Origin of the sequence: Streptomyces sp. NBC_01003 (genome assembly GCF_045162695.1) — a bacterium.
Taxonomy (GTDB): domain Bacteria; phylum Actinomycetota; class Actinomycetes; order Streptomycetales; family Streptomycetaceae; genus Streptomyces.
Window position 1 is genome coordinate 7,006,331 of the sequence record NZ_CP108707.1, and the last position, 57,671, is coordinate 7,064,001.

The 57,671-nt window shown below is 70.4% G+C and carries 47 protein-coding genes and 1 pseudogene (2 of these 48 running past the window's edge); 25 read left to right on the plus strand and 23 right to left on the minus strand.

The window, feature by feature from the left end:
• A protein-coding gene (locus OG698_RS31935) for a PhzF family phenazine biosynthesis protein (RefSeq protein WP_406107125.1) crosses the window boundary here: on the plus strand, window positions 1-12 show its 3' end. It extends 630 nt beyond the left edge of the window; 12 of the gene's 642 nt are visible here — the last part of the coding sequence; the start codon falls outside the window, past its left edge; the stop codon is at window positions 10-12.
• 3 nt (window positions 13-15) lie between these two features.
• On the opposite strand, the pseudogene OG698_RS31940 reads toward OG698_RS31935, so the two are convergent.
• Together OG698_RS31940 and map are read right to left on the minus strand one after the other, a co-directional pair.
• A pseudogene (locus OG698_RS31940) lies at window positions 16-663 on the minus strand (heme oxygenase (biliverdin-producing)); the annotation flags it as partial.
• Between the two features lie 147 nt (window positions 664-810).
• Window positions 811-1,668, minus strand: a complete 858-nt coding sequence (gene map, locus OG698_RS31945) for a type I methionyl aminopeptidase (RefSeq protein ID WP_406107127.1) — start codon at window positions 1,666-1,668, stop codon at window positions 811-813.
• 58 nt (window positions 1,669-1,726) lie between these two features.
• Between map and OG698_RS31950 the strand changes: the two genes are divergently transcribed.
• Window positions 1,727-1,960, plus strand: coding sequence for a hypothetical protein (locus tag OG698_RS31950; RefSeq protein ID WP_100592054.1), 234 nt, complete (start codon window positions 1,727-1,729; stop codon window positions 1,958-1,960).
• A 396-nt stretch (window positions 1,961-2,356) separates the two neighbouring features.
• Here OG698_RS31950 and OG698_RS31955 read toward each other — a convergent pair whose 3' ends face one another.
• Window positions 2,357-2,959, minus strand: coding sequence for a hypothetical protein (locus tag OG698_RS31955; RefSeq protein ID WP_406107128.1), 603 nt, complete (start codon window positions 2,957-2,959; stop codon window positions 2,357-2,359).
• Between the two features lie 82 nt (window positions 2,960-3,041).
• Here OG698_RS31955 and OG698_RS31960 point away from each other — a divergent pair, with 82 nt between their 5' ends.
• From OG698_RS31960 to OG698_RS31970, 3 genes are all read left to right on the plus strand, one after another.
• Window positions 3,042-4,124: an exo-alpha-sialidase gene (locus tag OG698_RS31960; protein WP_406111415.1), complete on the plus strand. Its 1,083-nt coding sequence runs from the start codon at window positions 3,042-3,044 to the stop codon at window positions 4,122-4,124.
• 9 nt (window positions 4,125-4,133) lie between these two features.
• The gene (gene npdG, locus OG698_RS31965; RefSeq protein ID WP_326776059.1) at window positions 4,134-4,838 is read left to right on the plus strand and encodes an NADPH-dependent F420 reductase; all 705 of its coding nucleotides are present in this window, start codon (window positions 4,134-4,136) and stop codon (window positions 4,836-4,838) included.
• Window positions 4,839-4,926: 88 nt separating this feature from the next.
• Window positions 4,927-5,124 (plus strand): hypothetical protein, encoded by a 198-nt coding sequence (locus OG698_RS31970; protein WP_383091241.1) that lies wholly within the window; start codon window positions 4,927-4,929, stop codon window positions 5,122-5,124.
• Here OG698_RS31970 and OG698_RS31975 read toward each other — a convergent pair.
• Entirely contained in the window at window positions 5,114-5,914 is an 801-nt protein-coding gene (locus tag OG698_RS31975; RefSeq protein ID WP_406107131.1) for a site-2 protease family protein, read from the minus strand. The two genes, OG698_RS31970 and OG698_RS31975, sit on opposite strands and share 11 nt — an antisense overlap.
• A 249-nt stretch (window positions 5,915-6,163) precedes the next feature.
• Here OG698_RS31975 and OG698_RS31980 point away from each other — a divergent pair, with 249 nt between their 5' ends.
• Complete coding sequence (locus OG698_RS31980) at window positions 6,164-9,547, plus strand: BTAD domain-containing putative transcriptional regulator (protein ID WP_406107132.1); 3,384 nt, start codon at window positions 6,164-6,166, stop codon at window positions 9,545-9,547.
• A gap of 20 nt (window positions 9,548-9,567) precedes the next feature.
• On the opposite strand, the gene OG698_RS31985 is transcribed toward OG698_RS31980, so the two are convergent.
• The 3 genes from OG698_RS31985 to panB form a co-directional block, all read right to left on the minus strand.
• On the minus strand, window positions 9,568-10,392 hold the full coding sequence (locus tag OG698_RS31985) for an ABC transporter permease (RefSeq protein ID WP_100592061.1): 825 nt from the start codon (window positions 10,390-10,392) through the stop codon (window positions 9,568-9,570).
• Window positions 10,389-11,429 (minus strand): ATP-binding cassette domain-containing protein, encoded by a 1,041-nt coding sequence (locus OG698_RS31990; RefSeq protein ID WP_406107133.1) that lies wholly within the window; start codon window positions 11,427-11,429, stop codon window positions 10,389-10,391. The genes OG698_RS31985 and OG698_RS31990 overlap by 4 nt, the downstream gene beginning before the upstream one ends.
• Before the next feature lie 183 nt (window positions 11,430-11,612).
• A complete protein-coding gene (panB, locus tag OG698_RS31995) occupies window positions 11,613-12,488 on the minus strand; it encodes a 3-methyl-2-oxobutanoate hydroxymethyltransferase (RefSeq protein ID WP_100592063.1) in 876 nt (291 codons plus the stop codon).
• Between the two features lie 206 nt (window positions 12,489-12,694).
• On the opposite strand from panB, the gene OG698_RS32000 reads away from it, so the two are divergent.
• From OG698_RS32000 to OG698_RS32015, 4 genes are all read left to right on the plus strand, one after another.
• The gene (locus OG698_RS32000; protein WP_406107135.1) at window positions 12,695-14,287 is read left to right on the plus strand and encodes an MFS transporter; all 1,593 of its coding nucleotides are present in this window, start codon (window positions 12,695-12,697) and stop codon (window positions 14,285-14,287) included.
• An 85-nt stretch (window positions 14,288-14,372) separates the two neighbouring features.
• A complete protein-coding gene (locus tag OG698_RS32005) occupies window positions 14,373-14,975 on the plus strand; it encodes a TetR/AcrR family transcriptional regulator (RefSeq protein WP_399968608.1) in 603 nt (200 codons plus the stop codon).
• 198 nt (window positions 14,976-15,173) lie between these two features.
• Entirely contained in the window at window positions 15,174-16,205 is a 1,032-nt protein-coding gene (locus OG698_RS32010; protein WP_329573815.1) for an endonuclease/exonuclease/phosphatase family protein, read from the plus strand.
• 170 nt (window positions 16,206-16,375) lie between these two features.
• Entirely contained in the window at window positions 16,376-17,635 is a 1,260-nt protein-coding gene (locus tag OG698_RS32015) for an MFS transporter (protein WP_406107136.1), read from the plus strand.
• 77 nt (window positions 17,636-17,712) lie between these two features.
• On the opposite strand, the gene OG698_RS32020 is transcribed toward OG698_RS32015, so the two are convergent.
• The 5 genes from OG698_RS32020 to OG698_RS32040 all read right to left on the minus strand — a co-directional run bounded on the left by OG698_RS32020 (window position 17,713) and on the right by OG698_RS32040 (window position 24,501).
• A complete protein-coding gene (locus tag OG698_RS32020; RefSeq protein WP_406107138.1) occupies window positions 17,713-19,467 on the minus strand; it encodes an NAD+ synthase in 1,755 nt (584 codons plus the stop codon).
• 467 nt (window positions 19,468-19,934) lie between these two features.
• On the minus strand, window positions 19,935-20,981 hold the full coding sequence (locus OG698_RS32025) for a LacI family DNA-binding transcriptional regulator (RefSeq protein WP_399968602.1): 1,047 nt from the start codon (window positions 20,979-20,981) through the stop codon (window positions 19,935-19,937).
• A gap of 73 nt (window positions 20,982-21,054) precedes the next feature.
• Window positions 21,055-22,692 (minus strand): sugar ABC transporter substrate-binding protein, encoded by a 1,638-nt coding sequence (locus OG698_RS32030; protein ID WP_406107140.1) that lies wholly within the window; start codon window positions 22,690-22,692, stop codon window positions 21,055-21,057.
• Between the two features lie 49 nt (window positions 22,693-22,741).
• Window positions 22,742-23,650 (minus strand): carbohydrate ABC transporter permease, encoded by a 909-nt coding sequence (locus OG698_RS32035; protein ID WP_406107141.1) that lies wholly within the window; start codon window positions 23,648-23,650, stop codon window positions 22,742-22,744.
• Window positions 23,647-24,501: an ABC transporter permease gene (locus OG698_RS32040; protein ID WP_406111417.1), complete on the minus strand. Its 855-nt coding sequence runs from the start codon at window positions 24,499-24,501 to the stop codon at window positions 23,647-23,649. The genes OG698_RS32035 and OG698_RS32040 overlap by 4 nt, the downstream gene beginning before the upstream one ends.
• 345 nt (window positions 24,502-24,846) lie before the next feature.
• Here OG698_RS32040 and OG698_RS32045 point away from each other — a divergent pair, with 345 nt between their 5' ends.
• Together OG698_RS32045 and OG698_RS32050 are read left to right on the plus strand one after the other, a co-directional pair.
• Window positions 24,847-25,821, plus strand: coding sequence for a hydroxyacid dehydrogenase (locus OG698_RS32045; RefSeq protein WP_406111419.1), 975 nt, complete (start codon window positions 24,847-24,849; stop codon window positions 25,819-25,821).
• A gap of 154 nt (window positions 25,822-25,975) precedes the next feature.
• Complete coding sequence (locus tag OG698_RS32050; protein ID WP_406107143.1) at window positions 25,976-27,973, plus strand: carbohydrate binding domain-containing protein; 1,998 nt, start codon at window positions 25,976-25,978, stop codon at window positions 27,971-27,973.
• Between the two features lie 69 nt (window positions 27,974-28,042).
• Here OG698_RS32050 and OG698_RS32055 read toward each other — a convergent pair whose 3' ends face one another.
• The 3 genes from OG698_RS32055 to OG698_RS32065 all read right to left on the minus strand — a co-directional run bounded on the left by OG698_RS32055 (window position 28,043) and on the right by OG698_RS32065 (window position 31,529).
• Window positions 28,043-29,989 (minus strand): protease pro-enzyme activation domain-containing protein, encoded by a 1,947-nt coding sequence (locus OG698_RS32055; protein WP_406107145.1) that lies wholly within the window; start codon window positions 29,987-29,989, stop codon window positions 28,043-28,045.
• A gap of 263 nt (window positions 29,990-30,252) precedes the next feature.
• A complete protein-coding gene (locus OG698_RS32060) occupies window positions 30,253-30,870 on the minus strand; it encodes a DUF305 domain-containing protein (RefSeq protein ID WP_406107146.1) in 618 nt (205 codons plus the stop codon).
• Entirely contained in the window at window positions 30,867-31,529 is a 663-nt protein-coding gene (locus tag OG698_RS32065) for a DUF3105 domain-containing protein (protein WP_100592075.1), read from the minus strand. The genes OG698_RS32060 and OG698_RS32065 overlap by 4 nt, the downstream gene beginning before the upstream one ends.
• Before the next feature lie 320 nt (window positions 31,530-31,849).
• Between OG698_RS32065 and glnA the strand changes: the two genes are divergently transcribed.
• The 4 genes from glnA to OG698_RS32085 all read left to right on the plus strand — a co-directional run bounded on the left by glnA (window position 31,850) and on the right by OG698_RS32085 (window position 35,494).
• Window positions 31,850-33,211, plus strand: a complete 1,362-nt coding sequence (gene glnA / locus OG698_RS32070) for a type I glutamate--ammonia ligase (protein ID WP_100592577.1) — start codon at window positions 31,850-31,852, stop codon at window positions 33,209-33,211.
• Window positions 33,212-33,661: 450 nt separating this feature from the next.
• Entirely contained in the window at window positions 33,662-34,672 is a 1,011-nt protein-coding gene (locus tag OG698_RS32075) for a YncE family protein (RefSeq protein ID WP_406107149.1), read from the plus strand.
• A gap of 316 nt (window positions 34,673-34,988) precedes the next feature.
• Window positions 34,989-35,237: a hypothetical protein gene (locus OG698_RS32080; protein WP_100592077.1), complete on the plus strand. Its 249-nt coding sequence runs from the start codon at window positions 34,989-34,991 to the stop codon at window positions 35,235-35,237.
• Window positions 35,238-35,302: 65 nt separating this feature from the next.
• Window positions 35,303-35,494, plus strand: coding sequence for a hypothetical protein (locus OG698_RS32085; protein ID WP_406111421.1), 192 nt, complete (start codon window positions 35,303-35,305; stop codon window positions 35,492-35,494).
• 6 nt (window positions 35,495-35,500) lie between these two features.
• On the opposite strand, the gene OG698_RS32090 is transcribed toward OG698_RS32085, so the two are convergent.
• The 5 genes from OG698_RS32090 to OG698_RS32110 all read right to left on the minus strand — a co-directional run bounded on the left by OG698_RS32090 (window position 35,501) and on the right by OG698_RS32110 (window position 39,778).
• On the minus strand, window positions 35,501-35,935 hold the full coding sequence (locus tag OG698_RS32090) for a VOC family protein (RefSeq protein WP_399968584.1): 435 nt from the start codon (window positions 35,933-35,935) through the stop codon (window positions 35,501-35,503).
• A gap of 65 nt (window positions 35,936-36,000) precedes the next feature.
• Complete coding sequence (locus OG698_RS32095) at window positions 36,001-37,032, minus strand: TolB family protein (RefSeq protein WP_406107151.1); 1,032 nt, start codon at window positions 37,030-37,032, stop codon at window positions 36,001-36,003.
• Complete coding sequence (locus tag OG698_RS32100; protein ID WP_406107152.1) at window positions 37,029-38,357, minus strand: MFS transporter; 1,329 nt, start codon at window positions 38,355-38,357, stop codon at window positions 37,029-37,031. Before OG698_RS32100 ends, OG698_RS32095 begins: the two co-directional genes overlap by 4 nt.
• Window position 38,358: 1 nt before the next feature.
• Window positions 38,359-39,246, minus strand: coding sequence for an alkaline phosphatase family protein (locus tag OG698_RS32105; protein WP_406107154.1), 888 nt, complete (start codon window positions 39,244-39,246; stop codon window positions 38,359-38,361).
• A gap of 100 nt (window positions 39,247-39,346) precedes the next feature.
• On the minus strand, window positions 39,347-39,778 hold the full coding sequence (locus tag OG698_RS32110) for a VOC family protein (RefSeq protein ID WP_406111423.1): 432 nt from the start codon (window positions 39,776-39,778) through the stop codon (window positions 39,347-39,349).
• Window positions 39,779-40,087: 309 nt separating this feature from the next.
• On the opposite strand from OG698_RS32110, the gene OG698_RS32115 reads away from it, so the two are divergent.
• Window positions 40,088-43,081 carry a bifunctional [glutamine synthetase] adenylyltransferase/[glutamine synthetase]-adenylyl-L-tyrosine phosphorylase gene (locus OG698_RS32115; RefSeq protein WP_406107155.1) on the plus strand — a complete coding sequence of 998 codons (2,994 nt, stop codon included), beginning with the start codon at window positions 40,088-40,090 and terminating at the stop codon, window positions 43,079-43,081.
• A 10-nt stretch (window positions 43,082-43,091) separates the two neighbouring features.
• On the opposite strand, the gene OG698_RS32120 is transcribed toward OG698_RS32115, so the two are convergent.
• Complete coding sequence (locus OG698_RS32120) at window positions 43,092-43,700, minus strand: TetR/AcrR family transcriptional regulator C-terminal domain-containing protein (RefSeq protein ID WP_399968574.1); 609 nt, start codon at window positions 43,698-43,700, stop codon at window positions 43,092-43,094.
• A gap of 148 nt (window positions 43,701-43,848) precedes the next feature.
• Here OG698_RS32120 and OG698_RS32125 point away from each other — a divergent pair, with 148 nt between their 5' ends.
• Both OG698_RS32125 and OG698_RS32130 read left to right on the plus strand, forming a co-directional pair.
• On the plus strand, window positions 43,849-45,318 hold the full coding sequence (locus OG698_RS32125; protein WP_406107157.1) for an APC family permease: 1,470 nt from the start codon (window positions 43,849-43,851) through the stop codon (window positions 45,316-45,318).
• Window positions 45,319-45,364: 46 nt separating this feature from the next.
• Window positions 45,365-46,942, plus strand: a complete 1,578-nt coding sequence (locus OG698_RS32130; RefSeq protein WP_406107159.1) for an amidohydrolase — start codon at window positions 45,365-45,367, stop codon at window positions 46,940-46,942.
• Here the strand turns inward: OG698_RS32130 and OG698_RS32135 are convergent.
• Together OG698_RS32135 and OG698_RS32140 are read right to left on the minus strand one after the other, a co-directional pair.
• Window positions 46,923-47,789, minus strand: coding sequence for a phosphatase PAP2 family protein (locus OG698_RS32135; protein WP_406107160.1), 867 nt, complete (start codon window positions 47,787-47,789; stop codon window positions 46,923-46,925). The two genes, OG698_RS32130 and OG698_RS32135, sit on opposite strands and share 20 nt — an antisense overlap.
• Before the next feature lie 93 nt (window positions 47,790-47,882).
• On the minus strand, window positions 47,883-48,920 hold the full coding sequence (locus tag OG698_RS32140; RefSeq protein ID WP_406107162.1) for a LacI family DNA-binding transcriptional regulator: 1,038 nt from the start codon (window positions 48,918-48,920) through the stop codon (window positions 47,883-47,885).
• Window positions 48,921-49,356: 436 nt separating this feature from the next.
• Between OG698_RS32140 and OG698_RS32145 the strand changes: the two genes are divergently transcribed.
• The 6 genes from OG698_RS32145 to pulA form a co-directional block, all read left to right on the plus strand.
• A complete protein-coding gene (locus tag OG698_RS32145; protein WP_406107163.1) occupies window positions 49,357-50,631 on the plus strand; it encodes an extracellular solute-binding protein in 1,275 nt (424 codons plus the stop codon).
• A gap of 99 nt (window positions 50,632-50,730) precedes the next feature.
• Entirely contained in the window at window positions 50,731-51,729 is a 999-nt protein-coding gene (locus OG698_RS32150; protein WP_406107165.1) for a carbohydrate ABC transporter permease, read from the plus strand.
• Between the two features lie 19 nt (window positions 51,730-51,748).
• Window positions 51,749-52,663 carry a sugar ABC transporter permease gene (locus tag OG698_RS32155; RefSeq protein WP_406107167.1) on the plus strand — a complete coding sequence of 305 codons (915 nt, stop codon included), beginning with the start codon at window positions 51,749-51,751 and terminating at the stop codon, window positions 52,661-52,663.
• 52 nt (window positions 52,664-52,715) lie between these two features.
• Entirely contained in the window at window positions 52,716-54,437 is a 1,722-nt protein-coding gene (locus OG698_RS32160; RefSeq protein ID WP_406107169.1) for a glycoside hydrolase family 13 protein, read from the plus strand.
• A gap of 109 nt (window positions 54,438-54,546) precedes the next feature.
• Window positions 54,547-55,929, plus strand: a complete 1,383-nt coding sequence (locus OG698_RS32165) for an alpha-amylase family protein (protein ID WP_406107171.1) — start codon at window positions 54,547-54,549, stop codon at window positions 55,927-55,929.
• Between the two features lie 130 nt (window positions 55,930-56,059).
• Window positions 56,060-57,671, plus strand: the start of a protein-coding gene (pulA, locus tag OG698_RS32170; RefSeq protein ID WP_406107172.1) for a pullulanase-type alpha-1,6-glucosidase. The gene runs 3,713 nt beyond the window's last position; only the first 1,612 of its 5,325 coding nucleotides appear in the window; its start codon is at window positions 56,060-56,062; its stop codon lies beyond the right edge, outside the window.

A 57,671-nucleotide genomic window follows, 5' to 3' on the forward strand; every position in this document is an offset into this window, starting at 1 on the left:
CGCCTCACCTGACCAAGCGGCGTTGCTGAATTCCTCGCCAAGCGCCTTGAAGACGGCGGTGTTGAGAGCGAACGCCCGCTTGCACTCGGCCACGATGCGCTGCTTCTCCAGCTCATCGACACGAACAACGTCCAGCAGGGCGCGATAACTACGCTTGAAAGCAGCAGGGTTCGGAACCTGCTCAAACACATAGAACCGCACGCCATCACCCTTGCGGGCGAAGCCCCAGTTCTTCTCGGCCTTGTCGCGGATGATCTGCCCACCGGACAGATCCCCCAGGTACCGGGTGTAGTGATGGGCGACGTAGCCCCCCGGCCACTCCCGGGCGCACTCGGCAACGCGCGAGGCGTAGGCCTGAGTGGCCGGCAGCGCGGAAACACCGTCGCGCCAGCCGTCCCCCCGCAGATGGGCCAGATCCCGCTCGATGGCAGAAACCCGAAACAACTCCGGCTGTATGAAAGGCCCGGCAACGGCGGACCCCTCCAGTCGCCCCGTGGCCCCCTCCAACGCCCGATAGACAAACCACAGTTGCTCGGTGTACCGGGCATAGGCGTCGACGCCGAGGGCTCCGCCGAGAAGGTCGCTCATGAACGTGGTGGTCTCGGCCTCTGTGTGCTGCTCGTGAGAGGCGGTGCGGATCAGGGTGGAGAACGGCGTATCCACGAGACCTCCAGATTGCTAAGCTTAGCCTTACCTAACTTATCGGGTTCCCGACGCTCTGTCGGTAAAAACGCTACCCCGATCAGCCGCCAAGGCAACGCAGAAGGCCCGCCCCACCAACGGGACGGGCCTACGGACGAATCCACGACGTCAGGGCAGAGTGAGAATCTCCGCACCGGCTTCGGTCACGACAAGGGTGTGCTCGAACTGAGCGGTCCGCTTGCGGTCCTTGGTCACAACGGTCCACCCGTCGTCCCACATGTCGTACTCATGGGTGCCGAGCGTGAGCATGGGCTCGATGGTGAAGGTCATCCCGGGCTGGATGACGGTGGTGGCGTGCGGGCTGTCGTAGTGCGGAATGATCAGGCCGGAGTGGAACGACGAGTTGATCCCGTGCCCGGTGAAGTCCCGCACGACGCCATAACCGAAGCGCTTGGCGTACGACTCGATGACGCGGCCGATGATGTTGATCTGACGCCCGGGCCGGACGGCCTTGATGGCGCGGTTGAGGGACTCGCGGGTCCGCTCGACAAGAAGCCGGGACTCCTCGTCGACGTCACCGACCAGATAGGTGGCGTTGTTGTCGCCGTGAACACCGCCGATGTAGGCGGTCACATCCAGGTTGACGATGTCGCCGTCCTTCAGGACGGTGGAATCGGGGATCCCGTGGCAGATGACCTCGTTGACGGAGGTGCACAGCGACTTCGGGAAGTTGCGGTAGCCGAGGGTCGACGGGTACGCGCCGTGGTCGACCATGTACTCGTGCGCGATGCGGTCGAGTTCGTCCGTGGTCACGCCGGGCACGATGGCCTTGGCGGCCTCCTCCATCGCCTGCGCGGCGATCCGGCCGGCGCGGCGCATGGCCTCGACCGTCTCCGGGGTCTGGATCTCCGGCCCCTTGTACGGCGTCGGCGCGGGCTTGCCCACGTACTCGGGACGCCGGATGTTTCCGGGTACGGAACGAGTGGGAGAGAGCTCCCCTGGTACGAGCAGCGACTGGCCAGACATGCCAGCGAGTGTATCGAGCGGCTGTGGGGGACCATGGTCATGGCGAGAGGAGCCGAAGATGGCCCTGTTCAAGAGGCGGACCGTCGGGAAGCCCGGCGAGTGGTACTACTGCCTGGAGCACCAGAAGGTCGAGGAGGGGCCAGACTGCCCCAACAAGGACCGTTTCGGCCCGTACGCGTCGCGCACCGAGGCGGAACACGCGATGGAGACGGCGCGTGAACGAAACCTCGAATGGGAGACGGACCCCAAGTGGCACGACGCCACGGCCAAGGACGAGGACGACAAGACCTGACGCCACCCGCCGCGTAGGAGACGGGGAGCGGGAGTCCCACCGGGCGGTCGCCGCGTATGAGACAGGCCGGAGACAGCGAAGTCCCACCGGCGGTCAGTCGCTTACGAGACAGGCCGGAGACAGCGAAGTCCCACCGGCGGTCAGTCGCTTACGAGACGGGAGGGGACGTGGGGGCATGTGCGCGCGGAGCCACCAGCACCACGTACAGGTAATTAGCTGGCTGACGTGCACCCATAGAACAGCGAGCACGTACATGCCCCCGCGGCCCCGCACCCGACAACGCACCTGACGAGCCCGCACCGAGCCCGCACCCGAAATCGCACCGGCCGAAGACAGCCGGCACCCGCCGACGCACCAGCACCCGCCACCCACCCTTTCAAGCGCAAACCCCCACCCCTACCACCCCGCAGGCGGCGGCGAGGTCAGATGGTCCGCAAGACGGGACAGCCGATCACGGAAGCGCCGACGAGGCCCCCGGGCCGGGCCGCCGACGGGATTCTCGCCCGCGGCCGCGCTGACCAGGTGCTGCGCGGTATCGAGGTCGAGATCCGGCCCGGGCGTGAGCGCCTCGTGGGCCATGGCGTGCAGATCACGGTCACCCGAGTCGATGGCCAGAACCGTGGCCCCCGCCCGCCGAGCGTCATGCACCCGCTCCAGCAACTCCTCACCTGGCGCCCCAGGCGCCACAACGAGCAGAGTCTCGCCCCGCCGGGCCGCCTCGATGCGCCCGAGCCCCACCGCAAGATGGGCCGGATCCCCGGCCCCCGCCCGGTGCCGCACGAGCGTGGGCGACAGCTCGGGCATCCCGGACCAGGCGGCCTCGTCCACGAGATGCGCCGCGAGATGCCACGGCTCGTACTCGGGCGTGCCGACGAGAAGCAGTCCGCCCCCATGCGGCACGACGGAGGTCCGCAGCGCACCCGCGAAGCGGCGCGCGGCGCCCAGCCACTCGGTTCCGGCGAGTACTTCCCGCAGCAGTGCGACCCGTACGGCGTCCATGCCTGCGCATACTGCCTCAACAGTTCACTCGTCAGGCCGAGTTCACCGGGAATTCCCTCTGGGTGGGGAGGGATGGGGGGTGCTGACTGAGACGTCTGTTCCCTTCCGCGCGGGACGCGAGGGATACGCGAGCTTCCGGATCCCCGCAGCCGTCGCGACACGCTCCGGCGTGCTGCTCGCGTTCTGCGAGGGACGAGTGGGATCGAGGGAGGACTACGGGAACATCGACGTGGTCCTGAAGAGATCCACGGACGGCGGCCGCACCTGGGACCCGCTCCAGGTGGTGGCGGCGAACGGCGACGACCTGGCGGGAAACCCGGCGCCGGTGGTCCTGGACACGGGACGGGTCCTGATCGTCCACGTCAGGAACGCGGCAGGGGCAACAGAAACGGCGATCAGACGGGGCGAGGTCGAGCCCGAGGACGGACGCCGAGTCTGGGTGCAGCACAGCGACGACGAGGGCCTGACCTGGTCGGCACCCAGGGAGATCACAGCACAGGCGAAGAACAAGAACTGGCGCTGGTACGCCACAGGCCCGGGCCACGCGCTCCAGACACAAAGCGGACGAGTGGTGGTACCGGCCAACCACTCCCTCCCGCCCGCCGGAGGCGACACCGGCACGGAGGGAAAGTACGACGGCGGCCACTGCCTGCTGAGCGACGACAGGGGCAGGACCTGGCGGCTCGGTTACGTGGACGACCACCCGGACGGCTACGTGAATGTGAACGAGACGACCGCGGTCGAACTGCCGGACGGGCGGCTGTACTTCAACGCCCGCAACGACTCGCCCGCGCCGGGCACAAGGGCGGACGCGACGTCGGAGGACGGCGGCGAGAGCCTGGTCAAGGCATTCCGCCCGCAGGCGGGCCTGGTGGGCCCGGTGGTGGAGGGGAGCCTGTTGAGGCTGGGGGAGGTGCTGCTGTTCGCGGGCCCGGCGGACCCCGGGTTCAGGGCGCTGATGAGCGTGCGGGCGAGCGAGGACGAGGGTGTGACATGGCGGGTGGCCCACACGGTGGACGGCCTGCCGGCGGCCTACTCCGACCTGGTGCGGGCCGACACCGAGACGGTCGGACTGCTGTACGAGACGGGAGACTTCAGCGCGTACGAGACGATCACGTTCAGGCGGATCCCGGTCGCCGCGCTGCTGGGCCGTACGCCTGAGTAAGGTCACCGTATGACCTCTACGGACAGTGTGCAGAAGGCCCCCGCGAAGGACCCCTGGGACCTCCCCGACGTATCGGGGCTGGTGGTAGGCGTGCTGGGAGGCACGGGCGACCAGGGCCGCGGGCTCGCCTACCGGCTGGCGAGGGCCGGCCAGAAGGTGATCATCGGATCCCGCGCGGCGGAGCGCGCGCAGGCGGCAGCGGATGAGCTGGGCCTGGGCGTCGAGGGCGCGGACAACGCGGAGTGTGCGCGCCGCAGCGACATCGTGATCGTGGCGGTGCCGTGGGAGGGCCACGGCAAGACGCTGGAATCGCTGCGCGAGGACCTCGCGGGCAAGCTCGTGGTCGACTGCGTCAACCCGCTGGGCTTCGACAAGAAGGGCGCGTACGCGCTGAAGCCGGAGGAGGGCAGCGCGGCGGAGCAGGCCGCGGCGCTGCTGCCGGACTCGCGGGTGACGGCGGCGTTCCACCACCTGTCGGCCGTGCTCCTCCAGGACGAGGCGATCGACGAGATCGACACGGACGTGATGGTGCTGGGCGAGGAGCGGGCGGACACGGAGATCGTCCAGGCGCTGGCGGGCCGCATTCCGGGCATGCGGGGAGTCTTCGCGGGCCGGCTGCGCAACGCGCACCAGGTGGAGTCGCTGGTCGCGAACCTGATCTCGGTGAACCGCCGCTACAAGGCACACGCGGGCCTGCGGGTCACCGACGTCTGACCGGCGCGCGTCACCGCGGTGCGGCCGCGGAAGGGCATGGGGGACACTGGTCGGCGAACAACTCTCCGTCCGACAGGAGCCGACCCCCATGCCCCGCCTCGCTCTGTACGCCCTAGTCGTCTGCGTCCTCTCGACGGCCGCAGCCGTGGTCGCCTTCGTGCAGGGCAGCCTGCTCGGCATCGTCTGGGTCCTGCTCGCGGGCCTCACCTCGAACATGGCCTGGTACTACGCGCGCCGGGCCAAGGCCGAGAAGCAGGCGAAGGCGGCGGTCGCGCCTACTGCGTGACGGTGGGGATCTCAGGGGTTCCCTGCCAGAAGCGGTAGAACTCCTGACCCCAGTAGGTGTCCCACTCGGTGACACCGAGGGAGCGCAGAATCGCGTCGATGGCGTCGAAGAACACGTGGTTCACCTCCGGGATCCACAGGATGCCGAACACGGCGAGCAGCCCGAACGGAGCGAACGGCTCCACCTGCCGCCGGAAGCTCTGGGACAGCCACGGCTCGATGACGCCGTAGCCGTCCAGGCCGGGGACCGGCAGGAAGTTCAGGATCGCCGCGGTCACCTGGAGCAGGGCCAGGAAGCCGAGCGCGTAGCGGAACGTGTCCGGCACCCCGTTCAGCGCGTCCAGCCAGAACGGCGCCGTGCAGACGACGGCGAACAGGACGTTGGTCAGCGGCCCCGCCGCCGAGATGAGGCTGTGCCGCCAGCGGCCCTGGATCCGGCCCCGCTCGATGAAGACGGCGCCGCCGGGCAGACCGATCCCGCCCATGATCACGAAGATGACGGGCAGCACGATGCTGAGCAGGGCGTGCGTGTACTTCAGCGGGTTCAGGGTCAGATAGCCCTTCGAGCCGATGGAGATGTCGCCGCTGTGCAGGGCCGTGCGCGCGTGGGCGTACTCGTGCAGACAGAGCGAGACGATCCAGGCGCCCGTCACGAACAGGAAGACGGCGATGCCGGGCTGCGCGGCGAAGTCCGTCCACACCGCCCAGCCGGTGACGGCGGTGACGGCGGCGATACCGAGGAAGACGGGGCTGATCCTGCGATCGCTGCGACGGGTGGCGGCGGTGGTCATGGAGGAGGGCTCCCGGGGTGCGTGCGGCCTGGTGCGGTGCTGGGGCGACGGGCTGACCGTACCGGTGGTGTGGTGTGGAGGGAACGTGCCGGGGCCGACCGCAGGTTCCCCTGACACCGCGAAAACGCGCCCGTTGTGCCCGCCCTGACGGATATCTGCCCGCCGCCGAAAGACCTGCTCCACACCCCTGACAGCCCTCCCGCCGAAACTCGGGCGCGGGCCGGCGGCCGGTTTGGGGACAATGGGCCGGTGCGCTACCGCATTCTCGGCTCCACGCAGGCACTCCGCGACGACGGCACGGCCGTCCCCGTAGGCGGGGCGCGCCTGCGTGCCCTGCTGACCGTGCTCGCGCTGCGCCCCGGCCGTACCGTCCCTCCGCAGGTGCTCACCGACGAGGTCTGGGGCGCCGATCCGCCCGCGGACGCGTCCGGCGCGCTCCAGGCGCTCGTGGGTCGGCTGCGCAGGGCGATCGGCGCCGACGCGGTGCACTCGCTCGACGGCGGCTACCGGCTGTCCGCCACTTCCGAGGACATCGACCTGTTCCGCTTCGAGCGGCTCGTGAGGGACGGCGTACAGGCGCTGGCCGATGGCGACCCCGGCAAGTCGGCGGCCGTCCTCGACGACGCGCTCTCCCTGTGGCGCGGCCCCGCGCTGGCCGATCTGCCGGACCGCTCGGCGGACGCCGCCCGCTGGGAGGCGCTCCACCTCGAATCCAGGCGCACGCGGTTCTCCGCTTCGCTCGCGCTGGGCAGGGCCGAGTCCGTACTGCCCGAGCTGACCGCGCTGTGCGACGCGCATCCGCTCGACGAGCCGCTCCAGGCGCTGCGGCTGCGCGCCCTGCGCGACGCGGGCCGGACCGCCGAGGCGCTGGCGGCCTACGAGCGGGTACGGGTCGAGCTCGCGGAGCGGCTGGGAACGGACCCGGGCCCGGAACTGCGCGCACTGCACGCCGACCTGCTGACGCCGCGCGCCCCCGCCCACGCTCCCACCGCCTCCGCCGAAAGGCCCACCACCCCGGTCAGGGCACCCGCCCACACAGGCAACCTCCGCGCCCGGCTCACCTCCTTCGTGGGGCGCGCCGGCGACATCGGGGCGATTCGTGAGGACCTCGGGCGGGTGCGGCTCGTGACGCTGCTCGGGCCTGGCGGCGCCGGAAAGACCCGGCTGTCACAGGAGACCGCCGAGAGCATGGATCTGCCGGACGGAGTATGGCTGGCCGAGCTCGCGCCCGTCGAGGACCCGGACGCCGTCCCGGAGGCCGTCGTCACGGCGCTCGGGGCCCGCGAGACCGTGCTGCGCGGCGCCGGCGCCGAGGAGCTGCGGGTCGCGTCCGACCGGCACGGCGAGGACCCGCTCGTACGCCTCACCGAGCACTGCGCGCACCGCCGCATGCTGCTGATCCTCGACAACTGCGAGCATGTGATCGAGGCCGCAGCCCGCCTCGCCGAGCAGCTGCTCAGCCAGTGCCCCGGCGTGACGGTTCTCGCCACGAGCCGCGAACCCCTGGGCGTACCGGGCGAGTTGCTGCACCTGGTGGAGCCGCTGCCGGAGCCTTTCGCCCTGCGCCTGTTCGGCGAGCGGGGCGCCGCCGTGCGGCCCGGGTTCCGGGTCGAGGACGACGAGCGGGCCGCGGCCGAGATCTGCCGGCGCCTCGACGGACTGCCCCTCGCCATCGAGCTCGCCGCCGCCCGGCTGCGGATGCTCACGCCTCGCCAGATCGCCGACCGCCTCGACGACCGCTTCCGCCTGCTCACCTCGGGCGCCCGCACCGTCCTGCCCCGCCAGCAGACGCTGCGGGCCGTCGTCGACTGGTCCTGGGACCTCCTCGACGAGGAGGAGCGGACCGTCCTGCGCCGGCTGTCGGTCTTCAGCGGCGGCTGCGACCTCGCCGCCGCCGAGGCGGTGTGCGGCCCCGGCGCCCTCGACGCGATCGGCTCGCTCGTGGACAAGTCCCTGGTCGTGGCGGCCCCTTGGGACGGTGACGAGGCTGAGCACGAAGACCACGGAGATTCCGGGGACCACGGGGACCACGGGGACGGCGCCGACGGCGAGGGCCGCGACCAGGCCGGCGTCATGCGCTACCGCCTCCTGGAGACCGTCGCCGAGTACGCGGGTGACCGGCTCGACGAGGCCGGTGACCGGGCGGACGCCGAGCGCGCGCACCTCACGTACTACCGCGAACTGGCCCGCACCACCGACCCGCAGCTGCGCGGCCACGGTCAGCGCGCCGCCGTCGCCCGCCTGGAACGCGAATACGAGAACCTGCGCACCGCCCTGCGGCACGCCGTCGCCGCGCGGGACGAGCAGGAGACGCTCTCCCTGGTGCTCTCGCTGGCCTGGTTCTGGCAGATGCGCGACCTGCGCGTCGACGCCCGCAACTGGTCGCGCGAGGCCACCGCGCTCGGCCCCGACCCGTTCACCCCGCCCGCCGACCCCGCGCCCCCGCTCTACGAGCGCTGCACCGACGCCCCGCCGCCGTTCGGCCCCGAACTCCTCGTGGAGGCACGGCGCGGGGTGCATCTGCTCCGCCTCGCCTACATGGACATGGAGATGGAGACCTGGCAGACCGAGGAGGGCGGCGCGAAGCTGCGCGCGATCGCGCAGGCGTACCGCCCGGGCCTCCCGCAGACCTGCCGCCCGCCGGGCAACCTCTGGTTCTATGCGGTGATGATGAGCGGCGACATGGAGGCGCTGTGGAACCTCGCCGACGTCACGGTGCGGACCTGCCGCGAACTCGGGTACACCTGGGAGCTCGCCCTCACCCTCCAGCTGCGGGCCAACATCCTCGCCAACCGCAGCGACTGGGCGGGCGACGCGGTCCGGGACGCGGACGAGTCCCTCGAACTGTTCACCCGGCTCGGCGACCGGTGGGGCGTCGCCGAGGCGCTGTCCGCGCGCGGCGAGGCTCATGAGCGCAGCGGCGCGTACGCCGCGGCGGCCGCGGACTACTCCGCCGCCATCGAGGGCGCCGAACGCCTCGGCGCGCAGGCGCAGGTGGCCATCCTGAACGCGCGGCTCGGGCAGGCCCTCATCGAGGGCGGTGACGGCGAGCGCGGCGAGGAACTGCTGCGCGGCATCCTCGACCCCGGCAGGCGCCATACGAACGAGGCCTGGCCCGCCGCCCGCATGTTCCTGGCCGGGCGGTACGGCGCCACCGGCCGCGTCGCCGAGGCGCGCGAGCAACTGCGGCTCCTCCAGGACGAGTTCAAGGCGATGAGCTTCGTCGTCTTCCGGGGCTTCGTCGTCGGGATGTACGCCTGGCTCGACTCGGAGGACGGCCTGGCGGAGGAAGCCCTCGCCGGCGTCGTCGAGGCCCTGGAGCTGGCGACCGACCCGCTGGCCCTGGTGATCGCCCCGCACATGCCCGCCATGCATCTGGTGACCGGCGCCCGCGCCCTGAACCTGAGCGGAGACCCGGCCGACGCCCGCGACGCCGCCCGCCTCATGGGCGCCGCCGACGGACACCTTCCGTCCCGGCACGTGCGGTCCTATCTGGAGCGCGACGCCCACACGTCCGCCGAGGCCGCGATCCGTGAGGCCATCGGCGACCGCGCGTACGAGGCCGCGTACGCCGAAGGCGGCGACCTGTCTCTCGACGAGGCCGCCGCCCTACTGGGACGCGAACGCGGTTGAACCACCTGTCCGGGTGAACGTCAGTTCTTGGTACGGAACTTGTGGATCGCGATCGGAGCCATCACGAGCGTGAGGACCGCGGACCAGATCACCGTCACCCACACGTCGTGTGCCACCGGGCCGCCCACCATCAGGCCGCGCGCGGAGTCCGCGAGCGAGGAGAGCGGGTTGTAGTCGGTGAAGGCCTGGAGCCAGCCCGGCATCGACTGCGTCGGCGCGAAGATCGACGAACCGAACTGCAGCGGCATCAGGACCAGGAAGCCCATGCCCTGCACGGCCTGGGCGCTCTTCATCACGACGCCGAGCACCAGGAAGATCCACATGATGGACGTGCCGAAGAGGGCGGTGAGGCCCACGGCGGCGAACAGGCCGGGCCAGTTCGTGATGTCGAAGCCCACCAGGAGGCCGACGATCATCATGATCGTCGTCGCGATGAGGAGCCGCATCAGCTCCACCACGATCTTGGCGAAGAGGACCGAGCCCTGACCGATCGGCAGGGTCCGGAAACGGTCCATGATGCCGTTCTGGAAGTCCTGGTTGAACCCCGTGCCCACCGCCATGGCGATGTTCATGCTCATCATCGCCATCATGCCCGGGACCACGTACTGCACGTACTGGTCCTGGCCGCCGCCGAGCGCCTGGCCGATGGAGCCGCCGAAGACGTACACGAACAGGAGCGTGAAGACGATCGGCATCAGGACCGCGTCGAACATCGACTCCGGGTCCTGGCGGATCCACAGGAGATTGCGGCGGACGAGCGCGCCGGTGTGACGGATGTGGGAGCGCAGGGAGATGCGCGAGTCGGCCTCGAGATTCAGGGGAGGCGTCAGCGTGGTGGCGCTCATACGGCGGCCCCTTCGAGCTCGGAGGTACGGGTGTCGTCCTGCGGGGCACTGGCCTTCTGGCCGGTGATGGACAGGAACACCTCGTCCAGACTGGGCAGTTCGGTGGCGATCGAGCCGATCGTGATGCCGCGCGCGGTGACCGCGCCGACCACGGCGGTGAGCTGCTCGTCGCTGAGGATCGGGACCAGGACGGTGCCGGCCTCGGTGTCCACCGTCGACGTGGCGAGGCCCGTGAGGCCCATGTCGTCGAGGGCGGCGGCCAGCGGGCGCAGCTCCAGCGGGTCGACCGGGCGGATGCGCAGGGTGCGGCCGCCGACCTTCGCCTTCAGCTCGTCGATGGCGCCGCCCGCGATGACCTTCCCGCGGTCGATGACCGTCAGCTCGTTGGCGAGCTGCTCGGCCTCCTCCATGTACTGGGTGGTGAGGAGAACCGTGACGCCGTCGTTGACCATGCGCTTGACCTCGGCCCACACCTCGTTGCGCGTGCGGGGGTCGAGGCCGGTCGTCGGCTCGTCCAGGTAGAGGACGGCCGGGCTGCCGATCATCGACGCGGCGAGGTCGAGCCTGCGGCGCATGCCGCCGGAGTACGTCTTCGCCGGGCGCGTGGCGGCCTCGGTGAGGGAGAACCGCTCCAGGAGCGCGTCGGCGCGGGAGCGGGACTCCTTGCGGGACAGGTCGAGGAGGCGGCCGATCATGTACAGGTTCTCGCGGCCGGAGAGCTTCTCGTCGACCGCGGCGTACTGGCCGGTGAGGCCTATCACGCGGCGCAGCTGCCGGGGCTGCTTCGCCACGTCGTACCCGGCGACGAAGGCCGAGCCCGAGTCGGGGGTGACGAGGGTGGACAGGCAGCGGACGAGCGTGGTCTTGCCGGCGCCGTTCGGACCGAGCACGCCCATGACCGTGCCCTCGTGCACGTCCAGGTCCACGCCGTCCAGCGCCTTGGTCTCGCCGTAGTGCTTGACCAGCCCCCGCACGGTGACCGAGGCCGTCCGGCCGCCGTCATCACTGTGTGGGGGGTTCTTGTCGATTCGCGTCATGACGTACAAGGTGCCAGGTGCCACCGACAATTCACCGACAGGCGGCCGACAGCCCCGTGTACGGCACCTACAGAACGGCGACAGACGGGCAGTACGGAAGGGCGGCGGAACGGCAGCAGCCCGCCGACGGGGGAAGATCGGCGGGCCGCTGTGGTGCCACTTTGGTTCAGGTGGTGGTCCGGGTCAGTGGACCGAGTGCTCCTCCTGGGGGAACGTTCCGCCGACCACGTCCTGTGCGAACGCCTTCGCCGCCTCGCCCATGACGCCGCGCAGATCCGCGTACTGCTTCACGAAGCGCGGCATCTTGCCGCCGGTGAGGCCGAGCATGTCGGTCCACACGAGGACCTGGGCGTCGCACTCGGCGCCCGCGCCGATGCCGACCGTCGGGATGTTCAGGGACCGGGTGACCTCGGCGGCCAGTTCGGCCGGGACCAGTTCGAGGACGACGGCGAAGGCGCCGGCGTCCTGGGCGGCCTTGGCGTCACGCAGCAGTCGGTGCGCGTCCTCGTCGCCGCGGCCCTGGACGCGGTACCCCATGGTGTTCACGGACTGCGGGGTGAGGCCCAGGTGGGACATGACCGGGATGCCGGACTGCACGAGCAGCTCGGTCTGGGCGAGCGAGCGCTCGCCGCCCTCCAGCTTCACGGCGCCGACCCCGGCCTCCTTGACCAGACGCGTCGCGGACCGCAGGGCCTGTACGGGGCCCTCCTGGTACGAGCCGAAGGGGAGGTCACCGACGATGAGGGCGCGCTTGGTGCCCCGTACGACGGCGGCCGAGAGCATCGTCATCTCGTCGAGGGTGACGGGCACGGTGGTCTCGTACCCGAGGTGACAGTTGCCCGCGGAGTCGCCGACGAGCATGACCGGGATGCCGGCCTCGTCGAAGACGGACGCGGTCATCGCGTCGTAGGCCGTGAGCATGGGCCACTTCTCGCCGCGTTCCTTGGCGAGCGTGATGTCGCGCACCGTGATGCGCCGGTTGCTCTTGCCCCCGTACAGCGCCTTGCTGCCGCTGTTGCTGCTGTCGGGGTTGTTCTGGGCAGCCGAAAGCTGCGTCATCGCAACGGCTCCTTCTGTTGTCTCGAGGCGCCCTCACGGCGTCCCCGGATCCCCTCCATGGTGGCACCGCGTGCCGAGGAATGGCTAGGGGGGTGTCCGCCGGTCGGGTCACCCCGCGAGCGGGTAGCCCGTCGGGTTCGTAAAGTCTTCTTAAGGACTTCCGATACGAGACGGTCTCGTATCGGAACTGCCCTAGGGTGAGTCCCATGACCGCTCCTGACGTTCCCGAACCGCCGCGCATACCGGAGGCTGTGCACCGCCGCCGATGGGCGATCCTCGGCGTGCTGATGCTCAGCCTGTTGATAGTCGTGCTCGACAACTCCATCCTGAACGTCGCGATCAAGACGATCTCGACCCCGCCCCCCGTGGGCCTCGGAGCCACGCAGGGCGAGCTGGAGTGGGCGATCAACGCCTACACGCTGGTCTTCGCCGGTCTGCTCTTCACCGCGGGTCTGCTCGGTGACCGGCTCGGGCGCAAGAAGGTGCTCGTCGGCGGCCTCGTGGTCTTCGGCCTCGGCTCCGCCCTGGCCGCCGAGTCCGGCTCGCCGGTCCAGCTCATCATCTTCCGGGCGATCATGGGCATCGGCGCCGCCTTCGTGATGCCGGCGACGCTGGCCATCCTCATGAACGTCTTCGAGCGGGACGAGCAGCCCAAGGCCATCGGCATCTGGGCGGGCGGCGTCGGCATCGCCATCGCCATCGGCCCCATCACCGGCGGCCTGCTCCTCGACCACTTCTGGTGGGGCTCGGTCTTCCTGGTCAACGTGCCGATCGTGATCATCGCGGTCGTCCTGATGCTGGCTCTCGTGCCGGACTCCCGCGACCCCAACCCCGGCCGTATCGACCTGGTGGGCGTCGCCCTCTCCGTCGTCGGACTCGTCCTGCTCGTCTACGGCATCATCAAGGGCGGCCAGCTCGCCGACTTCACGGACCCCGCGGTCCTGCTGACCATCGCGGCCGGACTCGTCGTCCTCATCGGCTTCGTCCTGTACGAGAAGCGCAGCGACCACCCGTCCATCGACATCACGTACTTCAAGAACAAGGTGTTCTCCGCGGCGATCGCCGCCATCGCGCTCGTCTTCTTCGCGCTGATGGGCGTCACCTTCTTCTCGGTCTTCTACACCCAGAGCGTGCGCGGCTACTCGCCGCTGCAGACCGGCCTCCTGATGCTGCCGCTCGCCGCCGCCCAGCTGATCTTCGCGCCGCGCGCCCGGCTCGTCGTCGACCGCTTCGGCGTGCGCGCCACGACGACCGGCGGCCTGGTGATCCTCGCCGCGATGCTCGCCGCGTTCACGATCCTCGACGCGGACACGCCCATCTGGATCCTGGAAGTCATCTTCTTCCTCATGGGTATGGGCATGGCGCACGTCATGACCCCCACCAGCGTCGTCATCATGCAGGCCCTGCCGCGCGAGAAGGCGGGCTCCGCGTCCGCGCTGAGCAACACGTTCCGGCAGGTCGGCGGCGCCCTGGGTATCGCCGTACTCGGTTCCGTGCTGTCCACCGCGTACCGCAGCGGCATCGAGGACAAGCTCGGCCTGCTGCCCGCCGGACTGCGGCACACGGCGGGCGAGTCCATCGAGGCCACCCTCGGCGTCGCGGCGAAGCTCGGCCCGCGCGGCGACGCGCTGGTCGGCGCGGCCAACGACTCCTTCCTGCACGCCATGCACGTGACGGCCGTGTGCGGGGCCGGTATCGCGCTGGTCAGCGCCGTCGTCACCGTCCTGTTCCTGCCGGGGCGCCCGCCGCGGACCACGGCCGAGGAGAGCACGGAGGAGACCGTCGGGGCGGGTCGCTGACGTGCACCCGTCGTGGCGGGCCAGTGACCGGCTGAGACAATCGCCGGTACGCAGGGCTGCGGGAAGGCGGAGAGGCGGAGTGGTCGTGGACGTGGATGCGGGGCGCGCGGTGCGGGGGCGCCCGCGCAGCGAGGCCGTCGAGCGAGCCATCGTCGAGGGCGTCCTCAAGCTGATCGAGGACGGCGTCCCGCTCACCGACCTGTCCATCGAGCGGATCGCCCGCACCGCCGGCGTCGGCAAGGCGACCATCTACCGGCGCTGGTCCGGCAAGGAGGAGCTCTTCGTCGAGGTCCTGCGCATCATGGAGGAGCCCGATCCCGAGCTGCCGGGCACCTCGATGCGCGACGACCTGATCAGCCTCCTGGAGCACCTGCGCAGGCGCGGCGTCTCCCTGCGCTCCTCGGCCCTGCTGCACAACGTCTACGCGCAGATGAAGAGCCTGCCGAAGCTCTGGGACGCGTACCACGACACCGTGATCGAGCCGCGCCGCCGCGTCATGTTCGACGTGCTGCGGCGCGGCGTCGAGAACGGTGAGCTGCGCGCCGACATCGACATAGAGCTCATCAACGACTTCATAGTCGGGCCGATGCTGCTGCGCACGATCATCCGGCCCGACGCTCCGCTCGCCGACGACCTCTCCGAGCAGATCGTCGACTGCGCACTCGCCGGGATGCGGCCACAGGACTGAAGCTGCGGGGCCACCGGACTGAATATGCGCGTTTCGTCACAGAGGCCCCACGCGCGCCGCCGATCCGGAACCCCGGGCGCCGCTGCGCTCGTCCTCGTGTCCGTACGGCCGTCGTGGACGGCGAGGAGGGCGCCGATCATCCCCTAGGGTTTCAGGGCGAGGTCGGTGTGCACGGCAGGGCAGTGAGGCGACGACGGTATGGCGCAGGGGTTCAGGACGGAAACGGGTGGCGGCGGCTCGGGGCACCGGCCTTCCAGAGACCCGCTGCGCCGCCTGACCGGCGGGTGGCGCGGTGACCGGGGGATCTGGCGCCGCGGGGTGGTCCTCGCGGTACTGGCCGTTCTGGTCGCGCTCGTCATGCTCTTCCACGCGCAGATCCCCAACACCCTCGGAAACCTGGGCTCCCTCACCGAGACCTTCCTTCCCTGGCTCGGCGTGTTCGTGCCCGTCCTGCTCGTCCTGGCCGTCGTACGGAAATCCGCGACGGCCCTGATCGCGGTCCTGGTCCCGGCCATCGTCTGGCTCAACCTCTTCGGCGGGCTCCTCACCGACAAGACCGCCGGCGGCGGCGACCTGACCGTCGCCACGCACAACGTCAACGCGGAGAACCCCGACCCGACCGGCACCGCCGACGCCATCGCCGCCTCCGGGGCGCAGGTCGTCGCCCTGGAGGAGCTGACGGCCGACGCCGTTCCCGTCTACGGGAAGGCGCTCGCGAAGACATATCCGTACCACTCCGTCGCCGGGACCGTCGGGCTGTGGAGCAAGTACCCGCTGAGCGGGACACGGCCCGTCGACATCCAGCTCGGCTGGACGCGCGCCATGCGCACCACCGTCGCCACGCCCCAGGGCGATGTCGCCGTGTTCGTCGCGCACCTGCCGTCGGTCCGGGTCAAGATGCACGCCGGATTCACCGCCAGCCAGCGCGACACCTCCGCCGACGCGCTCGGCGAGGCCATCTCCGACGAGACGCTCGACAAGGTCATCCTGCTGGGCGACCTCAACGGCACGATGAACGACCGTGCGCTGAACGGCGTGACGTCCCAGATGCGGTCCACGCAGGGTGCCGCCGGCAGTGGGTTCGGGTTCAGCTGGCCGGCCTCGTTCCCCATGGCCCGCATCGACCAGATCATGGTCAAGGGTGTCGAGCCGGTCACATCGTGGACGCTGCCCGAGACCGGCAGCGATCATCTGCCGATCGCGGCGAAGGTCGATCTCACCCGGTCCTGACGTCGGCGTTCGCTCCCCACCCGCCGCGTTCGCTCTCCACACCCGCTCTTCATGCCGCGGCAGCCGGGGGCTCACCTCGCGGAACGGTTGGCGCGGGAGAGTTTGTTCCGGACGTAAACTTACGGATTCCCGCGTCTCCCGCCCGTCTTCCCGTGGAAGGTCCCTTTTTCATGCCCCTGGCCCTGCTCGCCCTCGCCGTGGGCGCCTTCGGCATCGGCACCACCGAGTTCGTGATGATGGGCCTCCTGCCCAACGTCGCGGACGATCTGCACATCTCCATCCCCTCCGCCGGTCACCTCGTCTCCGCGTACGCCCTCGGCGTCGTCATCGGCGCCCCGCTCCTCGCCGCCCTCACCGCGCGCATGCCCCGCCGACGCGTCCTCGTCGGGCTCATGGTGCTCTTCGTCGCCGGTAACGCCGTGTCCGCCGCCGCGCCCGACTATCACCTGCTCATGGCCGCGCGCTTCGTCAGCGGGCTGCCGCACGGCGCCTTCTTCGGCGTCGGCGCCGTCGTCGCCACCTCGCTCGTCGCGCCCGAGCGCAAGGCCCGCTCGGTGTCCCTGATGTTCCTCGGCCTCACCGTCGCCAACGTCATCGGCGTCCCCATCGCCACGCTCATGGGCCAGCAGCTCGGCTGGCGCGCCACGTTCCTCGCCGTCAGCGCCATCGGGCTCGCCGCGATCACCGCGCTCCTGCTCCTCGTCCCCGCCGACCACGGCCACGGCGAGAGCGGCGGGCTGCGCGGTGAGCTCAAGGCGCTCGGCTCCCTGCCCGTGTGGCTCTCCCTCGGTACCACCGTCGCCGGGTTCGGCGCGCTCTTCGCCGCGTACAGCTATGTCACGCCGATGCTCACCGGCACCGCCGGGTTCGCCGAGGCGAGCGTCACGCTGCTCCTCGCCCTGTTCGGCGTCGGCGCCACCGCCGGGAATCTGCTCGGCGGGCGGCTTGCCGATCGCTCCCTGCGCGGGACCCTGTTCGGGGGGCTTGTCTCGCTTGTCGTGGTGCTTGCGCTGTTCCCTGTGCTGATGCGGGCCGAGTGGAGTGCCGGGGTCGCCGTTGTGCTGCTCGGTATGGCCGCCTTCACCACCGGGTCCCCGCTTCAGCTCATGGTCATGGAGAAGGCCTCGGCCGCACCCTCCCTCGCCTCCTCCGCCAACCAGGCCGCCTTCAACCTCGCCAACGCCGGCGGCGCCTGGATCGGCGGGCTCGCCCTCGCCGCCGGGTTCGGGCTCACGTCCCCCGCGGTCGCCGGGGCCGCGCTCGCCGTCCTCGGGATCGGGGTGGCCGGAGTTGCCTATGGGGTCGACCTGCGTCGGTCCCGGGGCGTCGCCCCTTCCGCCACGGCGGGGCACGGGCTCCTCGTGGCCTCGCATCTGCCCGATGCCGCTTCTTCGGCTCCGGACGCGCCGGAGCCCACTCGTCGTCGGTGATGTGACGGGTGGGCTCCGGGGCTTGGGCTTGGACTCGGACTTGGGGGCTGGGGGCTGGGGGCTGGGGGCGGTGACTGTTACGCCGACTCCCGCCACCTGTTCGTGATCGGCAGGCGGCGGTCCTTGCCGAAGCCCTTTGCCGAGATCTTCGTGCCCGGCGGGTACTGGCGCCTCTTGTACTCCGCCGTGTCCACCATCCGCAGCGTCCTCGTCACCAGGTCCGCGTCGAACCCGGCCGCCACGATCGCGTCCGCGCCCCTGTCCCGGTCCACGTACATCGCCAGGATCGCGTCCAGCACCGGGTAGTCCGGCAGCGAGTCCGTGTCCACCTGGTCCGGGCGCAGCTCCGCGCTCGGCGGCTTCGTGATCGAGTTCTCCGGGATCGGGGGAGTCTGGCCGCGCTCCGCCGCCGCCCGGTTGCGCCACTCGGCCAGCCGGAAGACCGACGTCTTGTACACGTCCTTGATCGGGCCGTACGCGCCGACCGAGTCGCCGTACAGCGTCGAATAGCCCACCGCCAGCTCGGACTTGTTGCCCGGCGCGAGCACGATGTGGCCCTCCTGGTTGGACACCGCCATCAGCATCGTGCCGCGCAGCCTCGACTGGAGGTTCTCCTCCGCGAGGCCCGTCAGGCCCAGCGACCCCATGTACGCGTCGAACATCGGCTCGATCGGCACCGTACGGAAGTTGAGGCCCGTGCGGTTCGCGAGCTCCGCCGCGTCGCCCTTCGAGTGGTCCGAGGAGTACTTCGACGGCATCGCGATGCCGTACACGTTCTGCGCGCCCAGCGCGTCGCACGCGATCGCCGCCGTCAGCGCCGAGTCGATGCCGCCCGACAGGCCGATCAGTACCGAGCGGAAGCCGTTCTTCGCGGCGTAGGCGCGCAGGCCCACGACCAGCGCCGAGTAGACCTCCTCGTCGTCGTCCAGGCGGTCCGCGTAGCCGCCCGTCAGCTCCGGCTCGTACGCCGGGACGTGGTCCTCGGAGATCGTCAGGTGGTCGATGCGCAGGCCGTCGTCGACCGTCCCCGTCGGGGCCTGCGGCTTCGCCGCCGGGAGGTCCAGGTCCAGGACCACGCAACCCTCCGCGAACTGGGGTGCCCTGGCCACTACTTCGCCCGCCGCGTCCACCACGATCGAGTCGCCGTCGAAGACGAGCTCGTCCTGGCCGCCGATAGTGGCGACGTACGCCAGCGTGCAGCCCGCCTCCTGGGCGCGCTTGCGCACCAGGTCCAGGCGCGTGTCGTCCTTGTCCTGCTCGTACGGCGACGCGTTGATCGAGATCAGGAGGCCGGCGCCGGCGCTTCGGGTGGCCGGGACGCGGCCGCCGTCCTGCCAGAGGTCCTCGCAGATGGCGAGCGCCACGTCGATTCCGCGTACGCGGATCACGGGCATCGTGTCGCCCGGCACGAAGTAGCGGAACTCGTCGAAGACGCCGTAGTTCGGGAGGTGGTGCTTGGCGAACGTCAGGGCGACCCGGCCGTTGTGCAGGACCGCCGCGGCGTTCTGGGGGGCGCCTGCGGGCTGGCCGTACTTCGGCTGGGCCTTCTCCGAGCGGTCCAGATAGCCGACGATCACGGGGAGGTCGCCGTGGCCCTCGTCGGCGAGGCGCCTGGCCAGGGCGGTCAGTCCCTGGCGGGATGCCTCGACGAAGGACTCGCGCAGGGCGAGGTCCTCCACCGGGTAGCCGGTCAGGACCATCTCGGGGAACGCGACCAGGTGCGCTCCCTGTTCGGCGGAGTGCTTGGTCCAGCGGATGATCGCCTCGGCGTTCCCGGCGAGATCTCCGACGGTCGAGTCGATCTGATTCAGGGCGAGACGTAGTTGAGGCACTCGGCCAGTTTAATCGTCTGACTGACGCGATGTCCTCTCGGACTGGGGAGCGGAGGGGGTGGGTGTCGCTCGGTCGTCGGGTGCCGGGCTTCGTCGGCCGTTGTGTCGTCGGGTGCGGGCTGCTGCGTTTCGGGTGCCGGGTCGGTGGGGGTTGCTCGGCTTCGTTGTCGGGTGCGGGCTCGGTGGGGGCTGCTTCGTTGTCGGGTGCGGGCTCGGTGTGGGATCGCCAGGTGCGTTTTCGGGTGCGGGGCCGCGGGGGCATGTACGTGCTCGCTGTTCTATGGGTGCACGTCAGCCAGCTAATTGCCTGTACGTGGTGCTGGTGGCTGCGCGCGCACATGCCCCCACGTCCCCTCCCGTCTCGTACGCGGCTGACCGCCGGTGGGACTTCGCTGTCTCCGGCCTGTCTCGTACGCGGCTGTCCGCCCGGTGGGACTACCTGTCTTCGGTCAGGGCTCGTGCGGCGCTCAGTGGTGGTGGGGGCGGACGCTGTCTCTGATCACTATGTGTGTGCCCAGGAGGTGGCGTTGCTGGCCGGGGCGGGCCGTGCCTGTCAGGGCCAGTCTTACGGCCGTGCGGCCCATTTCCGCTGCCGGGATGTGCACCGTGGTGAGGCCGGGAGTGATGTCTGCTGCCACTGGGTCGTCGTTGTAGCCGACCACCGAGATGTCCTCGGGGACCCGTAGGCCCGCCTCCGCCAGTGCGCGGATCGCCGCTGCTGCCACGCGGTCGTCGCCCGCGAAGACCGCCGTGAAGTCCGGCTTGCCGTTGCACTTGTCCAGCAGGTCGCGCATCGCCTCGTAGCCGTGGTGCTGGCCGAAGCCGATGCCGTGCAGGATCGCGTCCGAGCGGGGGACGCCGTGGTCGTTCAGGGCTCTGAGGTAGCCCGTTACCCGGGCCTCGCCCGTGGTGTTGCCCGGCTGGTAGCCGATCATCGCGATCTTCCGGTGGCCGGCGCCCAGAAGGTGGCTCGTTATCGCGTGTGCGCCCGCGCCGTTGTCGTACTCCACCACGAGTGCGGGGACGTCGGGTGCCGGTGCCGGTCTGCCGCACAGGACCAGGCGCGAGCCCGCCGCCGCGAGTGCTTCCGCGTAGTGCGCCATTCGCTCGCGGTACTCGTCGTCCTCGATGACCCCGCCGACCAGGACCACGGCCTCCGCCGCCTGTTCCCGCATCATCTGGACCAGCGCCAGTTCGCGGGCCGGGTCGCCGCCCGTCGAGCAGACCAGGGTGAGTCTGTTGTGCTGGGCCGCTTCCATCTCCACGCCCTGCGCCACGGCCGCGTAGAACGAGCTGACCACGTCGAACATCAGGACCGCGATCGTCTTCCGTCCGGCGCCGGCGAGGGCTCGGGCGTGCGCGTTGACCACGTAGTCCAGGTCCTTGACCGCCCTTTGGACCTTGGCGCGCGAGGCCGCCGATGTCGGGTAGTTGCCTGCCAGGACCCGCGAAACAGTCGCGACCGAGACGCCCGCGCGCGCGGCCACATCACGGATGGTGACCCGCTCACCCACTGTTGTCTCTCCTCAACTTGCCCGTCCGGGGCGGGCGATGCCGCCCCGGACCATCATGGACGATGCCGTACGTTCAGTGCGCCGCCTCGTACTCCTTGGCGAATTCCTCCAGCGCCTGCTGTCCGCCCTGGTTGAGCCACTTCTTGTATACGGCGTCCCAGTCGGAGACCTTCCGGCGGCCCGCGACCGTGGCCGTCACGCCGTCGCTGATGATCTGGTCGAGCGTCGCGCCCTGCTTGTTGTACGTGTCCGACTGCAGGCCCCAGCGGTCGTTCGGCACCATCATCGGGACGACCTTCTGCTGCCATGTGTGCAGGCGCTTGACGATGTCCCCGTAGCCCGGCGCGTACAGGACCTGGGGCGCGTCGCTGAGGTACACGAACGGCAGGTTCACCTTCGACTCGACCAGGCCGAGCGGTGTCGCTATCGGGTTGTTGTCCTTGTCCCGCTTGAAGTGCGTTCCCTCCAGGCCGAAGTGCACCAGCTCGTACTCCTCGGTCCCGAACGGTGAGGCCAGGTAGTCGAGGATCCGCAGCATCAGCTTCACGCGGTCCTTCGATGCCTTCTTGATCACCGTGTAGCCGAAGATGCCCTGCGACTGCTGGTAGCCCGGTGTGGTGTTTTCGGGGGTGTAGGGGACCAGCGCGTCCAGGTCGAAGGCGTTCTTGATGCCCTGTGCCGAGCCGGGGTAGGAGAGGAAGCCGTCCGTCATGGAGAGGACCGTGCCGTTCCAGAACTGCGTCTTCAGGTCCACCTGCGAGACGGATGTTGCTTCCGGGTAGTACGCGCCGGCCTTGCGCAGGTTCGACATGAACTCGAGCGTGGTCTTGAACTCGTCCGTGCTCGCGAAGAACGTCGCCTTGTTGTCCTTGATGCGCCACTGGTTCGGCGCTCCGTGCCACGTGGCGTGTGTCTTGAAGCCGAAGTACGCGGTTGACGAGGCGCCGAGGGCCCATTTCTTGGCTGTTGTTGCTTCCTTGGCCATTGCTGTGAAGTCGTCGGCGGACATGCCCGGCTTGTAGCCCGCCTTCGCGAACGCCTGGCCGTTGAAGTACATCGTGTCCTGCGGCTTCGGGCGCTCCACCGGGACTCCGAAGATCCGGCCCGAGATCCGGCCCATGCCCTGCCAGGCGTACGTCGGGATGCCCGCCAGGTTCGGGTAGTCCTTCACCGCGTCGCCCGACAGGTACTCGGTGAGGTCCGCGCAGCGGGTCTTCACGAACTGCGCCTCGCGCGGCAGGACGTAGCCGCCGCCGATGTTGATGATGTCCGGCAGGTCGTCGCCCGCGAACAGCGTCGCCATCTTGGTGCGGAAGTCCGCGTCCGGGACCACGGTGAACTCGACGTCCACGCCGAGTGCTTCGTTGATCGCCGCCCACAGCTTGTTCTGCGCCGCCGGCTTCGGCGGGGTGCCGTACGTGATGGAGAGGACCTTGATCTTCTCCTTGCCCGTGCCGGGCTTCTCCGCGACGGCCTTGACCAGCTTCGCGGGGTACGTGGTGTAGCCCGCCTGGACGCCCTCCGCGGTGGCCGCCAGGTCCGGCTTCGCGCCGGTGGCGGGGGTGAACGTCGGCCACGCGGCCGCCTTCTTGCCCGCGTTGGAGACGGAACCGCCGCCACCCGAGTCGGTGGAACAGGCGGTCAGGAAGGACGGGGCGGCCAGAGCGGCGCCGCCGACGGCTATGGAACGCAGCAGGGTGCGACGCGACATCGAAGAACCGGACACGTGAGTGGACCCTTCGGGAAAGGTGGGCAGCTGGCTAGCTTTTGACGGCGCCGGTGAGCACGCCCTTGGTGAAGTACTTCTGGAGGAACGGGTAGACGAGGAGGATCGGGACGGTGGCGATCACCAGGACCGCCATCTGCGTCGTCTGCGGGGCCGAGACCATGCCGGCCTCACTGAGGCCCGTGTCGGAGATCTGCGCGCCGCCGATCACGTAGGTGCGCAGGACCTGCGAGAGCGGCCAGTGGTCGGACTCCAGGTAGATCGAGGCGTTGAACCAGGCGTTCCAGTAGCTCACCGCGTAGAACAGGCCGACCACCGCCAGGGCCGCCTTGGACAGCGGGAGCACGATCCGCCAGAACACCGTCCAGTCGCCCGCCCCGTCCAGGCGCGCCGCCTCGTACAGCTCCTCCGGTATTCCCTGGAAGAAGCCCCGCAGGACCACCAGGTTGAAGACGTTGATCAGGACGGGGGCGATGAGGGCCGCGTACATGTTCTGCAGTCCCAGGCCCTTGACCAGGAGGAACGCCGGGATCATGCCCGGGGGGAAGAGGAACGTGAAGAGGATTACGAGGAGGACCGGTTTGCCTCCCAGGACTCCTGGGCGGCTGAGGGCGTAGGCCAGGAAGGACGTGCATGCCAGGGACGCCAGGGTGCCTATCAGCGTCACGCCGATGCTTACGCCCAGCGCCTTGGTGACGATCCCGCCGCTGAGGATGTTGCGATACGCCCTCAGGGTCGGGTCCGTGGGCCACAGGACCCAGCCGCCGTTGGCCACCACCTCTTTGTTCGAGGCCAGTGACGTGGAGATGATCACCAGGAACGGGATCAGGACCAGGGCCAGGACGACTGTTATCGCGACCGCTTTGGCTGCCTGGGTGGCGGGTTTGGGGTTCTCCTTCCACGCCGGGCGCGTGGGGGTTTTGGGGTGCGTGGTTGTGGTCATTTGTAGATCCCCTGTTCGCCCAGCTTGTGCGCCACCCGGTTCGCCGTGAAGACGAGCACCGCGCCCACCACGCCCTTGAACAGGCCCGCCGCTGCCGCGTATCCGGTGTCCCCGCCGACAATTCCCTGCCAGAACACGAACGTGTCCAGGACCTCGCCCACCTCGGGTCCCACCGACTGGCGCTGGAGCAGCATCTGTTCGAAGCCGACCGACAGGATGTCGCCGAGCCGCATGATCAGGAGCAGCACGATGATCGGGCGGATGGACGGCAGCGTGACGTGCCAGAAGCGGCGCCAGGGGCCCGCGCCGTCGATCGCCGCCGCCTCGTACTGCTGCTCGTCGACCTGCATCAGCGCCGCGAGGAAGATGATCGTGCCCCAGCCGGCGTCCTTCCAGACCACCTCGGCCACCACCAGCGGACGGTACGCGTCCGGGTTGCCGATGATGTCGACCGTGTGGATCCCCGTGTCGCCCAGGAACGAGTTCAACAAGCCTGTGTCGGACAGGACTTGCTGGAACAGCGCCACCACGATCACCCAGGAGAGGAAGTGCGGCAGATAGACCACCGACTGCACGAAGCGGCGCAGGAAATCCGACGTCAGGCTGTGCAGGAGCAGGGCGATGGCCAGGGGGATCGGGAAGAAGAACGTCAGCTGGAGCACCGCTATGTAGAAGGTGTTCCACGTCGCGTGCCAGAAGTCGGCGTCGCCGAACATCCGGGTGAAGTTCTCGAAGCCCACCCACGGGCTCGCCCAGAGGCCGTCGAACGGGACGTACTCCTTGAACGCCACGACGTTGCCGACGAAGGCGCCGTAGTGGAACAGCAGGAAGTAGGCCAGGCCCGGGAGCATGAGCAGCAGGAAGGTGCGGCTGCTCCGAAACCGTTTCCAGAAGCTGTCCTGCCTGGGTTTGTGCGTCTTTGACCCGCTGCCCGGGGTGCCGGGGGGCTTCACCGCCTCGGTCTCGGGCCTGTCCTTCGCCACCGTGGGCACGGAAACCCCTCCGTCGTTGGAACAAGGTGAGCGGGAATCTAAAACGGTTACTACGCCGGGTCAACCCCCTTGTCTCCGGGATCTCTTGACCATCTCTCAGCGTTGGACCTAGCCTCCTGGCATCTTGAGGTAACCGGTTTCTATAGATCTGCAGCTGGAGGGTGGTAGCGCGTGGCAGCACACCGACCGATCGCGGCACTGGCCATGGACGCCGAGGTGCTCGACCGGGTCATCCCGTCGGACCTGCGGCAACGGCTCGGGCGGTGCGCCGACCTCGCGCCCGTTCCGCTGACCGGGCCGCTCGGCACCCCCGAGGCCCGCGCGGTCCTCTCCGGAGTCGAGGTGCTGATCACCGGCTGGGGCTGCCCGCAGCTCACCGCGGACGTTCTGGCGCACGCGCCCCGGCTCCGCGCCGTCGTGCACGCCGCCGGATCGGTCAAGCCCGTCGTCTCGGATGCCCTGTGGGAGCGGCCCGGCATCACCGTGTCCTCCGCCGCCGACGCCAACGCGGGCCCCGTCGTCGCCTTCACACTCGCCGCGATCACCTTCGCCGCGAAGAAGGCGCTGCCCGTCGCCGCCCGCTACTCCGGCGGCTGGCCCGGCTTCACCGCGCGCGAGGGCGCCGACGGTCGCGTCGTCGGGATCATCGGCGCCTCCCGCATCGGCCGGCGCGTGATCGCCGGGCTGCGCGCCTCGGATGCGGGGTATCGGATCCTGCTCACCGATCCGTACGTCGGTGAAGGCGATGCCGCCGCGCTCGGCGTCGAGCTCGTCGAGCTGTCCGAGCTCTGCCGGCGCAGCTCCATCGTGAGCGTGCACGCGCCTCAACTGCCCGAGACGCGTGGGTTGTTGGGGGAGGAGATGCTGAAGCTCGTGGCTGATGGTGGTGTCGTTGTGAACACCGCTCGGGGGTCGCTCGTCGACACCGAGGCGCTCGCTCGTGAGTGCGCCTCGGGCCGACTCGATGCATTTCTCGATGTCACCGACCCCGAACCGCTGCCCGCCGGGCATCCGCTGCTCACCCTTCCCAACGTCCTGGTCACCCCGCACATGGCGGGCGCGCAGGGCAGCGAGGTGCGCCGACTGGGGTTGTACGCGGTGGAGGAGGCCGAGCGGTTCGCGCGCGGTGAGGAGCTGCTCGGGCGGCTTTCACGGGGGGATCTTTCGCGGCTCGCCTGAGGGGCGGCGGCTGGGGTGCCGGGTGTGGGGTGGGGGTCTCCGGGGAGTGGAGTGCGTCTGGTGAATGTAACCGTTTCCCGTCGGGCCCATTGACCTCAACCACCTTGCTGGGCACGGTACTTGCCGAACGCCTCTCCTATCCCGAGGAGCAAGAATGGCACCGGTTACATCCGGGCTCCGAAGAGCCTGCACCACGCTCGCGGCGGGTCTCGCGCTCGCCGCCTCCGCCCTCGCCACCCCGCCTGGCGCCCAGGCCGCCGGGTCCGCGCACCCCGGCCATCCACCCCACCCCTCGCAGTCCGCGAGCACCCCCTACTACGTGGACTGTTCCGCCGCCGCGAACGGCGACGGCAGCCTCGGCGCGCCCTACAACAGCCTCGCCGCGGCCAACGCCGTCACCTACGGCCCCGGCGACCGGCTCTACTTCAAGCGCGGAGCCACCTGCCGCGGTCAGCTCAAGCCCGCCGGATCGGGCTCCGCGGCCGCCCCCGTCAGGGTCGCCCCCTACGGCTCCGGCGGCGCTCGGCCCGTGATCGAGGGCGGCGGCACCGTCTACGCAGCCGTCCATCTGCTCAATGTCGAGCAGTGGGAGATCCGTGGTCTGGAGGTCACCAACAAGGGCGCCACGGAAGCCGAGCGCAACGGCATCCTCGTCGAGCTCGCCGACCACGGCACCGGCACCCACTATGTCCTCGACGACGTCTACGTCCACGACGTCAACGGCGGCGACACCAAGAGCAGCAACGGCATCCAGTTCCGCGTCTCCGGCACCGTGACGCCGACCCGCTTCGACGACGTACTCGTCCAGAACAGTGAGATCTACAAGGTCGACCGCGAGGGCCTGACCACCCAGTCCAGCTGGGCCTGCCGAGCCGTCTACGGGTGCACGAGCGGTCCCGCGTGGACCGCGAGTACGCGTGTCGTGTTCCGCGGCAACAAGATCCACGACATCGGCGGCGACGGCATGGTCGTCCGCGTGACCCGGGACGCGCTGGCCGAGCACAACGAGGCGTACGACATCTGGATGCGCTCGGCCGGCAACAACGCGGGCCTGTGGACCATCAACAGTGACGGGACCGTCTTCCAGTACAACGAGGTCCACCATGTGCGCCGCACGGCGGGTATGAACGACGGCATGGCCTTCGACGCCGACTTCGGCACGCGCGGCGCCCTCTTCCAGTACAACTACAGCCACGACAACGAGGGCGGCTTCCTGCTGTTGTGCGGGGCCTGCGGCAGCGGCGCCGACACGGCCGGTACGGTCGCGCGTTACAACCTCTCCGTCAACGACGGCTCGCGCATCCTGTACGCCGTCGGCGACGCGGCCGCTCAGATCCTCAACAACACCTTCTACATGGGGGCCGGTTCCACCACGTCGGTCGTGGAGAGCAGTGGTGGGGCGTCCACCACGCTGTGGAGCAACAACATCTTCTACAACCTCGGCACCGGCAGATACGGCGGCAAGCCCGCCGAGCACACCTGGCGCAACAACGTCATGTACGGCAACCACCCGGCGTCCGAGCCCGCCGACCCCGGCAAGGTGACCGCCGACCCGCTCCTCGCCGACCCGGGCTCCGCCGATCCCGCGGGGTACAAGCTGAAGGCCGGATCCCCGGCGCGCGGCGCCGGGCAGGTCACCACCGGCTCCGGCGGCAAGGACTACTTCGGCTCTCCCGCGCCCGTCGCCTGCCGTCCCGACATCGGCGCCCACCAGGTCTCCGCGTTTGATGACGCCGCCTGTTCGGGCGGGACCAACCTGGTCGCCAACCCCGGCTTCGAGACGGGCGTCTCGCCCTGGGCGCCCTCGGGGGCCGTCGCGGCCGACACCGCGAATCCGCACGGGGGCGGCTCCAGCCTGCGCGTCTCGGGGACCCCGAGCACGGCCGAGCAGAAGATCACCGTCGCGCCGAACACCACGTACACGCTCTCCGGCTGGGGGCGCGTCGACGCGTACGACACCCAACTCGCCGTGGGAGTGAAGAACTTCGGCGGGTCAGAGACCCGGATTCCCGCCTTCAGCGCCTTCGGGTGGCGCACCGGCAGCATCACCTTCACCACGGGCGCCACCAATACCTCGGCGACCCTCTACTGCTACACCCGCACCGGCAAGGGCAGCGGCTGGTGCGACGACCTGAAGGTCGTCAAGCAGTAGGGAACGGAAGGGAATTGAGGGCGGCGCCCGCCCCGGGGATGTCCCGGGGCGGGCGCCGCCCTCCTCGGGTCAGCGACGGCCGAAGGACGTCACATAGCCCGGCGCCGGCGAGCCGACACCCGTCACGTCGTCGTAGCCGCGGACCGCCTTGAGCGAGCTGTCCTTGCCGAGGCTGCGCACGGAGGTCAGCAGGCCGTCGGCCGCGTCGAACCCGTTCGCGTAGTCGACGCGGACCACCGCGAGGTCACGGCCGGTCGGCTTGTCCGTCACGTCGTGGTAGATCTTCGAGCCGGAGCGGTCGTAGATCGCCGGGTTGGCGAAGCCGAGCGCGTGCCCGCCGCGGGCCTCCTGGACCAGTGCCTGCACACCCGCGATGACGGGCGCCGCCAGCGACGTGCCGCCGATGCGGTACTCGTCGTACTTGAGCGAGCCGTCGGGGAACGTCTGCGACTGGCCGACGAGGAAGCCGGTGTTCGGGTCGGCCACCGCGGAGATGTCCGGCACCGTACGCATCTTCTGCGAGCCGCCGTTGGCGCGCGCCAGTGAGTTCGGGACGACACCGCTCTGGTAGAACGGCTGCTTCACCGTCTTGCTGGTGCCGCCGCCCGCACCCGAGGTGTATGCCCCGGGGAAGGCGTCCCAGCTCTTGCCGTCGGCCGACAGGTTGGCCTTGAGCGTGCCCCAGCCGGTCTCGAACTGGTACTCGTCGCCCTTGCCGACGGCCAGCGACGTACCGCCGACGGACGTCACCCACGCCGAGTTGGCCGGCACGTCGACCTGCTTCGTGCCGGTGTTCGCCACCTCGTCGCCGTTGTCGCCGGACGAGAAGTAGAAGCCGATTCCCTCGATCGCGCCGTACTGGAAGATCTGGTCGTACGCGGCGGCGAGGTCGGGGGTCTGGTTGGCCTCGATGTCGCCCCACGAGTTCGACACGATGTCGGCGAGGTGGCCGTCGACGATCTTGCCGAGCGAGTCGAGCAGCGCGTCGTCGTAGCAGGACGCGGCGCCGACGTAGGTGATGTCGGCCGCGGGAGCCACGGCGTGCACGGCCTCGACGTCGAGGGTCTCCTCGCCGTACCAGCCGGACGCCCCGCACTCCTCGGTCTTGGTGTAGTCCGCGGGCAGGACCTGCTTCAGCTGGCCGCTGCGGTAGGCCGCGTCACCGTTGCGCTTGGCGTAGGTGGCCGCGTCCTTCGCGATGGTCGGCGAGGCGTACGCGTCGGTGATGGCGACGCGGACCCCCTTGCCGGTCTTCTTGCCGGCGCCGTAGGCGGCACGCAGCTGCTTGCCGGTGTAGCCCTTCACGGCGTACGGGGCCTTCTGGCCGTACGCGGACGGCAGGGTGCTCGCCGTCTTCGAGCCGTAGTACGACGAGAAGGGGCCGGCGTTGTGGAACACGGCGTCCGGCGGCGGCAGCGTCTCGTCGTGGTTCGCCTTGTGCGGCGCGCTGTCCAGGCCGGTCACGGTGAGGACCGCGCCGTTCAGGGACGCGGGCACCGTCGCGGCGGCCGTGGGTGCGCGGTAGGTGTGCTTGCCCTTGGCGTAGTTGTGCAGCTGGGCGCCGAACGCCTTCTCGGCGGCGGCGACTTCGCCCGAGACGGAGATGTAGTGCTTGCTGACGTCGGTCACGGTGAGGCCCGAGGACTCGAGCCACTTCGTGACCTCGGCTATCTGGGCCTTGGTCGCGCCGAAGCGGGCCTGGGCCTGCTTTGCGCTGAGGTGCTTGCCGTACGACGCCGACTGCGGGTCGGACACGGCTTTCGCGTACGCCGCGAGGCCCGCCGCGTCGCGCCCTGCGAGGTAGACGCGGGCGTGCACGGTGGAGCTGTTCGACGCGGCACCCTGGTCGGCCTTGGCCGTGGCCCACAGCGGCTTGGTGCCGGTCAGTGCGTCGCGGGCGCCCGGGTTCGGGTCGGCCTGGGCGACAGGTGCTGCGATGGCGAGCGCGCCGGCGAGCAGTGGCAGTGTCGCTGCCAGGCTGAGCCCGGCGCGGGCCGCGGCACGGGTGGATCTCATACAACCCCCTGCGATGTGGTTCGTCGCGTGTGGCGACTGTGATGCGCGTGCGCTGGATCGACCTGCGCACGCAACTGATCACTGTTGCGTCGAACCGTTCATGCAAGGGGAATGGAAGCGCCAAGAAGAGCCCAAGGAACGCCATTCGAGGGCGATTTGGGGCGGTACGTGATCGGGGCGGGGGTTTCCCTCAGGTATTCCCGGGGTTTCCCTTCCTGCGACCCGTCCTTCGGCCTGCCCTTCGACCTGTCCTTCGACCTGCCTTACGACCTGTCCTTCAACATCCCCGCCATCAGGTCGAGTTCCGACTTCTGCGAGGCGACCATGCCCGACGCGAGCCGCTTCTCCACCCCGACCCCGCAGCGCTCGACGCACCCCTCGGCCATATGGACGCCGCCCTTGTGGTGCGCGGTCATCAGCTGGAGGTACAGCACCTCGGCCCGCTTGCCGCTCGCCTTGCGGAGCTCGTCGAGCTGTGTGTTCGTGGCCATGCCCGGCATCAGCGCGCCGTCCCGTCCCGGCGGCATGTCACCCATGCCCATCCAGGACATCGGCGGCTTCGCGGACACCTTCGGCAGCCCCCACAGGTCGAGCCAGCCGAGCAGCATGCCCCGCTGGTTGGCCTGCGTCTGCGCGATGTCGTAGGCGAGGCGGCGCACCTCCTCGTCCTTCGTGCGGTCGCGCACGATGTACGACATCTCGACGGCCTGCTGATGGTGGACCGCCATGTCCCGCGCGAACCCGGCGTCGGCCGACTCGGTGCCCGGCACCCGCACGGCCGACGAACCGCCGTCGTCCCCGTCGGCGACCGCGTACGTGACCGCCCCGCCCGCGACGAGCACCGCCGCCACGGCCGGCGCGATCCAGGCCGCGCGCCTCACTGGGACAGGCCGTTGGTGCAGGCGGCACCGGGCTCGGGGGTCTGCTTGCCCTGGACGAACGTCGAGAAGAACGAGGCCACGTCCGGGTCGGTGGCGCTCTTCACGGTCCGCTGGTGGCCCCAGGCGCTCAGCATGATCGGGTCCTTCTGGTCCTGGTCCGGGCTCATCAGCGAGTACGGCGTCTGGCGCACCTTCGCCGCGAGCTTCTGCACGTCACCCGGGTCGGCCTTGTCCGTGTACGTCACCCAGACCGCGCCGTGCTCCAGGGCGTGCACCGCGTTCTCGTTCGGGATCGCCTTCTTGTAGACGTCGCCGTTGCAGTTCATCCAGACCTGGTTGTGGTCCCCGCCCACCGGCGGCGTCATCGGGTACGTCACCTTCTTCGCGACGTGGTTGCGGTCCAGCTTCCCGGTCCAGGTCTTCACGCCGTCCGAGCCGGTCTTGAACGACCCGGCCGACGACTTCGCGTCCGCCGTGTCCTTCGAGTCGTCACCCTTCATGAGGGCCCACGCCCCGAATCCGGCGAGGCACACGACCACGACGGCGCTGACTACGACGACGAGGACGCGGCGCAGGCGCTCGCGGGAGCGCTCGGCGCGGCGCATCTCCTCTATTCGGGCCTTGCGCGTCGCGGAGCCGGTGTTCTTGGCGGAACCCATGGTGAGTCCTTCTGGGAAAGGGACGGGACGGCTGAACGGGTCCGCTGATCGTAGTGGGGAGCGGGGGGCCGTTGCCATGCCGTGTAGCCGGTGCTGCGGACGGCAGGGACTATGGGACGAGGGGCCCCAGCAGGCACTATGGGCACGGAGTCGTATACATCTGCCGTTCGCACGATGTTCGGGCCCGGGTCGGCCAGTCGATCAAGGTCGGCAACGCGCATGAAACGGTGATGTGGTGGGATGCTCAGGAGCCTGCCGACGGTGTCCCGCAGGGCGCGGACGCAGGCGGCCTGACCAGCAAGGATGGGTGGAAGCGGAAGATGGACAAGCAGCAGGAATTCGTGCTCCGGACGCTCGAGGAGCGGGATATCCGGTTCGTCCGCCTGTGGTTCACGGATGTCCTCGGCTTCCTGAAGTCGGTGGCCGTGGCCCCGGCGGAGCTGGAGCAGGCCTTCGACGAGGGCATCGGCTTCGACGGCTCCGCGATCGAGGGCTTCGCCCGCGTGTACGAGTCCGACATGATCGCCAAGCCCGACCCGTCGACCTTCCAGGTGCTGCCCTGGCGCGCCGAGGCCCCGGGCACCGCGCGGATGTTCTGCGACATCCTGATGCCCGACGGCTCCCCGTCGTTCGCGGACCCGCGCTACGTGCTGAAGCGGGCCCTGGCCAAGACCTCGGACCTGGGCTTCACCTTCTACACGCACCCCGAGATCGAGTTCTTCCTCCTCAAGAACAAGCCGCTCGACGGCTCCCGCCCCACCCCGGCCGACAACTCCGGCTACTTCGACCACACCCCGCAGAACGTCGGCATGGACTTCCGCCGCCAGGCGATCACCATGCTCGAGTCCATGGGCATCTCGGTCGAGTTCAGCCACCACGAGGGCGCCCCCGGCCAGCAGGAGATCGACCTGCGGTACGCCGACGCGCTGTCCACGGCCGACAACATCATGACGTTCCGCCTCGTCATGAAGCAGGTGGCGCTGGAGCAGGGCGTGCAGGCGACCTTCATGCCGAAGCCGTTCTCCGACCACCCCGGCTCCGGCATGCACACGCACCTGTCCCTCTTCGAGGGCGACCGCAACGCGTTCTACGAGTCCGGCTCCGAGTACCAGCTGTCCAAGGTCGGCCGCTCCTTCATCGCGGGCCTGCTCAAGCACGCCGCCGAGATCTCCGCCGTCACCAACCAGTGGGTCAACTCCTACAAGCGCATCTGGGGCGGCGGCGGCCGCACCGCCGGCGCCGGCGGCGAGGCGCCCTCGTACATCTGCTGGGGCCACAACAACCGCTCGGCCCTGATCCGCGTCCCGATGTACAAGCCCGGCAAGACCGGCTCCGCGCGCGTCGAGGTCCGCTCGATCGACTCGGGCGCGAACCCGTACCTGACGTACGCCGTGCTGCTCGCCGCCGGACTCAAGGGCATCGAGGAGGGCTACGAGCTCCCGCCGGGCGCCGACGACGACGTGTGGGCCCTGTCCGACGCCGAGCGCCGCGCCATGGGCATCGAGCCGCTCCCGCAGAACCTCGGCGAGGCGATCGCCCTCATGGAGCGCAGCGAACTCGTCGCCGAGACGCTGGGCGAGCACGTGTACGACTTCTTCCTGCGCAACAAGAAGCAGGAGTGGGAGGAGTACCGCTCCGAGGTGACGGCCTTCGAGCTGCGGAAGAACCTGCCGGTGCTGTAAGGGCAGGTCAGAGCGGTTTCGCGCCGCGTCGAGCCTCTGGGGCCGTCGGTCTATGACCGGCGGCCCCGTCGCGTGCGCCGGGGGCTGGGCCGTCTGTGGGCCGTGGGCCGGCGGATCGGGCCTGCGGCACTGTTCGCTGCCACGCTTCGAGGGGCTCGGCCGGGATCGGCCCGCTGCCTTCGGCCGCAGCCTCGGTTCCTGAGCTCATGGGAGAAGTCCCGGCAAGCGGTCACGTTCAGCGCAGTCCGGCTGGCAGAGCACCGTGGCGGACCGAAGGATGTGCTGTGACGGTCGTGGACGCTCTTTGCGGCTCAGCCGTCGCACTCATCATGACGGCTCCCAAGAGCCGACCGGCCTGGAGGAAGAATGTCCCGAACTCTCCCTGAGCTTCTGCCAGGCGGACTCTCCGCATCCCCACGCCGTAGCGCACGGCGCCAGTGGCTCGACCGGTTGAGCGTCATCCTGGCGGCATTCTCCATCGCCCTCCTGTCCGCCACGGCTCCTCACGCCTTTGCAGCGCCGCACAAAGACCTGCGCAGTGATCGCCTCTATGTCGCCAACGGCGGCTCGGGCACCGTGTCGGTGATCGACACCAGGACCAATGCGGTCGTGGGTTCCCCGATCCACGTCGGCAAAGGCCCGTCCGGGGTGGCCGTCGACCGCGTCCGCGGTCGCGCTTACGTGACCAACTCCGGCTCGGGCACCGTGTCGGTGATCAACACCAGGACCAATGCGGTCGTGGGTTCCCCGATCCACGTCGGCAAAGGCCCGTCCGGGGTGGCCGTCGACCGCGTCCGCGGTCGCGCTTACGTGACCAACTCCGGCTCGGGCACCGTGTCGGTGATCAACACCAAGACCAAAACCGTCGTGGGCTCCCCGATCCACGTCGGCAAAGGCCCGTCCGGGGTGGCCGTCGACCGCGTCCGCGGTCGCGCTTACGTGACCAACTCCGGCTCGGACACCGTGTCGGTGATCAACACCAAGACCAAAACCGTCGTGGGCTCCCCGATCCACGTCGGCAAAGGCCCCGCCGGTGTGGCCGTCGACGGCGTCCGCGGTCGCGCCTACGTGGTCAACGCCCACTCGTACGCCGTGTCGGTGATCGACATCAACACCAACAAGGTCGTCGGGCCCTCGATCCACGTCGGCAAAGGCCCGTCCGGTGTGGCCGTCGACCGCGTCCGCGGTCGCGCTTACGTGACCAACTCCGACTCGTACGCCGTGTCGCTGATCAACACCAGGTCCAACGCGGTCGTCGGCTCCCCGATCCCCGTCCGCTACGGCCCCGCCTGGGTGGCCACCGACGGCGTCCGCGGTCGCGCCTACGTGGCCAACTCCGGCTCGGACAGCGTGTCGGTGATCGACACCAGGTCCAACGCGGTCGTGGGCTCCCCGATCCCCGTTGGCGACGCCCCCGCCGGGGTGGCATTGGGGAAGTCGCTCCGGCCCGCGAACCACTGACCCTTCAACGTCGGAGTCGGACGCCGAAGGGCACCTACGGAGATCCGTAGGTGCCCTTTTCGCTGGTGCCCCCGGCCGGAGTCCGATCCGAGCCCGCTTCGGCTGTTGCCGTCGACTGCGTTCCGGGGCCAGGACGCGACGCACGACGGCCCCGAGGCGGCCCAGGGGGAGGACTGAGTTCCTGACCCGCCACAACATCAGGGCTGAGGCCGGGGGAGGGGGCGGGGCGCGTGATGCGTCCCGCCCCCTCTGCCGTACCGCCCCCTGCGTCGTTCCCGGTCGCTACCGTGGTCGGTGAGCGAGAAGGGAGCGCATCATGGCCGAGCCGCTCAAGACCCTCGTCGACGGGGTCGAGGTCGAGGTGCCCAACAGCATCCCCGCCATCCGCGACGCCCTGCCGGAGCACCGGCGCGAGGAGTTCGACCGGGAGATCAACGCGGCCGGGGTGCACGAGATCCACGCCGTGATGCGGCACTGGATGCTGGAGTCCGTGCCCGACCCGGCCGCCGACGCCATCATGGACCGGCTCGCCCGCGAGGAAGCGGAGAGGGCCGGAGCCGCGTGAGCCACCGACATCGCCGCCGCCACCGCATCTCGTACGCGCCGCCCGCCGACGACACCCTCGCGAAAATGGCGGGACCCGTGCCGTTCAGGGCGGAGCTGGAACGCACCCTCGGCGTCGACCCGTACGGGCACGGGTCCCTCTCCATCGGCCGGTGGGCGGACCGCAGGGAGGCGACCGTGCGGGGCGTCATCGTCCGGTACTACGTCTCCGGGTCGATCCTGGTCGTGACGGTGGTGCGGCTGATCCCGGAGCCGTGAGCCGGGTCAGCCCTGGTGCTGTTCGCGCAGCAGCTCGTGCAGCGGCTGCGTGGCGCGCTTGCGGTACTCCTGGATCGCCCAGCCGTTGCCGTCCGGGTCGGTGAAGTACATGAACGTGCCGCCGTCGTCCGGGGCGTACTGCTGGGGCTCCGACACGTCGAGGCCACGCGCCGTCAGCTCCGCGTGGGCCGCCTTGATGTCCGCGACCACGAGCTGCAGGCCGTGGTACGTGCCCGGCTGCGGGGTGCCCGTGGGGTTCGGGACGCCCTCGGCGAGCGTCACCGAACAGCCGGAGCCGGGCGGGGTGAGCTGGACGATCCGGACGCCCGGCATCACCTCGCGGTCCACGTCGACGCCGAATCCGACCTTGTTCGTGTAGAAGTCCTTCGCCCGGTCCAGGTCCGAGACGGGCAGCTGAATCACTTCCAGGGTCATGTCCATCGCCTCAGCCTCGCGGGTCGCGGGCCCGTCTGCCACCTGTATGCGCGGTTCCGGATCGCGGCCCGTCACAGGTACGCCGGAGACACCGCCGCCTTGGTGAGGCGGTGCGGGGCTCCCGTGCCGTCAGCCGGGACGGTGTAGAGGTCCGCGCCGTAGTCGCCCGGCAGCGCGTACGTGAGGGTGTGCGCGTCGCGCCAGACCGCCTGGTCGTCCACGCTGCGGGTCTCCGCCAGGGGCGTCTCGCGGAGCGTGCGCAGGTCGAGTACGTACAGCCGCCAAGGGGCGTCCGCCGAAAGGCCCTTCACACGCTTCTTGTAGGCGACGCGGGTGCCGTCGGGGGAGAGGGACGGGCACTCGACGTTCTGGTGGACGGTGGTCAGCGTGCGGGTGCGCAGATCACCCCGTACCAGGTAGGTCTTCCCGTGCGTCGCGAGCGTCGCGTAGAAGTGGCGGTCGTCCGCCGCGAACGTGATGCCCCAGAAGTTGATGTCCGCCGCGCGGTAGGTCCGGCCGTCCTTGACGACCCGGAAGTCCTCGAGCGTCGGCGTGAGGTGACCCGTGCGGGTGTCCACGATCGCCGCCCGCGTCGAGAAGTTCGTGCCCGCGTAGCTGTCGCCGCCCACGAACACCGTCCACGCCGCGTACCGCCCGCTCGGCGAGACGCGGGCGCGGGACGGGATGCCCGGCAGCGCGTAGTGGGCCTTCTCCTCGAGCCGCGAGTCCAGGACGCGCGCCGTGTACGTGTCCTGCATCGCGCCCCGCTCGGCCCGCAGACAGATGGCCGTGCCCGAAGAGGCGTAGAAACGAAGGCACTTGACGCCCGACGCGGTGCGGGGCGCGTCCGGGCGGTCCGCCGGAACCGTGGTGAGCTCGTCGCGGTGGGGGCCCCACGCCATGTTGCGGAAGACGAGGTGGCGGGGAGCCTCGGTGGCCTCGGCCGGCAGGGTCACCCGGCCCGCAGTGACCCTCGGGCCGCCCGCGTGCGCCTCGTTCCTGCGGTCGGCGCGCGCCGCCGCGTGCAAGACCGAGGCCGTCGCGACGGCCGCCAGAGCGACGACCGCGGCGACGAGGACGAGCAGCCTGTTACGTGTCGTCATGCGGGTACTACCTCCGCGGGGGTGGGGGCTTTGGGCCGGAAGGCATACGCCACCGCCGCGCCCGCCGCCAGCGCCACCGTGGCCGCGCCCAGAGCCGTGCGGTCGCCCCACGCCGTCCAGGCGGCGCCGAAGGCGATCGAGCAGACGAAGCGCGCCAGCGCCTGGCCCGTCTGGACGACGGCGAGCCCCGACGAGCGCAGCTCCTGGGGGATGGCGGTGGAGGCAGCGGCCATCAGGACGCCGTCCGTCGCCGCGTAGAAGCAGCCGTGCAGCGCCAGGACCGCGTACGGCAGGGCGGAGCCGTGCCACGGCGAGAGCAGCAGGCCGTACGCGGCGAGGAGCGCGGCGTGGCCGGCGAGGAACACGCGCCAGCTGCCGACGCGGTCCGCGAGCCGGCCCAGGGGCGCGGCCAGGAGCAGGAAAGCGGCCGCCGTGCCCAGGGGGAGCAGCGCGAACCACTGGTCGGGGACGCCCAGGCGGCGCTGGAGGAGCAGATAGATGAAGGAGTCGCTGACCGTGGCCAGGCCGAGGAGCAGGGCGCAGACCGTGGTGCGGCGCACTTCGCGGCGGCGCAGGAGCGCGAGCGCGGACCGGAAGGTGGGGCGCGCGGGTGCGGGGTGGCTGCCCTTGGTGGTCTCCTGCGCGGGTGCGGGGTGGCTGTCCTTGGCGGCCTCCTCCGCGCCTTCGTGCCGGCGGGGGACGAACAGGAGCAGGACCAGTACGCCCAGTGCCGCGACGCAGAAGCTGACGGTGAAGACCGCGTCGTAGCCGTCCGTCGTCGCGCGCAGGATCAGGAAGGCCGCGAGGGGGCCGAGGAGGGCGCCCGTCGTGTCCATCGCCCGGTGTACGCCGAAGGCTCTGCCGCGGGTGGCCGGGGTGCTGTTCAGGGAGATCAGGGCGTCCCGCGGCGCCGTGCGCAGGCCCTTGCCCGTGCGGTCGGCCGCCAGGACCATGCCGATCATGGGGAGGGTGGCGGCCAGCAGGAGCAGGGGTTTGCAGAGCGCCGAGAGCCCGTAGCCGAACAGGGCGACCGTCTTGTGGCGGCCGCCTCCCCGGTCCGCGAAGTGGCCGCCGACGAGACGGACCAGCGCCGAGAAGCCGTTGTAGACGCCGTCCAGGAGGCCGAAGCCGAGGGGCGAGAGGCCGAGCCCCGCGACGAGGTAGAGCGGCAGGACGGCCGTCACCATCTCGGACGAGACGTCGGTGATCAGGCTGACCGAGCCGAGGGCCAGGACCGTGGGGGCGATCGCGGTGCCGCGCCGCCCGGCCGGTGGCCGGGCGGCGGGTTCCGCAGACGCCGCAGCGCGGCTGTCCGCTACGTACATGTCAGGACGTCCAGATGCCCGTGATGTCCTTGCCGGACGCCGCGTTGCCCGCGTGCGGGAGGCCGTGCATGTCCTCGATGGTGCGCAGGACGTCGTAGTGGTTGTAGGTGGTCGCCGAGGTGGCCCCCGGGGTGACCTGCTGGCCGTAGAGGACCGTCGGGATCTTGTTGCCGGCCAGGCGGTTGTCCTCGTCGAAGGTGACGACGAGGAGGCTGTTGTGCGCCTTCGCCCAGGTCGCGTAGGCGGACAGGTTGTTCTTCAGCCAGGTGTCACCGGTCGACACCGAGCAGTCGTGCATGTCGCTGCACAGGTCGGGGACCACGAAGGAGACCTGGGGGAGCGTCGAGTAGTCCGAGGGGAACTGCGCGAACGTCTTCGCCGTGGAGGTGGGGACGTTGCTGAACCCGAACCACGGGTTGTGCTTGCGGGCGTAGTCGCCGGACGAGCAGGTGGTCGAACCCTGGCTCGGCAGGCCCTCGTTGTAGCTGCCCCAGGTCTTGCCGGCGGCGATCAGCTCGGAGGCAAGATTGGGCTGCGAGGAGAAGCCCGGCGTGTAGCAGCCGTCGTCCGTGATGCCCTGCGTGGCGCCCGAGAACAGCGCGAAGTAGTTCGGCTGGCTCGGGTGCGTCAGCGCGTACGACGCCGAGAGGCTCGCGCCGTTCGTCTTCAGGCTGTTGATGTACGGGGCGCTGGAGGAGCCGATCACCTGGTTGTAGGCGTGGTTCTCGAAGACCACGACCACGGTGTGGTCCGGGGTGGGGACGCCCGCCGCGGCCTGCGCGGACGAGCCGCCCACGCCGGACCAGAGCGCGACCGCGGTGGCGGTCAGGGCGAAGGCCGAGGCGAGCGCCGCGGTGCGACCGCGTCGGAACAATGATCTGCCAAGCACGTGAGACCTCCGGTGGGGGGAGAGACGGCGGCGGTGCGGCTAGAGCATGCACACGCCAAGATGCCCCCGTCCCACGCACATGTGAAGGGGCGGTGAACCCTCAGCGCTCCGACAGCGGGGCCGGCGCCTGCTGCACCGTCCAGCCGTTGCCGTCCGGGTCGGCGAAGAACATGAACGAGTTCCAGACGTCGCCGGGCCCGTCCTCCCAGCCCTTGGCCCCCACGTGCTGCACCGGGCTCACGTCCACGCCCCGCTCGAGCAGCTCGACCCGCGCCGCGACGATGTCCGTCACGCACATCTGGACACCGGTCAGCGACCCCGGCTGCATCGCCCGCTGCCCCGGCGCGCCCGGCAGGCCCTGCTCCAGGGCGATCGAACAGCGCGACCCGGGCGGCGTCATCTGGACGATGCGGACGCCCTCCGTGACGACCTGGTCGACGTCGACCTTGAAGCCGACCCGGTTCTCGTAGAAGTCCTTCGCCCGGTCGACGTCCGCGACGGGCACGACGATCACTTCGAGGGTCCAGTCCATGGGTGCTCCCTTTCGGCTGAGTTCTACGCTTCGCAAAGATGTGGCATGGGGGCGCCCGTCCGGCCCTACCGTCGAGATCCGGAACAGCTCGGCCGCGGCGCCCTTCTCCCCGGCCTCGGCCCAGGGGCCCGTCGTGGCCGACGCGTCGCTGTACCGGCCGTCCCCCTCGGCCAGGGGCTCCGCGTTCGTCATGATCCGCCTCGCGCTCTCCCGATGCTCCAGTCAAAGGGCAGACCGCGCACGCGGGCGGAACTCACCGGCGAAGCCTTAGGCTCTGGAACAGTGCGTGATCGAACAGGAGGCCGTGCGATGTCGGTGCCGCAAGGGCGCAGGAGCAGTACGTTCACGCGGCTGCTGCGGCACGGTTTCACGGATCCCTCCGCCGCCGAGCGGCTCCTGGACGTGCCGGGCCTGTCGGCCGTGCGCTCCGACCCGATGCTTCTCGACGCCCTCGGCGCCACCGCCGACCCCGATCTGGCCCTCCTCGGTCTGGTCCGGCTCGTCGAGGCGCAGGCCGGTGACCCCGAGCGCCGGGAGCTCCTCGACACGCTCATCACGGCCAAGCCGCTGCGCGACCGGCTCCTCGGTGTCCTCGGCGCGTCCGAGGCGCTCGCCGACCATCTGGCCCGGCATCCGCTGGACTGGCAGGCCCTGGTCACCTACGAGCCGTCCGACCTGCACCCCGGCGTGGAGGAGTTCGAGCGGGGCCTCGCGGACGCTGTCGACCCGAACGCCCTGCGGGTCGGTTACCGGCGCTGCCTCCTGTCGATCGCCGCCCGTGACGTGTGCGGGACGACCGACATCGCGCAGACCGCCGCCGAACTCGCCGACCTGGCCACGGCCACCCTGCGCGCGGCCCTCGCCATGGCGGAGGCGGACGCGCCCGGGGACGCCGCGCTGTGCCGGCTCGCCGTCATCGCGATGGGCAAGTGCGGCGGACACGAACTCAACTACGTATCCGACGTGGACGTCATCTTCGTCGGCGAGGCCGTCGAGGGCGCCGACGAAGGCAAGGCGATCCAGGCCGCCACCCGGCTCGCCTCGCACATGATGCGGATCTGCTCCGACACGACCGTCGAGGGCACGATCTGGCCCGTCGACGCCAACCTGCGCCCCGAGGGACGCAACGGCCCCCTCGTGCGGACCCTCTCCTCGCATCTCGCCTACTACCAGCGGTGGGCCAAGACCTGGGAGTTCCAGGCGCTGCTCAAGGCGCGGCCCGTCGCCGGTGACCTCGAACTCGGCGACGCGTACATCAGGACGCTCTCGCCCCTCGTCTGGCAGGCCGCCGAGCGCGAGAACTTCGTGCCCGACGTGCAGAAGATGCGCAAGCGCGTCGTCGAGAACATCCCCGCCGGCGAGGTCGACCGGGAGCTGAAGCTGGGGCCCGGCGGGCTCAGGGACGTCGAATTCGCCGTACAGCTCCTGCAGTTGGTGCACGGCAGGGCCGACCTCTCGCTGCGCAGCGGCACCACCCTGGACGCGCTGGCCGCACTCGCCGCCGGCGGGTACGTGGGGCGGGTCGACGCCGTCCAGCTCGACGACGCCTACCGTTTCCTGCGCACCCTCGAACACCGCATCCAGCTCTACAAGCTGAGGCGTACGCACCTCGTCCCCGAGGGCGACGCGGACCTGCGGCGCACGGGGCGCTCCATGGGCATGCGGACCGAGCCGATCACCGAACTCCACCGCGCCTGGCGCCGCCACACCTCGGTTGTGCGCCGCCTGCACGAGAAGCTCTTCTACCGGCCGCTGCTCGACGCCGTGGCCCAACTCGCCTCCGGCGAGACCAGGTTGAGCACCGAGGCCGCGCGCGAACGGCTCGTCGCCCTCGGCTACCACGACCCGACCGCCGCGCTGCGCCATCTGGAGGCGCTGGCCTCCGGCGTGACCCGCAAGGCGGCGATCCAGCGGACGCTGCTCCCGGTGCTCCTCGGCTGGTTCGCCGACTCCGCCGACCCGGACGCCGGACTGCTCAACTTCCGCAAGGTGTCCGACGCGCTCGGCAAGACGCCCTGGTACCTGCGGCTGCTGCGGGACGAGGGCGCGGCGGCGGAGAACCTCGCCCGGGTGCTCTCGGCCGGCCGGCTCGCCCCCGATCTGCTGATGCGCGCACCGGAGGCCGTCGCCCTGCTCGGCGACCAGCAGGGCCTCGAACCGCGCGGGCACGCCCAGTTGGAGCAGGAGGTGCTCGCCGCGGTCGGCCGCGCGGACGGCGCCGAACAGGCCGTCGCCGCGGCCCGCGGCGTACGGCGGCGTGAGCTGTTCCGTACGTCGGCCGCCGACATCATCGCCTCGTACGGCACCGAGGACACGCCTGCCGAGGCCGACCAGGGCGCGCTGGTGGACCGGATCGGCGGCGCGGTCTCCGACATCACGGCCGCGACCCTCGCCGGGACGCTGCGGGCCGTCGTGCGCGAGGGGTGGGGCGACGAGCTGCCCACCCGGTTCGCCGTCATCGCCATGGGGCGGTTCGGCGGGCACGAGCTCGGCTACGGGTCGGACGCCGACGTGCTGTTCGTGCACGAGCCGCGCGAGGGCGTCGGCGACCAGGAGGCGGCGAAGGCCGCGAACCGCGTCGTGTCCGAGATGCGGCGGCTGCTCGCCCTGCCGAGCGCGGATCCGCCGCTGCTCATCGACGCGGACCTGCGGCCCGAGGGCAAGTCGGGGCCGCTCGTGCGCACCCTCAAGTCCTATGACGCGTACTACCGCCGCTGGTCCCTGGTGTGGGAGTCGCAGGCACTCCTGCGGGCCGAACCGGTCGCGGGCGACCTGGACCTGGGCCGGCGCTTCATCGAGCTCATCGACCCGCTGCGGTTCCCGGCCGAGGGGCTCGGCGAGGACGCGGTGCGCGAGATCCGCCGGCTCAAGGCGCGCATGGAGTCCGAGCGGCTGCCGCGCGGCGCGGACCCGACGCTGCACACGAAGCTGGGCCGCGGCGGGCTCTCCGACGTCGAGTGGACGGTCCAGCTGCTCCAGCTCCAGCACGGGTGGGCGGAGCCGGGGCTGCGCACGACCCGTACGCGGGAGGCGCTCGCCGCGGCATGCGCGGCGGAGCTGATCCCGGGCGAGGAGGCCGCGATCCTCGACGAGGCGTGGATCCTCGCGTCCCGCGTGCGCGGCGCGGTCATGCTGGTCCGCGGCCGCCCGGGCGACACGTTCCCGTCCGACGGGCGCGAACTGGCGGCGGTGGGGCGGTACTTGGGTTACGACCCCGGCCACGTCGGCGACATGCTGGAGGACTACCGCCGTATGACGCGCCGGGCGCGCGCGGTGATGGAGGAGCGCTTCTACGGGGCGTAGGCCCGGAGAGTCACCCGGCCAGGGCGGACACGTGGGCGAGGAACCCGGTCAGGGCCAGTTCGAACGCCGCGTCGGCGTGGCCCTCGCCCATCGCGGCCAGGGCCGCCGCCAGGCGCGGCGTCGCCGTCTCGTCGGCCAGTTCCCACATCGCCTCCGGCGCCGCCATGTCCAGGGCGGAGCCCAGGACGACGTTCTCCAGGCCGATGATCACCGTCATCACGTCCGGCAGGGCGAACCCGGCGTCGAGCAGGAGCCCGGCCGCGAGCTCGTACTGGTCGAGGACCCGCTGGGCCCGCACGGGTGACGTGGTGAGCAGCGGGATCGCCTTGGGGTGGGCGGCGAAGGCGGCGCGGTAGGAGCGGGCCCAGTCCGCGAGGGCCTCGGCCCACGGCCGCTCGCCGCCGGTGAGCGTCGCGGGGTCGATCGCGACGGCGACCCGCTCGCGCAGCAGCTCCACGATCCCGTCGCGGCCGTCCACATGGTGATACACGGATCCCGTCTGGACCCCGAGCCGCTTGGCGATCCGCGGCACGCTGAAGTCGCCCTGCTCGTCGACGAGTTCGAGCGCGGTCGTGGTGATCCGCTCCCTGTCCAGCAGCGGCTTGCTCGGCCGTCCCATCGTGCGCTCCCCGAATCTGAGGTCTTCCCGAATGCCCAACGGGAGGCTACATTGCCGAAACCGAAAGCCTTTAGGTTTCGCTCCCCGGTCACCGGGACGACGCCTCCGGGACCCCCGTCCCCCCGCCGCCAGAAGGGCTTCCCTCCCCATGCCCGTAACCTCACCGCAGACGCAGGACAGCGCGACCGCCACCGCCGTGGAACCCACCCTGCGCGCCGGCACCCTCGGCACCGCCGACATCGCCTTCTTCGTCGTCTCCGCCGCCGCCCCGCTCACCGTCATGGCGGGCGTCGCCCCGTTCGCCATCGCGCTCGGCGGCATCGGCGCCCCCGTCGGCTACCTCCTCGCCGGCCTGACGCTCGCCGTCTTCGCCGTCGGCTTCACCACGATGAGCCGCCACGTCCGCAGCGCGGGCGCCTTCTACGCGTACATCACGCGCGGCCTCGGCCGCTCCGTCGGCATCGGCGCCGCCCTGCTGGCCATGGTCGGCTACAACGGCATGGAGATCGGCGTCTACGGCCTGCTGGGCACCGCCACGCAGGACACCCTGCACGCCCTCTTCGGCATCGACATCCCCTGGCTGCCCGTGTCCCTCGCGGGGCTCGTGCTCATCTGGTACGGCGGCTTCCGGTCCATCGACTTCGGAGCCAAACTCCTCGGCGTCCTGCTCTGCGCCGAGACCGGCATCCTCGTCCTGCTCGCGGGCGGCGTGCTCCTCAAGGGCGGCGCGCACGGCCTGTCCGCCGCGTCCTTCGCGCCGGGCAACGTGCTCGTCCCCGGCACCGCCGCCGTACTCGCCTTCGCCTTCGCCGCGTTCACCGGCTTCGAGTCGACCGTCATCTACCGCCGCGAGGCCCGCGACCCCGGCCGCACGGTGCGCCGCGCCACCTACATCGCGGTCGCCTTCCTCGGCCTGTTCTACGCGTTCATCGTCTGGACCGTCATCCAGGCCTTCGGCGACGCCCACGTCGTCGAGGCGGCCGGCAGCGACCCGGCCGGCCTGTTCTTCTCCGCCATCACCACCTTCGTGGGCGGCTGGGCGGCCGACCTGATGCACATCCTCATCGTCACCAGCGTCCTCGCCTCGCTCCTCGCCTTCCACAACGCGATCAACCGCTACGGGCTCGCGCTCGCCGAGGAGGGCGTCCTGCCGAAGGCCTTCGGCACGGTCCACGCCAAGCACCGCTCCCCGTACGTCGCGGGCGTCGCACAGACCGTGCTGGGCGCGGCCGTCGTCCTCGCCTTCTGGGCCGCGGGCGCCGACCCGTACGCACAGCTGCTCCTGTGGGTGAACACCCCCGGCATGATCGGCCTGATGGCGCTCCAGCTGCTCGCCGCGATCGCCGTGCCGTTCTACTTCCGCCGCATCGCCCACGAGGAGGGCGTGCTGCGCACGGTCGTCGCGCCGATCGCGGCGACGGTGCTCCTCAGCATCGCGATCGTGCTGGTCTGCACCCACCTCGACCTGTTCACGGGCGCGTCCTCCCTGGTCAACATGGTCCTCATGGCCGTGGCCCCCGCCGTCTTCGTCCTCGGCATCGCCCTCGCCCGCCGCCTGCGCCGCACCAAGCCCGACGTGTACGAGCGCTTCGCGGCGGAACCGTCCGCCGACGCCTAGGCACGCCCTTACGGAACACAGCCCCACCCCGAACGGAGTTCACCCCATGCCCGCAGCCGACCTCCTCCTCACCGGCGCCCGCGTCCGCACCCTCGACCCCGCGCACCCCGAGGCGACCGCCGTGGCCGTCCGCGACGGTCTGATCGCCGCCGTCGGCGCCACCGAGGACGTCGTACGCGACTGGAGCGGACCGGGCACGGAACGCGTCGACCTCACCGGCGCGACCCTCGTGCCCGGCCTGGTCGACGCGCACAGCCACCCGGTGTGGGGCCTGGAGATGGCGACCGGCACCGACCTGTCCGGCGTACGGAACCCGGACGAGCTGCGGGCGGCCCTACGCTCGGCGCCCCGCGTCGACGGCTGGGTCGTCGCCTGGGGGCTCGACCACAACGCGTTCGGCGGCCGTCCCGTCGACCGCGCCCTGATCGAGGACGTGCTCGACGGCGCGCCCGCCTTCGTCCGCCTCTACGACGGGCACTCCGCGCTGGCCAGCGGGGCCGCGCTCGCGGCGGCCGGGATCACCGGGCCGCGCGAGTTCGTCCAGCGCGCGGAGATCGTCTGCGACGCGGACGGCCGCCCGACCGGGCATCTCGTCGAGCATGCCGCGATGGACCTGATGCTCGCCGTCATGCCGAGGCCCTCGTTCGCCGAGCGCCGCGCCGGGCTGCTCGCCCTGCTGTCCGACATGGCCGCCACGGGCCTGACCGGTGCCCACGTCATGGACCTCGGCCACGGCGACGTACCGCAGCTGCTGGCCTCGGTCGAGGAGGAGGCCGTGCTGCCGCTGCGGCTGCGGCTCGCGCCCTGGTGCATGCCGGGCGTCGACAAGGCCGGCCTGGACGAGCTGATAGCCGTCCAGCGCGAGTCCGGGCGGCACTGGCGGGTCGGCGGGGTCAAGTTCTTCATGGACGGCACCGTCGAGGGCGGCACCGCGTGGCTGGAGCACGCGGACTGCCACGGCCAGGGCACCGACGCGTTCTGGCCGGACCCGAAGGCGTACGCGGACGCCGTGCGCCACCTGCACGCGGCGGGCGTCGGCACCGCGACCCACGCGATCGGGGACGCGGCCGTGCGGCACGTCCTGGACACCATCGAGTCCCTGGGCGGGAGCGGCCGGGGCGTGCACCGGATCGAGCACATCGAGACGGTCCCCGACGACACGATCCCGCGGTTCGCCGCGCTCGGCGTCGCCGCGTCGATGCAGCCGCCGCACACCGCGTACACCCGCGGTGACCACGGCGACGAGTGGTCGAAGCGGCTCGGCGCGGACCGGGCCTCGCGGGCCTGGCGCATCCGGGACCTGCGGGACGCGGGCGCGGTTCTCGCACTGGGCTCGGACTGGCCGATCGCGCACTACGACGTGCGCCGGGTCCTGTCCATGGCCCGCGTCCCCGAGGGCGCCGCCGGGGCCGCGCAGGGGCTGACAGGGCTCATGGCGCTGGAGGGCTGCACATCACACGCGGCGCTCGCCGCCGGTGAGGACGCCGGGCGTATCGCCCCCGGTCTGCGGGCCGATCTCACGGCGTTCGGCCTCGACCCGGTCGAGGCCACGGCCGACGAGGTGGCGCAGGCGCCGGTCCGCCTGACGGCGGTCGGCGGTCACATCACGTACCGGGGGGCGTGACCCCGGACGTGGCGGGCGCGGGCACGAGGCGCGGCATGGTGTGAGGGAGCGCCCCGTACCAGATCCGCGCCATCGTGAAGCCGAACGCGAGGCACACCATGCCGCCCACCGCGTCCAGCCAGAAGTGGTTCGCGGTCGAGACGATGACGACCAGGGTCAGTGCCGGGTACAGGAGTCCGAGGATCCGCACCCACGGCGCCGAGGCCAGGGCGAAGATCGTCAGGCCGCACCACAGGGACCAGCCGATGTGCATGGACGGCATCGCCGCGTACTGGTTCGACATGTGTTTCAGGTCGCCGGACGCCATCGAGCCCCAGGTGTGGTGGACCGCGACCGTGTCGACGAAGTGGCCGCCGTTCATCAGGCGGGGCGGGGCGAGCGGGTACAGGTAGTAGCCGACCAGGGCGACCGCCGTCGTCGCGAAGAGCGCGAGCCGGGCCGCCGCGTAGCGGCCGGGGTGGTAGCGGAAGAGCCAGACGAGCACACTGAGCGTGACGATGAAGTGCAGTGTCGCGTAGTAGTAGTTCATGCCGACGATGAGCCATGTCACCGAATTCACAGCGTGGTTGACGTTCTCCTCGACGGCGATGGAGAGGTGGTGCTCCATCCGCCAGATCCAGTCGGCGTTGCTCAGAGCCTGCGAACGCTGCTCCGGAACGGCGTTGCGGATCAGGGAGTACGTCCAGTAGCTCACCGCGATCAGCAGGATCTCGAACCAGAGCCTGGGGCGACGCGGTGCGCGTATACGGCCGAGGAGTCCCCGCCCATCGCGGCGGTCATCCGCCATGGGTGATGTGGTGGTGGGCCCCTGCCGGCCTTCCAGTGTCGTCACGGTCGATTCACCCATAGGGACAGAGTCTGCCAGATTACGACCCCCCGCTCGATCATCCCCCGGGTGGGTCGTCCACGCATGCTCTACGCCCTGCGGAGGACTGGCTCCCTAGGGGCGCGACAGACGGTCCCCTGGTGCCGAAGCGGTTGAACCGCGGACCACCAGTTCGGGCATGAAGACGAATTCGCTGTGCGGCGCCGGCGTCCCGCCGATCTCCTCCAGGAGCGTGCGGACCGCGGCCTGGCCCATCGCCGGGACCGGCTTGCGCACCGTGGTCAGGGGCGGGTCCGTGAAGGCGATCAGCGGGGAGTCGTCGAAGCCGACCACCGAGACGTCGGACGGGACGTCGAGGCCTCGCTGCCGCGCCGCCCTTATGGCACCGAGGGCCATCATGTCGCTGGCGCACACGACCGCCGTGCAGTCCCGGTCGATGAGCGCCGTGGCCGCCGCCTGCCCGCCCTCCAGCGTGTACAGCGAGTGCTGCACCAGATCCCGCTCGATCTCCTCGGGGGGCAGGGGCAGGAGGTCCTGCATCGTGCGTACGAAGCCCTCGATCTTCCGCTGGACCGGCACGAACCGCTTCGGGCCCAGGGCGAGCCCGATCCGCGTATGACCCAGCGAGACGAGGTGGGTCACGGCGAGCTTCATCGCGGCCCGGTCGTCCGGGGAGATGAAAGGTGCCTGCACTTTCGGCGAGAAGCCGTCCACCAGCACGAACGGCACGCCCTGCGCGCGCAGTTGCTCGTAGCGCTGCATGTCCGCCGAGGTGTCGGCGTGCAGCCCGGAGACGAAGATGATGCCGGAGACGCCCCGGTCGACGAGCATCTCCGTGAGCTCGTCCTCGGTGGAGCCGCCGGGGGTCTGTGTGGCGAGGACCGGCGTGTAGCCCTGGCGGGTCAGGGCCTGGCCGATGACCTGGGCGAGCGCCGGGAATATGGGGTTCTCCAGCTCCGGCGTGATCAGGCCGACCAGTCCGGCGGAGCGCTGGCGCAGCCGCACGGGCCGCTCGTAGCCGAGGACGTCGAGCGCGGCGAGCACGGACTGGCGGGTGGCCGCGGCCACCCCCGGCTTGCCGTTGAGCACCCGGCTGACCGTCGCCTCGCTGACCCCCGCCTGCGCTGCGATGTCGGCCAGTCGCGCGGTCACGGGAGGGGACTGTACCGGTCGCGTGCCGGACTGCCCAGCGTCAACCGGTCGCCGCGTGCGGGCAGTTGAACGGCCCGCTGCGGACTGCTGCGTCATGGCGCTCCCTCGTATGACTGGCATGTGGCTCGTGTTGGGGCCCACGGGGCTTCGATGATCCCCGCGCCGGCCCGGTGTAGCAAGAGCTTGCAGATTCTTGCATAAGGCATCCGTGCCCTGTCCGGCCAGTCGCCGCGCCCGGCCGGCCCGGGGTGCAGGTCACAGACCGATAACCGACTGGATCTCCTTGCAATATTTTTCTGCAAGGTCTTTCGCCGTGCTTGCAAGGCTGTTACGTTCACGTCGCCCGGCGGCGGCAACGGTGCGGTCGGCGAGTCGGCAAGGGGTACGGACGGGACCGTCTCCCACCACTTCGGGCTTTCACTCTCTAGGAGATCTCATGCGGCGTGGCATAGCGGCCACCGCGCTGGTGGCGTCCCTCGCCCTCGCGGCGACGGCCTGCGGCGGAAGCGACAGCGGCAGTGACAAGGCCTCTGGGCCCGTCACCATCACGTGGTGGGACACGTCCAACGCCACCAACGAGGCACCGACGTACAAGGCCCTGGCCAAGCAGTTCGAGAAGGCGAACTCCGGCATCAAGGTCAAGTACGTCAACGTCCCCTTCGACCAGGCGCAGAACAAGTTCGACACCGCCGCGGGCTCCAAGGGCGCCCCCGACGTGCTGCGCGCCGAGGTCGGCTGGACGCCGGCCTTCGCGAAGAAGAGCTACCTCCTGCCGCTCGACGGCACCGAGGCCCTCGCCGAGAAGGACAAGTTCCAGCCGAGCCTGATCAAGCAGGCCCAGTTCGAGGGCAAGACCTACGGCGTCCCGCTGGTCACCGACACCCTCGCCTTCGTCTACAACAAGGACCTGTACAAGAAGGCCGGCATCGACCTGCCGCCCGCCACCTGGGCCGACCTGAAGTCCGACGCCGCCAAGATCAAGGCGAAGACGGGGACCGACGGCTACTGGGGCTCCACGCAGGGCTACTACGCCCACTCGTTCCTCTACGGGGAGGGCACCGACACCGTCGACGCCGCCGCGAAGAAGATCACCATCGCTTCGCCGGAGGCCAAGAAGGCCTTCACCACCTGGCAGGGTCTCTTCGACGGCAAGGGCCTGCACAAGGCCGACGTCACCGCCGACGCGTACGCCCACATCCAGGACGCGTTCGTGAACGGCAAGGTCGCCTCGATCATCCAGGGCCCGTGGGAGATCACCAACTTCTACAAGGGCTCCGCGTTCAAGGACAAGGAGAACCTGGGCATCGCGACCGTCCCGGCCGGTTCCACCGGCAAGGCGGGCGCCCCGACCGGCGGCCACAACCTCTCGGTCTACGCCGGTTCGGACAAGGCCCACCAGGAGGCCTCGCTCAAGTTCGTGAAGTGGATGACCTCCGCGAAGGCGCAGGAGCAGATCGCCATCAAGAACTCGACGCTGCCGACCCGTCAGGACGCGTACACCACGCAGGTCACCACCGACCCGGGCATCGCCGGCTACCAGAAGGTGCTCGCCGCCGCCCAGCCGCGCCCCGAACTGCCGGAGTACAGCTCCCTGTGGGGCCCGCTCGACACCGAGCTGCCCAAGATCGCGGGCGGCAAGGAGTCGTTGGACAAGGGCATCGGCAACGTGGAGGACGCCTACGCGAAGCTGGTCCCCACCTTCAGCAAGTAGCCCAGCCTGAACCGCTGCCGGTTCCGCCCGCGAGGGGGCGGGCGGAACCGGCAGCGCAGCGCCACACGCTCCGAGCCACTCCCCAGAAGGTGCCAAGCCATGACAGTCGCCGTCGACAGCACGGCCGCCAAGACGCGCGGCGCCCGCGCGCCGCGCCCCGGCCCGTTCGGGCGTCTCAAGCGCTCGTACCAGAAGCACTGGTACGCGTACGCGATGATCGCCCCGGTCGTCGCCGTCCTCGGCGTCCTCGTGCTCTACCCCCTGGTGCGGGGCCTCTATCTGACGCTCACCGACGCCAACAGTCTCAACTCGGCCCGCACCATCGGCGTCAACCACATCGACGCCACCTACAAGTTCATCGGGCTCGACAACTACGCCGACATCCTGTGGGGACCGACGTCGTACGACCGCTTCTGGTCGCACTTCATCTGGACCATCGTGTGGACGGCGCTCTGTGTCGCCCTGCACTACGTCATCGGGCTCGGCCTCGCGCTGCTGCTCAACCAGAAGCTGCGCGGGCGCACCTTCTACCGGCTGCTGCTCATCCTGCCGTGGGCCGTACCGACGTTCGTCACCGTGTTCTCGTGGCGGATCATGCTCTCCGACTCCGGGCTCATCAACTCCGTGCTCGGCTCGCTCCATCTGCCGCAGCCGCAGTGGCTGGAGGACGCGTTCTTCCAGCGCACCGCCGCCATCATGGTCAACACCTGGTGCGGTGTGCCGTTCATGATGGTGTCGCTCCTCGGCGGCCTCCAGTCGATCGACCCGGTCCTGTACGAGGCCGCGGAGATGGACGGCGCGAGCAACTGGCAGCGCTTCCGGCACGTGACCCTGCCGGGCCTCAGGTCGGTGAGTTCGACCGTCGTCCTGCTCGGCGTCATCTGGACGTTCAACCAGTTCGCCGTCATCTTCCTGCTGTTCGGCAACACCGCGCCGGACGCCCAGATCCTCGTCACCTGGGCCTACTACCTGGGCTTCGGCCAACAGCCGCGCGACTTCGCCCAGTCCGCCGCCTACGGCGTGCTGCTCCTGTCGATCCTGACCGTCTTCACGTCCTTCTACTACCGCTGGCTGAACCGCAATGAGCAGCTCGCCTGACGCCGCAGGAGCCGCCCCCATGAGCACCACGACCACCGTCGACACCCCGGCCCCCGACGCGCGCACGGCCACCGAGGCCGTCCGCCCGCGCCGGGTGCGCCGGCGCGGCGAGCGCACCCGCCTCGCGACGTTCGCCTCGCACGGCATCCTGAGCGTCGCCAGCCTGATCGCCCTGTTCCCGATCGCCTGGCTGGTCTATCTGTCGCTCGGCCCGGACAAGGACGACTACCTCCACCCGGCGCGCATCTTCGACAAGGCGACGCTGTCGAACTACGCGTTCGTCCTGGAGAACACCAACTTCTTCGCGTGGTTCAAGTCCACGATGATCGTGTCCCTCGGCACGACGGTCATCGGCGTCCTGTTCGCCGCCACCACCGGCTACGCCGTCTCGCGCATGCGCTTTCCCGGCTACCGCAAGCTGATGTGGATCCTGCTGCTCACGCAGGCGTTCCCGATCGCCGTCCTGATCGTGCCGATGTACGAGATCCTCGGCGACCTCGGCCTGATCGACTCGTACCTGGGCCTGGTCCTCGTGTACTGCTCGACCGCCGTGCCGTACTGCGCGTGGCTGCTCAAGGGCTACTTCGACACGATCCCTTACGAGATCGACGAGGCGGGCCGCATCGACGGCCTGAGCCCCTTCGGCACCTTCGCCCGGCTGATCCTGCCGCTCGCCCGGCCGGGTCTCGCGGTGGCCGCGTTCTACAGCTTCATCACCGCGTTCGGCGAGGTCGCCTTCGCCTCCACGTTCATGCTCGACGACTCCAAGTACACCTTCGCGGTGGGCCTGCGCAGCTTCGTCAGCGAGCACGACGCGCAGTGGAACTACATGGCGGCGACCGCGGTGTTGATCGCCATTCCGGTGTCCGCGTTCTTCTACCTTGTCCAGAAGAACCTGGTCACCGGCCTCACGGCGGGCGGCACGAAGGGCTGAGCCCCGCCGCTCCGCCCGCCCGCACGCAAACCCCTGACGCAGCAAGGACACCATGAGTCAGCACACTGCCGACACGGCGCAGGCCCCCACGACCTCCGCCTCGACCTCCGTTCCCGCGCAGGCGTCCACCGGCTGGTGGCGCGACGCGGTGATCTACCAGGTCTATCCGCGCAGCTTCGCCGACAGCAACGCCGACGGCATGGGCGACCTCGAAGGCATCCGCGCCCGGCTCCCGCACCTCAGAGACCTTGGCGTGGACGCGGTGTGGCTCAGCCCGTTCTACGCGTCCCCGCAGGCGGACGCCGGCTACGACGTGGCCGACTACCGTGCCGTGGACCCCATGTTCGGCTCCCTCCTCGACGCGGACGCCGTGATCCGTGACGCGCACGGCCTTGACCTGCGCGTCATCGTCGACCTCGTGCCCAACCACTCGTCCGACCAGCACGAGTGGTTCAAGCGGGCCCTCGCCGAAGGACCCGGATCGCCGCTGCGCGAGCGCTACCACTTCCGGGCCGGCAAGGGCGCGAGCGGTGAACTGCCGCCCAACGACTGGGAGTCCATCTTCGGCGGCCCCGCCTGGACCCGCGTCGCCGACGGCGAGTGGTACCTCCACCTCTTCGCGCCCGAGCAGCCCGACCTCAACTGGGAACACCCCGCCGTCGGCGACGAGTTCCGCTCCATCCTGCGGTTCTGGCTCGACATGGGCGTCGACGGCTTCCGCATCGACGTCGCGCACGGCCTCGTGAAGGCCGAGGGCCTGCCCGACCTCGGCGCGCACGAACAGCTGAAGCTGCTCGGCAATGACGTCATGCCGTTCTTCGACCAGGACGGCGTGCACGACATCTACCGCGCCTGGCGCCTGATCCTCGACGAGTACGCGGGCGAGCGCATTTTCGTTGCGGAGGCGTGGACCCCCACCGTCGAGCGCACCGCGAACTACGTGCGCCCCGACGAGCTGCACCAGGCCTTCAACTTCCAGTACCTGTCCTCCTATTGGGACGCGACCGAGCTGCGCGACATCATCGACCGCTCGCTCGACTCGATGCGTCCCGTCGGCGCCCCCGCCACCTGGGTCCTGTCCAACCACGACGTCACCCGGCACACCACGCGCTACGCCAACCCGCCCGGCCTCGGCACCCAGCAGCGCGTCGCCGCCGAGCCGGAGCTCGGCCTGCGCCGCGCCCGCGCCGCGACCCTGCTCATGCTGGCGCTGCCCGGCTCCGCGTACGTCTACCAGGGCGAGGAGCTCGGCCTGCCCGACGTCGTCGACCTGCCCGACGATGTGCGCCAGGACCCCTCGTTCTTCCGCGCGGCCGGGCAGGACGGCTTCCGCGACGGATGCCGGGTGCCGATCCCGTGGACCGTCGACGGGCCCTCGTACGGCTTCGGGGCGGGCGGCTCGTGGCTGCCGCAGCCCGCGGGCTGGGGCGCGCTGAGCGTGGAGGCGCAGACCGGGGTGCCCGGCTCGACCCTGGAGATGTACCGCTCGGCGCTGGCCGCGCGGCGCGCGCACCCGGCGCTCGGCGCCGGTGACTCCGTCGAGTGGCTTCAGGCCCCCGAGGGTGTGCTCGCGTTCCGGCGGGAGCCGCGCGGCGACGACGAGGCGTTCGTGTGCGTCGCGAACACCACGGGCGCGGACGTGCGGGTGCCGGTGCCCGCGTCCGCGCGGGTCCTGCTGACCAGCGCCGCCGTGGCCGACCCTGCAGCCGGGATCGAGACCGCCGGCGGCAAGGCGCTCGTGCCGGCCGACACGACCGTGTGGTGGACCGTCTGACCTTCTCCCCGCTCTCCCCGGCCTCCGCTCGGCCGGGGAGAGCAACCCCCCACAGCCCCCTGCGATTGGCAGGGACACCTCATCAGCACACCGACGTGCAGGAGGAAACATGGCTATCAGATCGCGGGCGGCCGCTCTCGCCCTCGCGGCCGGCACCCTCATAGGGGCCGCCGGATCCGCCGGGACGGCCCAGGCGGCCCCGCCCGGCACGAAGGACGTCACCGCCGTCCTCTTCGAGTGGCGGTTCGACTCGGTGGCGAAGGAGTGCACCGCCCGGCTCGGCCCCGCCGGCTACGGCTACGTCCAGGTCTCGCCGCCCCAGGAGCACATCCAGGGCTCCCAGTGGTGGACCTCGTACCAGCCCGTCAGCTACAAGATCGCGGGCCGGCTCGGGGACCGTACGGCCTTCAAGAACATGGTCGACACCTGTCACGCGGCCGGCGTCAAGGTCGTCGCCGACACCGTGATCAACCACATGGCGGCCGGGTCGGGCACCGGCACCGGCGGCTCCGCGTACTCCAAGTACGACTACCCCGGCACCTACTCGGCCGCCGACATGGACAACTGCACCGCGCAGATCAGCAACTACCAGGACCGCTTCAACGTCCAGGAGTGCGAGCTCGTCGGCCTCGCCGACCTCGACACCGGCGAGGAGTACGTGCGCGGCCGGATCGCCGCGTACCTGAACGACCTCCTCTCGCTCGGTGTCGACGGGTTCCGGATCGACGCCGCCAAGCACATCGCCGCCGCCGACCTCGCCAACATCAAGTCGCGGCTCAGCAACCCGAACGCCTACTGGAAACAGGAGGCGATCTACGGCGCCGGTGAAGCCGTCTCGCCCAGTGAGTACACCGGCACCGGCGACGTCCAGGAGTTCCGGTACGCCCGCGACCTCAAGCGCGTCTTCAACAGCGAGAACCTCGCCTACCTGAAGAACTACGGCGAGGGCTGGGGCTACATGGCCTCCGGGCAGTCCGCCGTCTTCGTCGACAACCACGACACCGAGCGCGGCGGCGACACCCTCAACTACAAGGACGGCGCCGACTACACCCTGGCGAACGTCTTCATGCTGGCCTGGCCCTACGGATCGCCGGACATCAACTCCGGCTACGAATGGACCGACAAGGACGCCGGGCCGCCCAACGGCGGCACGGTGAACGCCTGTTGGCAGGACGGCTGGAAGTGCCAGCACGCCTGGCCCGAGATCCAGTCCATGGTCGCCTTCCGCAACACCACCCGCGGCCAGTCCGTCACCGACTGGTGGGACAACGGCGCCGACGCCATCGCCTTCGGCCGCGGCAGCAAGGGCTACGTCGCGATCAACCACGAGTCCGCCGCGCTCACCCGCACCTACCAGACGTCGCTCGCCGCGGGCACGTACTGCGATGTGCAGAGCAACAAGGCGGTGAGCGTGAACAGTTCGGGCCAGTTCACGGCGACGCTCGGGTCGAACACGGCTCTCGCCCTGTACGCCGGCAAGTCCGGCTGCTGACCCGGATCCCTTTCCCACCTCGGTAACCCCCGTTCCGGCTGCCCGGCGCGTCCTCCCCGCTCGCGCCGGGCGGCCCTGTCCGCGCACCCCCGTGTCCCTCCCGCCGTCTCCCTCCCGTCGAGGAGTTCCCGTGATACGCCCCGCCCTGCCGCGAAGAACAGCGGCCGTCCTCGCCGTCGCCCTGTGCGCGGCCCTGGCCCCGGCCCTGCCCCTGGCGGCGGCCGCCGAGAGGGCGCCCGCGCCCCCGTCCGACGCCCGGCTCGCCGCCGCGCCCGCGCGGCACGACCTCACCCGCGAGCAGTTCTACTTCGTCATGCCGGACCGCTTCGCGAACGGCGACACCTCCAACGACCGCGGCGGGCTCACCGGTTCACGCTCGGCCACCGGTTACGACCCCACGGACAAGGGCTTCTACCAGGGCGGCGACCTCAAGGGCCTGACCGAGCGGCTCGACTACATCAAGGGCCTCGGCACCACCTCCATCTGGCTCGCCCCGATCTTCAAGAACCGGCCCGTCCAGGGCGAGGGCAAGGACGCATCCGCCGGGTACCACGGCTACTGGATCACCGACTTCACGCAGGTCGACCCACACTTCGGCACCAACGCGGACCTCACGAAGCTGATCGCCCGCGCGCACGCCAAGGGCATGAAGGTCTTCTTCGACGTCATCACCAACCACACCGCCGACACCGTCGACTACGCCGAGAAGGAGTACGGCTACCGCCCCAAGGGCGCCTACCCCTATCTCGACACGCAGGGCCGCCCCTTCGACGACCGGGACGGCGTGCGCAAGGTCGACGCCGACTCGTTCCCGTACACCCCGAGGAACACCGGGCAGAAGGTGCCCGCGTGGCTCAACGACCCGGCGATGTACCACAACCGGGGCGACTCCACCTTCGCCGGGGAGAGCGCCGAGTACGGCGACTTCGGCGGGCTCGACGACCTGTGGACCGAACGGCCCGAGGTCGTCTCCGGCATGGAGAAGATCTACGAGCGGTGGGTGCGGGACTTCGACATCGACGGGTTCCGCATCGACACCGTCAAACACGTCGACCTGGACTTCTGGACGCAGTGGGCCACCGCCCTCGACGCGTACGCGAAGAAGCACGGCAGGCCCGACTTCTTCATGTTCGGCGAGGTGTACTCCGCCGACACCGACGTCACGTCCCCGTACGTCACCCGCGGCCGCCTCGACGCGACCCTCGACTTCCCCTTCCAGGACGCGGCCCGCGCCTACGCCTCCCAGGGCGCCTCCGCCGACCGGCTCGCCAAGGTCTTCGCCGACGACTACAAGTACGCCTCCGGCAGGGCGAACGCGTACGAGCAGGTCACGTTCCTCGGCAACCACGACATGGGCCGCATCGGCTCCTTCCTCAAGGCCGACGACCCGAAGGCGTCAGACGCCGACCTCGTGCGCCGCGATCGGCTCGCCAACGCCGTGATGTTCCTGTCGCGCGGCAACCCAGTCGTCTACTACGGCGACGAGCAGGGCTTCACCGGCTCCGGAGGTGACAAGGACGCCCGGCAGACCATGTTCGCCTCCAAGGTCGACGACTACCTCGACGACGACGAACTGGGCACGAACCGCACCCACGCCGAGGACTCCTACGACACGAGCGCACCGCTCTACAAGGAGATCGCCGCTCTCGGAAAGCTCCGCAGGGACAACCCGGCCCTGGCCGACGGCGTCCAGACCGAGCGCTACGCCAAGGGCTCCGTGTACGCCTTCTCGCGCACGGACC

Coding starts and splice junctions, on each gene's coding strand:
- OG698_RS32135 (WP_406107160.1), bottom strand. CDS start 47,789: ATGGGTGAATCGACCGTGACGACACTGGAAGGCCGGCAGGGGCCCACC.
- OG698_RS31970 (WP_383091241.1), top strand. CDS start 4,927: ATGCCCCGCCTCGCTCTGTACGCCCTAGTCGTCTGCGTCCTCTCGACG.
- npdG (WP_326776059.1), top strand. CDS start 4,134: ATGACCTCTACGGACAGTGTGCAGAAGGCCCCCGCGAAGGACCCCTGG.
- OG698_RS32010 (WP_329573815.1), top strand. CDS start 15,174: ATGGCGCAGGGGTTCAGGACGGAAACGGGTGGCGGCGGCTCGGGGCAC.
- OG698_RS31985 (WP_100592061.1), bottom strand. CDS start 10,392: ATGAGCGCCACCACGCTGACGCCTCCCCTGAATCTCGAGGCCGACTCG.
- OG698_RS32130 (WP_406107159.1), top strand. CDS start 45,365: ATGCCCGCAGCCGACCTCCTCCTCACCGGCGCCCGCGTCCGCACCCTC.
- panB (WP_100592063.1), bottom strand. CDS start 12,488: ATGACGCAGCTTTCGGCTGCCCAGAACAACCCCGACAGCAGCAACAGC.
- OG698_RS32120 (WP_399968574.1), bottom strand. CDS start 43,700: ATGGGACGGCCGAGCAAGCCGCTGCTGGACAGGGAGCGGATCACCACG.
- OG698_RS32095 (WP_406107151.1), bottom strand. CDS start 37,032: ATGACGACACGTAACAGGCTGCTCGTCCTCGTCGCCGCGGTCGTCGCT.
- OG698_RS32150 (WP_406107165.1), top strand. CDS start 50,731: ATGACAGTCGCCGTCGACAGCACGGCCGCCAAGACGCGCGGCGCCCGC.
- OG698_RS32000 (WP_406107135.1), top strand. CDS start 12,695: ATGACCGCTCCTGACGTTCCCGAACCGCCGCGCATACCGGAGGCTGTG.
- OG698_RS31950 (WP_100592054.1), top strand. CDS start 1,727: ATGGCCCTGTTCAAGAGGCGGACCGTCGGGAAGCCCGGCGAGTGGTAC.
- OG698_RS32155 (WP_406107167.1), top strand. CDS start 51,749: ATGAGCACCACGACCACCGTCGACACCCCGGCCCCCGACGCGCGCACG.
- OG698_RS32100 (WP_406107152.1), bottom strand. CDS start 38,357: ATGTACGTAGCGGACAGCCGCGCTGCGGCGTCTGCGGAACCCGCCGCC.
- OG698_RS32045 (WP_406111419.1), top strand. CDS start 24,847: ATGGACGCCGAGGTGCTCGACCGGGTCATCCCGTCGGACCTGCGGCAA.
- OG698_RS31975 (WP_406107131.1), bottom strand. CDS start 5,914: ATGACCACCGCCGCCACCCGTCGCAGCGATCGCAGGATCAGCCCCGTC.
- OG698_RS32055 (WP_406107145.1), bottom strand. CDS start 29,989: ATGAGATCCACCCGTGCCGCGGCCCGCGCCGGGCTCAGCCTGGCAGCG.
- OG698_RS31955 (WP_406107128.1), bottom strand. CDS start 2,959: ATGGACGCCGTACGGGTCGCACTGCTGCGGGAAGTACTCGCCGGAACC.
- OG698_RS32125 (WP_406107157.1), top strand. CDS start 43,849: ATGCCCGTAACCTCACCGCAGACGCAGGACAGCGCGACCGCCACCGCC.
- OG698_RS32085 (WP_406111421.1), top strand. CDS start 35,303: ATGGCGGGACCCGTGCCGTTCAGGGCGGAGCTGGAACGCACCCTCGGC.
- OG698_RS32090 (WP_399968584.1), bottom strand. CDS start 35,935: ATGGACATGACCCTGGAAGTGATTCAGCTGCCCGTCTCGGACCTGGAC.
- OG698_RS32115 (WP_406107155.1), top strand. CDS start 40,088: ATGTCGGTGCCGCAAGGGCGCAGGAGCAGTACGTTCACGCGGCTGCTG.
- OG698_RS32030 (WP_406107140.1), bottom strand. CDS start 22,692: ATGTCGCGTCGCACCCTGCTGCGTTCCATAGCCGTCGGCGGCGCCGCT.
- OG698_RS32110 (WP_406111423.1), bottom strand. CDS start 39,778: ATGGACTGGACCCTCGAAGTGATCGTCGTGCCCGTCGCGGACGTCGAC.
- OG698_RS32050 (WP_406107143.1), top strand. CDS start 25,976: ATGGCACCGGTTACATCCGGGCTCCGAAGAGCCTGCACCACGCTCGCG.
- OG698_RS32040 (WP_406111417.1), bottom strand. CDS start 24,501: ATGCTCCCGGGCCTGGCCTACTTCCTGCTGTTCCACTACGGCGCCTTC.
- OG698_RS32065 (WP_100592075.1), bottom strand. CDS start 31,529: ATGGGTTCCGCCAAGAACACCGGCTCCGCGACGCGCAAGGCCCGAATA.
- OG698_RS32160 (WP_406107169.1), top strand. CDS start 52,716: ATGAGTCAGCACACTGCCGACACGGCGCAGGCCCCCACGACCTCCGCC.
- OG698_RS32035 (WP_406107141.1), bottom strand. CDS start 23,650: ATGACCACAACCACGCACCCCAAAACCCCCACGCGCCCGGCGTGGAAG.
- OG698_RS32165 (WP_406107171.1), top strand. CDS start 54,547: ATGGCTATCAGATCGCGGGCGGCCGCTCTCGCCCTCGCGGCCGGCACC.
- OG698_RS31990 (WP_406107133.1), bottom strand. CDS start 11,429: ATGACGCGAATCGACAAGAACCCCCCACACAGTGATGACGGCGGCCGG.
- map (WP_406107127.1), bottom strand. CDS start 1,668: ATGTCTGGCCAGTCGCTGCTCGTACCAGGGGAGCTCTCTCCCACTCGT.
- glnA (WP_100592577.1), top strand. CDS start 31,850: ATGGACAAGCAGCAGGAATTCGTGCTCCGGACGCTCGAGGAGCGGGAT.
- OG698_RS32080 (WP_100592077.1), top strand. CDS start 34,989: ATGGCCGAGCCGCTCAAGACCCTCGTCGACGGGGTCGAGGTCGAGGTG.
- OG698_RS32145 (WP_406107163.1), top strand. CDS start 49,357: ATGCGGCGTGGCATAGCGGCCACCGCGCTGGTGGCGTCCCTCGCCCTC.
- OG698_RS32015 (WP_406107136.1), top strand. CDS start 16,376: ATGCCCCTGGCCCTGCTCGCCCTCGCCGTGGGCGCCTTCGGCATCGGC.